Below are 55,157 nucleotides of genomic sequence, written 5' to 3' on the forward strand. Positions count from 1 at the left end.
ACCCGGTGCCTCCCCCCCCTCCCCCCCCCCCCCCCCCCCCCCCCCCCCCCCCCCCCCCCCCCCCCCCCCCCCCCCGCCTCCGTTTTTTGTACGGGGTGGCGGCGCCGCCCGTTTGGACGTCGCTCAGACGGCGGCGGGGGCGCTCGGCGACCGGTGGCGGCCGGCGGCAGCGGCCGCGAGGCGGCCCAGCGCCTCGTCGCGGCCGCAGGGGTGGGCGCCGAGGGCGGCGTGCCGGGCGACGATGCCCCGCTCGGCCCGCATCAGGCGCAGGCCGCGCCGCAGCAGGAACAGCACCGACTTGCGGCCCTCGCGCAGGTCGCGGAGCAGGCGGCGGCGGAACGTGGTGGACGGGCGGCCGCGCAGGCAGATGGCGTCGGCGAGCAGCCCCAGCTCCTGGCAGCGGGCCGCGATGTCGGCCGCGAAGATCCCCTCGGCGATGAAGAGCGGGGTCCGGGAGATGTCGAAGGCCTCCGTGCCGGTCCGGGCGGAGGTCGCGATGTCGTAGACGGGGACCTCGGTACGGCCGGTGCGGCACAGCTGGGCGATGGCCTCGACGGCGACGTCGGCGTCCCACGACTGCGGGGAGTCCCAGTCGATGTCGGAGCTGCCCTCGACCAGGGGGAGGGTCGGGTCGTCGCCCTCCTTGTAGAAGTCGTCCAGGCGCAGCACCGGCAACCCGGAACGGGCGGCGAGCGAGGACTTTCCGGAACCTGAAGGTCCGGTCAACAGGACGACACGCGTAGGCAAAGGAGAGGAGGAGCTCACGGAACACCAGTCTGACGCATTCCCCCGCGCGTGGGATGCCATCTGCCGCTCGTTGGTATCGAGGATCACACCTCCACTACGCTGCGTGCACACGCGACCACGACCACAGGCGGGATCCTTCCTCATGGCACGTCACGCAGCCCCCGGCACCTCCTCAGCCCTGCGCTCCGCGGGCCTCACGGTCTCCATGGCCGGTGCGGCGCTCGCGATGGCCGCGGGCGGCGCCCAGGCGGGCGAGCTGTCGGCTCCGGCGGCGGTCGCCGGGGTCGTCGACCCGATCGCGAACCTCGAGGTGAACCCGCTCGCCCACACGGGCATGGACCCGCTGGACAACGGCGTCACCACGAAGGTGGCGGACTTCCGGCCGGTCGGCACCACGATGGTCACCGGCGCCCTCACCCAGGGCCCGTCGGTCGCCGAGCTCCCCGACGCGGCCGTCGCCTCCCTGCTCGGCCCCCTGACCGGCAACAAGTAGCCACCGCCGTCCTGGAGCCGACACAGGCGGCCCCGGAGGCGAACCGGGCCCCGAAAAAAGACAGCGGCCCCGGCAGCACGGGAAGTGCTGCCGGGGCCGCGTGCGTCCGGCGGCTCGCACCGACCGGCTCGTACCGCCTAGTACGAGGATCCCGAGGCGCCCAGGGAGCCCGTCGGGTGCCAGACCGTCTTGGTCTCGAGGAACGCCGTCATGCGCGCCGTCCCCTGGTCACCGGTCCAGTCGTCCACAGGCTGTGGACGCAGGACGCGCTTCAGGTTGTCGGCGGCGGCGATCTCCAGTTCCTTGGCGAGCGCCGGGTCGGCGCCCGTCAGGTCGATCGCGTTGACGTCCTGGTGGGCCGCGAGGTGCGGGCCCATCTCGGAAGCCTTGCCGGACAGGATGTTGACGACGCCGCCCGGCAGGTCGGAGGTGGCGAGCACCTCGCCCAGGGAGAGCGCCGGCAGCGGGGCCTTCTCGCTGGCGATGACGACGGCGGTGCTGCCGGTCGCGATCACCGGGGCGATCACGGAGACCAGGCCCAGGAAGGACGAGTCCTGCGGGGCGATGACCGTGACGACACCGGTCGGCTCGGGGGTGGAGAGGTTGAAGTACGGGCCCGCGACCGGGTTGGCCCCGCCCACGACCTGCCCGATCTTGTCGGTCCAGCCCGCGTACCAGACCCAGCGGTCGATGGCCGCGTCCACGACGGCGGCCGCCTTGGACTTGGACAGCCCCTCGGCCTCGCCGACCTCGCGCACGAACTGCTCGCGGCGGCCCTCCAGCATCTCGGCGACGCGGTAGAGGATCTGGCCGCGGTTGTACGCGGTCGCACCGGACCAGCCGCCGAAGGCCTTGCGGGCGGCGACGACCGCGTCACGCGCGTCCTTGCGGGAGGACAGCGGGGCGTTGGCCAGCCACTTGCCCTTGGAGTCGGTCACCTCGTACACCCGGCCGCTCTCGGAGCGGGGGAACTTGCCCCCGACGTACAGCTTGTAGGTCTTGAAGACGTTCAGGCGGGTCGTCGACTCAGACATCGAGGTAAGCCTCCAGGCCGTGGCGGCCGCCCTCGCGGCCGAAGCCCGACTCCTTGTAGCCGCCGAAGGGCGAGGTCGGGTCGAACTTGTTGAACGTGTTGGCCCAGACGACACCCGCGCGGAGCTTGTTGGCGACCGCGAGGATGCGCGAGCCCTTCTCCGTCCAGATGCCGGCGGAGAGGCCGTACTGGCTGTTGTTGGCCTTGGCGACGGCCTCGTCCGGCGTGCGGAAGGTCAGCACGGACAGCACCGGGCCGAAAATCTCGTCGCGGGCGATGGTGTGCGCCTGGCTGACGTTCGTGAAGACCGTCGGAGCGAACCAGTAGCCGGCGGACGGCAGCTCGCAGGCCGGGGACCAGCGCTCGGCGCCCTCGGCCTCGCCGGTGTCCGCGAGGGCGGTGATCCGGGCGAGCTGCTCGGCGGAGTTGATCGCACCGATGTCGGTGTTCTTGTCGAGCGGGTCGCCGAGCCGCAGGGTGCTCAGGCGGCGCTTGAGGGAGTCCAGCAGCTCGTCGTGGATCGACTCCTGGACCAGCAGGCGGGAGCCGGCGCAGCAGACCTGGCCCTGGTTGAAGAAGATGCCGCCGACGATGCCCTCGACGGCCTGGTCGATGGGGGCGTCGTCGAAGACGATGTTGGCGCCCTTGCCGCCCAGCTCCAGGGTGAGCTTCTTGTCGGTGCCGGCGACCTGGCGGGCGATGGCCTTGCCGACCGCGGTGGAGCCGGTGAAGGCGACCTTGTTGACGTCCGGGTGCTCGACGAGGGCCGCGCCGGTGTCCCCGTAGCCGGGGACGATGTTGACGACGCCCTTGGGCAGACCCGCCTGGCGGCAGATGTCCGCGAAGAACAGGGCGGACAGCGGGGTCGTCTCGGCGGGCTTGAGGACGACGGTGTTGCCGGTGGCCAGCGCCGGGGCGATCTTCCACGCGAGCATCAGCAGCGGGAAGTTCCACGGGATGACCTGGCCGGCGACGCCCAGCGGGCGCGGGTTCGGCCCGTAGCCGGCGTGGTCGAGCTTGTCGGCCCAGCCCGCGTAGTAGAAGAAGTGCGCGGCGACCAGCGGGAGGTCCGCGTCGCGGGTCTCCTTGATCGGCTTGCCGTTGTCGAGGGTCTCCAGGACGGCCAGCTCGCGGCTGCGCTCCTGGATGATCCGGGCGATGCGGAAGAGGTACTTGGCGCGCTCGGAGCCGGGCAGCGCGGACCACTTCTCGAAGGCCTTGCGGGCGGCCTTGACGGCACGGTCGACGTCCGCGGCGCCCGCCTGGGCGACCTCGGCGAGGACCTCCTCGGTGGACGGCGAGACGGTCTTGAAGACCTTGCCGTCCGCGGCGTCGGTGAACTCGCCGTCGATGAAGAGGCCGTAGGAGGGGGCGATGTCGACGACCGAGCGGGACTCGGGAGCCGGGGCGTACTCGAATGCAGATGTCTGCTTGTCGATGTTCATGGGGTCTCAGTCCACCGTCACGTAGTCGGGACCGGAGTAACGGCCCGTGTTCAGCTTCTGGCGCTGCATCAGCAGGTCGTTGAGCAGGCTGGAGGCGCCGAAGCGGAACCACTCGTTGGTCAGCCAGTCCTGGCCCGCGGTCTCGTTGACCAGGACCAGGAACTTGATGGCGTCCTTGGTGGTGCGGATGCCGCCGGCCGGCTTCACGCCGATCTGGATTCCGGTCTGCGCCTTGAAGTCGCGGACGGCTTCGAGCATGAGCAGCGTGTTGGCGGGGGTGGCGTTGACGCCGACCTTGCCGGTGGAGGTCTTGATGAAGTCGGCACCGGCGAGCATGCCGATCCAGGAGGCGCGGCGGATGTTGTCGTACGTCGACAGCTCGCCGGTCTCGAAGATGACCTTCAGGCGGGCGGCCGTGCCGTCCTCGCGGACGCAGGCCTCCTTGACGGCCTTGATCAGCTCGTACGTCTCCAGGTAGCGGCCGGCGAGGAAGGCGCCACGGTCGATGACCATGTCGATCTCGTCGGCGCCGGCGGCGACGGCGTCACGGGTGTCCGCGAGCTTGACCGGAAGCGCGGCGCGGCCGGCCGGGAAGGCGGTGGCGACGGACGCCACCTTCACGTCGGCGCCGTTCAGGGCGGCCTTGGCGACGGCCACCATGTCCGGGTAGACGCAGACCGCGGCGGTCATGGGGGTCGTCCGGTCGGTGGGGTCGGGGTTGACGGCCTTGGCGGCGAGCGACCGGACCTTGCCCGGGGTGTCGGCACCCTCAAGCGTGGTCAGGTCGATCATCGAGATGGCCAGGTCGATGGCGTACGCCTTGGCCGAGGTCTTGATCGAACGGGTGCCGAGCGCGGCCGCGCGGGCCTCCAGGCCGACGGCGTCCACGCCGGGCAGCCCGTGCAGGAACCGGCGCAGCGCACTGTCGGACGTCGTCACGTCAGCGAATGCGGGGGTGGTGGGCATGGTCACCACACGAGCATATCTACGCGCGTAGCGGCCTGTCACCCCCCTGGGGTGCACATCTGTGCGGGGGAGGTCCCATTCGGGCGGGGCGGGTGCCGGGCGGGACCGCGGGGCCGGAAGCGGAATGTGCTGGTCACAGCCGTTACACGGCCATGACAGGACTCCCACGATCCGGCCGAACAAGATCCGTAGATTTCTTTTCAGCAGCCCGCCGGAACTCACCGGATGAAAGCCCGACAGGGAAGACGCGGCATGCGATTCTCCCACCTGCCCGCGACACAGCTTCCAGGAGTCGTTGTGCGTACCGCCGTCCGTACCTCGATCGTCACCGCCGCCCTCGCCGGGGCGCTGCTGGCCCCCGCCGCCTCCGGCGCGGCCGGCGCGTTCGCCGCCCAGGCCACCGCCGCACACGGTGCGACCTTGGTGTACGGGACCGTCTCGGACAGCGACCGGTACGCGGGCGAGCCCGTCTACATCGGCGAGGGCCTGGTCGCGGTGCTGCGGAACAAGGAGGAGGGCCCCGAGGCCTGGATCCGGTTCACGGGCTCGCAGTGGAAGCCCGGCGACGCCTACATGGTCCACGTGCTGACCGTGCTGGACCGGACCCACCTCAGCGACACCGCGAACGGGCTGCTCCTCTCCCTGACCAAGGCGGACACCTCCGACCCGGTGCTGACCGTCACCAAGAACGGGGTCGCCGCGTCCCACCCGCTGCCGAAGGCCGGGCAGGACGCCGCGGCGCCCGGGGCGCCGACCGCCCCGAAGGCCCCGGAGGCCCCGGCGAAGCCCGAGGCCCCGAAGGTGCCCGAAGCCCCGGAGGCCCCGGTCGGGCAGCCGTCCCCGTCCACCGCGCCCGCGGAGCCGGCCGCCGGCGGCGCCGCCGGCTCGGGGGCGAAGCCGCAGACGGGCGGCGCGCAGGTGCTGGTCGTGCCGCAGGGCGCGGTCGCCGCCGGCGCCGAGATCGCCACCGAGACCCCCGAGGACGCCGACAACAGCATCACCGTGGCCGCCGGCAGCGGGCTGATCGCGATCGTCGCCGCGATCGGGGCCGCCCTCGCGCTCCGCTCCCGCCGCGCCGCCCGCGCCCGTACCGGCGCCGGCGCCTGAGCGCCCACGGCCGAACTGCGCACCCGTTCGTTCCGGCGGGCCGCCACCGCGGCGGCCCGCCGGGCCCGTTCCCGTAAGGCCCACACCCATGGCCCACCGCGCAAGCCCGCTGCCCGGCGCCGCCGCCCGGCCCAACCCGCCCACCCGGTACACCCGGTACACCCCGCACGGCACGCCGGCCGCGCGGGCCGTGACGGCCGCCCTCACCGCGCTCGCCGCGCTCGCGCTGACCGGCTGCGGCGGCGGCACGGACGCACCCGCCACTCCCCCGCCGCACATTTCGACGGCGGCACCGGCGGCTCCGGCGGCCGGCGCACCGCCGTCCCCCGCGGCCCCGCTGCCCGCGTCCGAGCCGGTCCGGGTGCGGATCCCGGCGGCCGGTGTGGGCACCGGGCCGCTGCTCCGGCTGGGCCTGGCGGCCGACGGCACGGTCGAGGTGCCCTCCGTGGCCGACGCGGACCGGATCGGCTGGTACACCAAGGCCGTCACCCCGGGCGAGACCGGCCCGGCGGTGCTGATCGGGCACTTCGACACCGCCCGCGGCCCGGCCGTCCTGCGGGACGTCTCGAAGGTCCGGACCGGCGACGAGATCACCGTCACCCGGGAGGACGGCGGCACCGCGGTCTTCCGGGTGCGCGAGCTGGAGCAGGTGCCCAAGAAGCGCTTCCCCACTGCCAAGGTCTACGGGAACACCGCCGGACCGGAACTGCGGCTGATCACCTGCGGCGGAGAGCTCACCGACGGCCACCGCCCCGACAACATCATCCTGTACGCCGACCTCGTGGCCCCCGGCGCCGTGAGGCAGAATCGGGCGCATGAGCAGCCAGCAGCCCGATGACGAGCCGGTCTACGACGACCGGGTCTACCGCTCCCCCATGGCCGTGGTCACCGGGGTCCTGCTGCTGGCCCTGATCGTGTGGCTGTGCGGGGACGCCCTGGTGAGCGGGTCGGGCAGCACCCGCTGGTACGCCGCGGCGATCGCCCTGTGCGCCGTACCGCTGACGGTGGCGTTCACCATCCGTCCGGCCGTCTTCGCCAACGAGAACCGGATGCGGGTGCGCAACCCCTTCCGGGTCATCGAGCTGCCCTGGGCCGCCGTGGACGCGGTCCGTGCCGGGTACTCCGCCGAGGTGCTGGCCGAGGGGGCGAAGTACCAGCTGTGGTCGGTGCCCGTCTCGCTGCGGGAGCGGAAGAAGGCGAACCGGCAGCAGCTCAGCCGCCGCGGCGGGCTCACCGGGAAGGGCCTGACCGCGCGGGGCAAGGGCGCCGGAGGGGCGAACGGCGCCGCGGCGCCCGCCGAACCGCAGCGGGCGCACGCGGACCAGGTGGTGGAGGAGCTGCGCGAGCTGGCCGAGCGCGGTGCCTCGCGGGCCGGAGCACAGGGCGGTGTGCGCGTGCGCTGGTCGTACGAGATCATCGCGCCGGCCGTGGTCGGAGCCGTGCTCCTGATCGTGCTGCTCGCCCTCCGTTAGACCGTCCCTTCCGGTCATCCGCCGCTCACCAGCGCACCGGCTCCTTGTCGGTGCACAGGGCCCAGATGACGAACACGGCCACCGCGATGACGACGAGCGACCACAGCGGCTGGTAGGGCAGCCAGAGGAAGTGCACGACCACCGTCAGCGAGGCCAGGACGATACCGGCGATCCGGGCCCAGTTCGCACCCTTGAGCAGGAAGATGCCGACGATCAGGACCACGATCCCGAGGATCAGGTGGATCCAGCCCCAGCCGCTCAGGGTGAACTTGTAGATGTAGTCGCCGATGCGGGTGTAGAAGATGTCGTCCTCGGCGATGGCGGCGATGCCTTCGATGATCGCGAAGACACCGTTGACCACCATCAGGACGCCGGCGAGCACCGTGCCGCCGGTCGCCCAGGGGTGTGCGGCGCCGGGTTTGCCGGCGGGTGCGGGCGTGGGAGTGGTTGTCATCGCGCCACCTCGCCTCTCGCTCGAATGGGTGGGGGCCATTCGAGCGTGCGGGCGCCTCGCCCGCCCCGCGACCGGCATTGGGCCGATCGGGTGACGGTATGGCGTACCCCGCCGCCGATGCCCGCCCGGGCCGGCGGTGGTGTCATCCGATCGGATTCTCATCAGCCGCACTCCTACCGCCCCGGGGCATTTCGGAACCGAAGCCGCCGGACGGTGCGTCTTCGCCGGTGTGCAGCGTCATGAGGTCGGCCCCCGCGCCGCCACCGCCATACACCTGCGGCTCCGGCTCCTCGGCGGGGGCCTGCTGGTCGCCCATCTGCTCCTCGTCGGCTGGCTCACCCTCCGCCCCCTGGACGTGCCCTGGGCGGCTGCCGCGAACCTGACCCCCTTCGAGGGGATCAGGGCCGATCTCACGCGCGGGCCGCTGGAGGCCGCCCGCCGGATCGGCGAGGGCCTGGCGCTGCTCGCCCCGCTCGGCGTCCTGCTGCCCCTGACGGGCGGGAGCCTGGCGCCCTCGCCGCTGGCCGCGTGGTCCTCGCTGGCGCGGACGGCCGCCGCGGGCGCGCTGGTGTCGATCGGCATCGAGATGCTCCAGAGCGCGGTCCCGGGCCGGGTCGTCGACGTCGACTCGGTGCTGCTGAACACCCTCGGCGTGGTGCTGGCGCACTCGGCCGTCGTACCGGCGCTGCGGGCGCGGCTGCGGCGCTCGCAGCGGGCGCGGAATTCCCGGCTCCCTCAGGGGTCCACCCCGAGAATTACCAGGGTCGGGCTGGGACCCTGGACCGACGTTCTGTCGGCGGTTCCGCGGGAGTATTGAGGCATCGCGGGAAACCCCCGTGAATGCGACAGAGGAGACCCCATGAGCGCCATTACGCGCCCTCGTGACGGCCGTTGGATCGGCGGCGTCTGCGCCGGTCTGGCGCGCCGCTTCGGAATTTCCGCGAACACGATGCGGCTGATTTTCGTCGTGTCGTGCCTGCTGCCCGGCCCGCAGATCCTGATCTACCTGGCGCTGTGGCTGCTGCTGCCGAACGAGAAGCCCTCGACCACCTCCTGGTGACCCTCCGCCGACCCGCGGTCGGGTCCCCGCGTCGATGCCCGCGGTCGGGATCCGCGGTCGGGACCCGCGGTCAGGCGGCGCGGCGGACCTTCTCCAGCTGCTTGTCCGCCACCTCGTGCGGAACCAGGGCCTTCTGCCCGGCGCCCGCCACGTTGAGGGCCATCAGCCGCACGATGGTGTCGCCCTCGCGTACGACGACGACGTGGACCTGGGCCGAGACGCCCTGGGCGGCCGCGGTCGTGGTCCAGCTGACGGTGTCGTCGCCGGCGGTCCGGTAGTCGGCCGCCCGTACGTCGCGGTAGCTGCCGCTCTGCTTCCCGACGGTGGCGGTGAAGCCCGTACCGCAGGCGGCGACCGCGTCCTTGAGGCGGGTGACCAGTGCCTTGGCGTCGCGTTCGGCGTAGGAGCTGACGGAGGCGGAGACGGCGAGCCCGACCTTCTTCTGCGAGCCGATACCGCGGTTGACGGTCTCGCGCGCGGCCCGGTCCGGCTCGTCGCCCATGATGTCGGCCAGCGGCTGGCAGGCCTTGCGATCGGCCTGGGGCTGGCCGTCGGGGGCGTTCGGGTCCTTGCCCTGCGCCGAGACCTGGTAGCCGGGCAGGTCGCCCTGTTCGAGGGCGGAGCGCTCCAGCCTGGTTCCGCCGGTCCTCGCCGGGGCGGCCGCGCCGGACGGGGAGCCGGCGTTCGGGGAGCCCGCCGCCGCCGTACCGGCCGGGGCCGCGGAGCCCTTCGGGTCCGGCGCCTTCCCGCCGGCGGGGGCGTCCGCACCGCATCCGACGGCGCCCAGCAGGAGGGCGGGCAGCAGGGCGGCGGTGGCCGCTCCGATCGTGCTTCCGGGCATCAAGCGCATGACCGGTGACCTCTCCCCCGGCTGCCGCCGGGTGGTACCCCCGCCCGTGCGCCGGCGGGCGGTTGGCGGGGATCCTGGCGCACGGCGCCGCGCGGCGCACACCCGGTCGAACCGGCGTGCGCCCCGCGTGCCCGCGTGCGAATCGGCGCGGATCCCGGGGTGGATCCTGCGGGGATCAGCCGCCGCCGAGGGCGCCGACCGGCAGGCCGCCGACCAGGGGGGCGACGGTGCCGGTCAGCTGGGTGACCGTGGCGCCGGGGTCGCCGGCCTCCTGGCCGCCGGCGGTCACCTGCTGCTGGCTGGTGATGCCCTGGAGTGCGCCGGTCGCGCTGCCCAGGGCGTCGGTGACGCCGACGGCGGGGACGGCGGCCGAGGCGGTGCCGGCTGCGACGGCGGCGAAGGCGGCTCCGAGGGCGGCGGCACCGAGGGTCTTGGCAGCTGACTGCTTCATGAAGTCTGGTCCTTGGGACTGGGGAATCGGGCGGCTCCGCAAACTAGCCACTTCAAACCGCCGCCCGCAAACAGTCTCAAATAAGAGAAAGCGCCCGGGGATTGTGCCTCCCGGGCGCTTTCTCTTGGTCAGGCCGTGGCCCAGGCCGAATCAGAACCGCTGGTGGAAGCGGTCTACCGGAACAGCCATTCCGACTTCAGCTCGGCATAGCCGGGCTTGATCACGTCGTTGATCATGGCCAGTCGTTCATCGAAAGGAATGAACGCGGACTTCATGGCATTGACGGTGAACCACTGCATGTCGTCGAGCGTGTAGCCGAAGGTGTCGACCAGGTGCTCGAACTCGCGGCTCATGCTGGTGCCGCTCATCAGCCGGTTGTCGGTGTTGACCGTCAGGCGGAAGTGCAGCTTGCGCAGCAGGCCGATCGGGTGCTCGGCGTACGAGGCGGCCGCGGCGGTCTGGAGGTTCGACGTCGGGCACATCTCCAGGGGGATGCGCTTGTCCCGCACGTACGAGGCCAGCCGGCCCAGCTTCACGGAGCCGTCCTCGGCGACCTCGATGTCGTCGATGATCTTCACGCCGTGGCCGAGGCGGTCCGCACCGCACCACTGGAGCGCCTGCCAGATCGACGGCAGGCCGAAGGCCTCGCCCGCGTGGATCGTGAAGTGGTTGTTCTCGCGCTTGAGGTACTCGAACGCGTCGAGGTGGCGGGTGGGAGGGAACCCGGCCTCGGCGCCGGCGATGTCGAAGCCGACGACGCCGTTGTCGCGGTAGCGGTTGGCCAGCTCCGCGATCTCCAGGGCGCGGGCGGCGTGGCGCATCGCGGTGAGTAGGGCGCCCACGCGGATGCGGTGGCCGCTCTCCCGCGCGCGCCGCTCGCCCTCGCGGAAGCCGTCGTTCACGGCCTCGACGACCTCTTCGAGGGTGAGGCCGGCCTCCAGGTGCTGCTCCGGCGCGTAGCGGACCTCGGCGTAGACGACGCCGTCCTCGGCGAGGTCCTCGGCGCACTCGGCGGCGACGCGGAAGAGCGCCTCTTTCGTCTGCATGACGGCGCAGGTGTGCGCGAACGTCTCCAGGTAGCGCGGCAGGGAACCGGAGTCGGCGGCGTCGCGGAACCACACGCCCAGCTTGTCGGCGTCGGTCTCGGGGAGCTTGTCGTAGCCGACCGCGCGGGCCAGCTCGATGATGGTCCCGGGGCGCAGGCCGCCGTCGAGGTGGTCGTGCAGCAGCACCTTCGGGGCGCGGCGGATCTGTTCCGGGGTGGGCAGTTCGGTGGTCTGGCTCGTCATCTGCGCACTCTAGCGCCTACGCGCGTAGAGCTGTGTCGCGGCACCGGTCCGATATCCAACAGAGACCGTACGGACGGGTCGCGTACACCTGTCAGTCTGAGACTGTTCCGCCATGTCTCATGATGCGCCTCCGGCGCGCGGGGCCCGCCTGGGGCGGGCGGCCGGCGCGAACGGCTCGGTCCCGACGGTCAGCGGCGTGGTGCTCCTGCTTCCCGGGGCGACCCGGTGGCCCCCCGGCCCGGTACGGCCGCTCGCCCGGGCCCTGGCCCGGGCGGGCCGGACGGAAGGGCTGGTCACGCACACCGTGGCGTACGGCAGGCAGGGCACCCGGGAGCAGGACGCCCGGTGGGCGGCGGACGAGGCGGTGCGCCGGTACGGGGACGTGCCGGTCTGCCTCGCCGGCCACGCGGCGGGCGGCCGCGCGGCCCTGCTCGCGGCAGGCCACGAGGCCGTCAACTCGGTTCTGGCACTCGCGCCTTCGCTGGACGAGGCGGCGGGGCCGGACACACCGGAACCGGTGAAACAGCTGTCCGGCCGGCAGGTGCTGATCGTGCACGGGACGAACGACGCGCGCAGCGCCCCCGAAGCATCGTTCCGCCTCGCGGCGCGGGCGAAGAAGGCCAACCGGGCGACGTGCCGCTTCGAGGTCCACTCCGACGGCCACGGGTTACGGGACCACCAGGCGGAAGTCGTGGCGCTGTCGGTGGACTTCGTCCTCGGGGCCCTGTCCACGGGCCGGTACTCGCGGCCGGTGACGGACGCTCTGGCGGCCCCGCCGCCGCTGGGCCTGCGGATGCCGCTCGCCTCCGGGTTCGGCCGCTCGCTGCGGGGTTGAGGAGGGCCGTCGGCGTTAGAGTGAGAAATGGACTCGGGGCCCACCTCCGCACCCCTTTCGGGAGGCGATGGGGCATGACCATCGTGCGCAGGAACTTCGACGACGCCGACGAGACGCGTCCGTTCGCGGACGGCAAGGGCCGGCTGGACCTGATCCAGGCCGACGGCGGGCCCGTGGGCCGCGCCGTCTTCGAGCCCGGCTGGCGCTGGTCCGAGCACATCAAGCCGATCGCCGGCACCGACAGCTGCCGGTCCGCGCACACGGGGTACGTGGCCAGCGGCCGGATGCACGTCGTCATGGACGACGGGGAGACCGACGACTACGGCCCCGGCGACTTCATGCAGGTGTCACCGGGCCACGACGCCTGGGTCGTGGGCGAGGAGCCGTGCGTGGTCGTCGACTGGACCGGCTTCGGCGACTACGCGAAGGCGGCCGGCGGCTGAACCCGCGGTGCGGGCGCGCCGGCCCGCCCGCACCCTCCGCTCCGCCCCCGTACGGCCGGACGGCCGGACAGCCGGACGGCCGGACGGCCGGACGGCACCGATGGATCCTCAGGCCCCGGGGCGGGGGTCGGTGGCCGCCGGGTCCTGAGCGGGCACGTGCCACTCCGGGATCAGCCGGCCGCGCCGGGACAGCAGGAACCGCTTGAACTGGGCGACCGGCGGGGTGTCGGGGTGGCCGTCGAGCCAGGCCACCCCGATCTCGCGGACCGCCCGCGGGGCCGTCACCGTCAGCTCGACCACGCCCGGGCGGGGCACGGCCGGCGGCGGCAGCAGGGCCACGCCGAGGCCGGCCGCGACCAGCCCGCGCAGGGTCTCGGCCTCCTCGCCCTCGAAGGCGACCCGGGGGGTGAACCCGGCCTCGGCGCACAGGTCGTCGGTGATGCGGCGCAGCCCGTAGCCGGGCTCCAGGGTGACGAAGGCTTCCTCCGCGGCCTCGGCGAGGCGGATGCGCTTGCGGGTCGCGAGGCGGTGGTCGTCGGGGACCACCAGGCGCAGCCGCTGCTCGTCCAGCCTGCGGGCCACCAGGTCGGGGGCGTCCGGGAGGGGTGAGGTCAGGCAGAGGTCGAGCTCGCCGGCCCGCAGCCGCTCCAGCATGGCCTCGCCGTAGTTCTGGACCAGGGAGAAGCGGACGCCGGGGTGGTCGGCGCGGAAGGCGCGGATCAGGCCGGGTACGGTCTCGGGGCCGAGGGTGTGCAGGAAGCCGAACGCCACTTTGCCGTAGGCCGAGTCGGCGTCGTGCTGGACCGATCCGGCGGCGCGGGCGATCTCGGCGAGCGCCTTCTCGGTCGAGGCGAGGAAGGTCCGGCCGGCCGTGGTGAGGGCGACGGTACGGCCCTTGCGGGCGAACAGCGCGACGCCCAGGTCCTGTTCGAGCCGGACCATGGCCCGGGACAGGGTGGACTGCGGGACGCCGAGCTCGTGGGCGGCGCGGGTGACGTGCTCGTGCCGTGCGACCGCGGCGAAGTACGCCAGCCGCGGGGCCAGCAAAGCTGTCACGGCCGTGTCTTCTTCGTAACGGTTCATTGACATGCACCCCTCTGAGCTCTGCTGATGCACCAGCGGATCGATTATCGCGATTTCGTGCATTGGACGCATGAAACGGGGCGGGTCTACGGTCGTGGCATGCCTCCCGTTCATACCGGGGCACCCTCCATCCCGGGTGCCTCCACCGCGTCGTCCCCGAAGGAAAACCGAGAATCCCGGGGTCCGCAGGCCCCCGAGGGCCCCCGGGCCCCCCGGGCCCACGCACCCGGCCTCCCCGGCTACCGCCGGATGAGCCTCGCGCTCTTCGCCGCCGGACTCGCGACGTTCGCCCTCCTCTACTCCACGCAGGCCCTGCTGCCCGCCGTCTCCGACGGCTTCGGGGTGACGGCCGGTCAGGCCAGCTGGACCGTCTCCGCGGCCACCGGCGCGCTCGCCCTGTTCGTCCTGCCGCTCAGCGCGCTCTCCGAGCGCTTCGGCCGGACCCGGATGATGACGGTGTCCCTGGCCGTCGCCGTCGGCATCGGACTCCTCGTGCCGTTCGCACCGAACCTGGAGTGGCTGGTGGCGCTGCGCGCCGTCCAGGGCGCGGCGATCGCCGGCATCCCCGCCTCCGCGATGGCGTACCTGGCGGAGGAGGTGCAGCCCAAGGCGCTGGTGGGCGCGATCGGCCTGTTCGTGGCGGGCAACTCCATCGGCGGGATGAGCAGCCGCCTCGTCACCGGCTGGGCGGCCCAGGCCTGGGGCTGGCGGGCCGGCCTGCTCGCCGTCGGCGCCATGGCGCTGGCCTGCGCGGTCGCCTTCCGGGTACTGCTGCCGCGGGCGCGGTTCTTCCGCCCCGCGTCGCCGGACCCGCGCGCGGTCGGCGCCGCCGTCGCCGGCCACCTGCGCAATCCGCTGCTGCTGCGGCTGTACGGGATCGGCGCCCTGTTCATGACCGTCTTCGGCGCCGTGTACACCGTCATCGGCTACCGCCTCGTCGACGAGTTCTCCCTCGGCCAGGGCGCGATCGGATCGATCTTCCTGATCTACCTCGTCGGTACGGTCTCCTCCGCCGCGGCGGGGCAGCTCGTGGCCCGGGCGGGGCGCCGCGGCGCCCTGTACCTGGCGGTGGCCACCACCGCCCTGGGGCTGCTGCTCTCGCTGGCCGGCTCGGTGGCCGCGGTCGTCGCCGGACTGGTCCTGATCACCGCGGGCTTCTTCGCGGGGCACGCGGTGGCGTCCGCCGCGGTCAGCCGGACCGCGGTGTCGGGCCGTGCGCAGGCCTCCGCGCTGTACCAGTCCGCGTACTACCTCGGCTCCAGTGCGGGCGGCACGCTGGGCGCCCTCGCCTACCACTCCGGGGGCTGGGCGGCCACGGCCGGGATCGCGCTGCTGGCGGTGCTGGGCGTCGTGTCCATCACCCTGTACGGCTCGCACGCGGCCCGGGCGGAGCGGCGGCTGCTCGCGGCGCGCTGAACCCGCCACGAGTATCGATGTCAGACCCCTCCGGTAGGTTCCGTGATATTGGACCGACCAGGGGGATGACGCACATGACGGACACCGCCGGCCTCGCCGCCGGCGCCGACGCGGGACTGGACGCGGCGCTGGACCGCTACCGCGTCGAGCTCACCGGCTACTGCTACCGCATGCTCGGCTCCTCCTTCGACGCCGAGGACGCCGTGCAGGACACGTACGTCCGCGCCTGGCGCGCCTACGGAAAGTTCGAGGGGCGGTCCTCGCTGCGCTCCTGGCTGTACCGCATCGCCACCAACGTCTGCCTGGACCTGCTGAGCGCCGGCGGCAGGCGGGCCCGCCCGATGGACCTCAGCGCGCCGCAGCACCAGGCCTCCGCCGTGCTGACCGAGCGGCCCGAGGTGACCTGGCTGGAGCCGGTCCCCGACGCGCGGGTGCTGCCGCAGACCGCCGACCCGGCGGAGGCGGCGCTGGCGAAGGAGTCGGTGCGGCTGGCGTTCGTCGCGGCCCTCCAGCACCTGCCGCCGAAGCAGCGGGCCGTGCTGATCCTGCGCGAGGTGCTGGCCTGGAAGGCCGACGAGGTGGCGGCCCTGCTGGAGACGACCACCGCCTCGGTGAACAGCGCTCTGCAGCGGGCCCGGGCCACCCTGGCCGCCCGCCCGGCCCGCGCCTGCGAGCCCGCGGACCCGCTGGACGCGGAGCAGGCGAGGCTGCTGGAGCAGTACGTGTCCGCGTTCGAGGCGTACGACATCTCCCGGCTGACCACGCTGCTGCACGGGGACGCCGTGCTGTCCATGCCGCCGTTCGACCTGTGGCTCCGGGGGCACGCGGACATCGCCGCGTGGCACCTGAACCAGGGCGTCGGATGCAAGGGCTCCCGCCTGGTCCCCACCACGGCCAACGGCCTGCCCGCCTTCGGCCAGTACCGCCCGCGGCAGGACGGCCGCCCCGGCCACGTCCCGTGGGCACTCCAGGTCCTGGAGATATCAGACGGCCGGATCGCCGGGCTCAACGCCTTCCTGGACACCGGCCGCTGGTTCCCCCTCTTCGGCCTCCCCGAGGAGCTCGCCTAGCCCCACGAGGCCGAGGAGGGCGCGGAGTTCGGGGCCGGCGCCGGTCACGGCCAGGGGGCGGTTCCAGTGGCGGGCGGTCAGGTGGAGGCGGGCCAGGGTGTCGACGGCCGCGAGGCCGGGCGGGCCGGGGAGGGCTCCGATGTCGCATGCCACGGCGGCGGCTCCGGCCGCGTACAACTCCGCCAGTCGCCGGCACGCCGCGGCGGCGCCGTCCGGCGCCAGGTCGGGGCCGGTCAGGATCAGGGTCCGGTGCGTCATGACTGTCTGACCGGGCGGGGCGCCCGGACTCATCGGTGGCGTGCGTGCGTGGAGGGGTTGCGGTTCGCTCAGCCGTCGACGGGGATCTCCCATACGCCGCGGTTGCGGGTCCCGGCGCGCAGCAGCCGGGCGTTCGGATGCAGGACGATGTCGCCGACGAGCGCGTTGGGCAGCCGGTCGGCGAAGGGCTCCCAGGTGGCCCCGGCGTCCGTGGACCGGTAGACGCCCAGGTCGGCGGCGACCCAGAGCCGGTCGCGGTCGAGCGGGTCGACCTCCACCGCGTTGAGCGGCAGCGGCGGCAGCCCGGCGGAGCGGTCGTCCCAGGTGGCGCCGCCGTCGGCGGAGTGCCAGATGCGGCCGCCGCCGATGGTGCTGTGCGTGACCCAGATCCGGTCGGTGCCGGCGGGGTCGACGTGGATGTCGCTGATCCAGGCATCGGCCCGGGGTGTCGCCAGCGCGGTGAGCGGGCTCCAGGCGCCGCCCTGCCACCGGGTGCGGTACAGCCGGCCCCGGGTGGTGCCGACCAGGACCTCGTCGGCATGCGGGACGTACATGGCGCTGCCGATGCCCGGGGCGGGGAACGGCAGGCGCTTCCAGCTGTCGGCGTCGTCCCGGGAGACGTACAGGGCCCCGCCGCTGAAGGCCACGGTCCGCCCGGCGGTGGCACTGGTCTCCAGGGGCGGGTGGAACAGCGAGCGCTCCCCGGCCGGCACCGGCGGCGACACTCCGGTCCAGGTGCCGAAGTCGCCGCGGCTGACGGAGCGTTCCAGGCTCATGTTGAAGAAGGTGTGGAAGACGGTGCGCGGGTCGTCGCGGTTGACCGCGCAGTCCCCGCCGTCGCCGTCCTGGACGTGGGTCCAGTTCGGGGAGCCCGTCCAGCGGTTGGTGCCGTTGTCCTGGGTGCCGCCGAGCAGCCAGGTCTCGCAGGCGTGGTCCTGCGCCACGTACTCGAACTCGGTGATGACGAGGCCGTGGTTGAGGTCCTCCCAGTGCGTGCCGCGGTCGGGGCTGCGGAACAGGCCGCCGTCGTTGCCCACGTACACCACGGCGGGGGCGCCGGGTTCAAAGGCGATGGCGTGCTGGTCGGGGTGGATGGAGTCGCCGCCGGTCTCCCTGGTGGAGATGTCCTGCCAGCTCCACGTCGTCCCCGAGCGGTCGCCGCGGTAGACGTCGACGGCGCCGAGGTAGACCTGGTCCGCGCGGTCGGGGGCGATGCCGAGGAACCAGTCGTACCAGGCCTGCGCGGTGTCCAGGCCGGGGGGTACGGGCACGCGCGCCCAGTCCGTGCCGCCGGTCCTGCGCCACAGCCGTGCCACCTCGTCGGCGTCGGCCGCCCAGGCGTACGCGACGCCGGGGTCGGACGGGGCGATCGCCACGGCGAACCGCGTGTACGGGGAGGTGCCCGGGGTGGGCAGGGTGACGGGGCGCCAGACGGCCCCGCCGTCGTCCGACCGGAACAGCCCGTCCGAACAGGCCGCCAGCGCCTCGCCGTTCGCGGACACCGCGACCGACCAGGTGGCGAAGGGCCGGCGCAGGGTCCAGCTCGCGCCGCCGTCGGCGGAGCCGTACAGGCCGTCGGTGGTCGCCCCGAGGACGGTGTCCCGGCGGGTGGGGTCGAAGGCCAGGTCGTAGAAGCCCTGGCCGACGAACGGGTCGGTGCACAGCGGCGCCCAGCTCGCGCCGCCGTCGGTGGAGCGGATGACTCCGGTTCCCAGCCGGGCCCAGAAGTTGCCCTCCCCCGTGCCCGCGAGCACGGTGCCCGAGGAGGCGGGGTCGAAGGCGAGGGCGCCGGTGGTGAGGGTGGCCGCATCGTCCGTGCGGGGCGCCCAGGAGGCGCCGCGGTCGGTGCTCTCCCAGATCCCGCCGCCCGCGGCCCCGGCCAGCAGGTGCGCGGCGTTCGCGGGGTCGACGGCGATCGCGGAGATCCGGCCGGAGACGTTGACCCGGCTCAGGCCGTACGTCTGCCCGCCCGGCACGGTCCAGGGGCCGAGGGGGCGCCAGACCGGGCCGGGGACGGGGGGCGGCGCGGCCAGCCGTTCGGCCGTCTCCCGGTACACGACGGCGAGGGCCTCCGCGTCCGCGGCGCCCGACCGGGTGCGTTCGGCGGCCTCCCGGGGCGACGGGGCCCCCGCCTCCCGGTCGTCCTCCCCGGCCGGTGGCCGCGGCGGCCGGTCCCGGGCGGGCGGCCGGACCTCGGGCGGCCCCACGGCCTCGGTGATCAGCTCCTGCTGCCGGCTCGCGGCCAGTCCGGGTGCGGCCCTCTCGACCGCGGCGGCGGCCTCCCGGCCGCGGCCCGTGCGTTCGAGTTCCTGGACCAGCCGGGTCAGCGCCTTGCCGCCGGGCGGGCGGAAGCGGCGCCCGTGCGTGCCGCGCGCGCCGCCGGGTTCACGGTCGTCGGAAGCGGTCGGATCCTGCATCGCTGCACCTCTTTCGCCGCGGGTGCCCTCCGGCGCGGGCGGCGCCGGGCACGCCGGGCCGCCCTCGGGCACGGCGTGTGCGGATCGGTGGCCCCGGCGGTCCGCGCCCCTGCGGTCCGGGCCTCCTGCGATCCGGGCCGCGGGCGTGCGGCCGCTGCCCGCTCCGGCCGCTGCCGGGTCCTGCCGCTGCGGTGCTCAGCCGGTCCCGAGGTGCGGGGGGCGCGGGGGTGCGGGGTCCTGCGCGGGGGGTGGTGGGGAATCCGGCCGGGCCCGGTCCGGGCCCCGGGCAGGTTTCCCGTCCCGGACCCGGACCGCGTCCCGGCCCTCACCCCGGTCCCGGTCCCCGCCGTCCGCGGGCGCTCGGCGGGCCCTTCGGGCTCCGCCGCCGGCTCCCGGGCGGCGAGGAACTCCTCCAGCCGCCGTGCGGCCCGGCCGCCTCTCCTGCGCGGTGCGGGACCGTCGGACGGCTCGTGGGACCGTCCCTCGCTCACACCGCCAGGTTACGTCCGGGGTATGCCCCCCGCATGCGGGAACGCCGGCCCCGGTGTACGGGGCCGGCGTTCCGGCAGGGTGTGCGGACGGGCCGGATCAGGCGATGCGGTCCAGGACGATCGGGTTCGGGGTGAACGCCGTGCCCGCGGGGGCGATGTCGTACGAGCCCTCCAGCGAGGCCAGGGCGTAGTCGAACTTCTCCGGGGTGTCCGTGTGCAGCGTCATCAGCGGCTGCCCGGCCACGACCTCGTCGCCCGGCTTGGCGTGCAGCTCGATGCCCGCGCCCGCCTGCACCGGGTCCTCCTTGCGGGCCCGGCCGGCGCCCAGGCGCCAGGCGCCCACGCCCACCGCGTACGCGTCCAGGCGGGTCAGCACGCCCGACTCGGGCGCGGTGACCACGTGCTGCTCGCGGGCGACCGGCAGGGCCGCGTCCGGGTCGCCGCCCTGCGCCCGGATCATCCGGCGCCAGACGTCCATCGCGGAGCCGTCGGCCAGGGCCTTGGCCGGGTCTGCGTCCTTGATGCCGGCGGCCTCCAGCATCTCCTTCGCCAGGGCGATGGTCAGCTCGACCACGTCGGCCGGGCCGCCGCCGGCCAGGACCTCGACGGACTCGCGGACCTCCAGCGCGTTGCCGGCGGTCAGGCCCAGCGGGGTGGACATGTCGGTGAGCAGGGCGATGGTCTTCACGCCGCTGTCGGTGCCGAGAGCCACCATCGTGGAGGCGAGCTCGCGGGCGTCCTCGATGTTCTTCATGAAGGCGCCGGAGCCGACCTTCACGTCGAGGACGAGGGAGCCGGTGCCCTCCGCGATCTTCTTGGACATGATGGAGGAGGCGATCAGCGGGATGGCCTCGACGGTGCCCGTCACGTCGCGCAGCGCGTACAGCTTCTTGTCGGCGGGGGCGAGGCCGTCGCCCGCCGCGCAGATGACCGCGCCGGTGGTGTCGAGGACGTGGAGCATCTCCTCGTTGGAGAGCAGCGCGCGCCAGCCGGGGATGGACTCCAGCTTGTCGAGGGTGCCGCCGGTGTGGCCGAGGCCGCGGCCGGACAGCTGCGGCACGGCCGCGCCGCAGGCGGCGACGAGCGGGGCCAGCGGCAGGGTGATCTTGTCGCCGACGCCGCCGGTGGAGTGCTTGTCGGCGGTCGGGCGGGAGAGGGAGTCGAAGTTCATCCGCTCGCCGGAGGCGATCATCGCGGCGGTCCAGCGGGCGATCTCGGACCGGTTCATGCCGTTGAGCAGGATGGCCATGGCCAGCGCCGACATCTGCTCGTCGGCGACGACGCCGCGGGTGTACGCGTCGATGACCCAGTCGATCTGCTCGGGGCTCAGCTCGCCGCGGTCCCGCTTCGTACGGATGACGGAGATGACGTCCATGTGGTGCTTCCTTCTACACGCATAGAGGGGTGGTGCGGAGTTCCGCGGAAGTACGGAAGTGCGACGGCCCCTCGCCTCGTGGGGCGAAGGGCCGTCGGCACGGTTATCTCAGGTGGTCCGGCCCGAAGGCCTGCGGCAGCATCTCCGCCAGCGGCAGGATCCCCTTCGGGGTCTCCACCAGCAGTTCCGGTCCGCCGAATTCGTACAGCAGCTGACGGCAGCGCCCGCACGGGACGAGGATGTCGCCCTTGCCGTCGACGCAGGTGAAGTGCGTCAGGCGGCCGCCGCCCGTGGCCTGGAGGGAGGACACCAGGCCGCACTCGGCGCACAGGCCGAGCCCGTAGCTCGCGTTCTCGACGTTGCAGCCGGTCACGATCCGCCCGTCGTCCACGAGGGCCGCGACTCCGACCGGGAAGCCCGAGTAGGGGGCGTAGGCCCGGGACATGGCGTCCCGGGCGGCCTCCCGCAGGGCCTCCCAGTCGGGGGTGAGCGCTGTCGTCACTTGCCTTGCCCCTTGCGGTACGGCATGCCGTCCGCCTTGGGCATCCGCAGGCGCTGCGCCGACAGGGCGAGCACGAGCAGCGTCGTGACGTACGGGGCCGCGTCGACGAACTGGCTCGGGACGGCGTCGACGAGCGCGTACCAGACGAACAGGCCGGCCGCGCACGCGGCCGCGATGGCGGCCTGCCAGTGCTTCTTCTTGTACAGCTGCCAGACGACGACGGCCACGAGCAGGATCGCCAGGAGCAGCAGCATGGCGTGGACGTTCTCGGCGCCACCGCGCAGCTTGAGGCTGTAGGTGAAGCCGAACAGGCCCGAGCCGAGGGCCATGCCGCCCGGCATCCAGTTGCCGAAGATCATGGCGGCGAGGCCGATGTAGCCGCGGCCGCCGGTCTGGCCCTCCTGGTAGATGCCGGTGGAGACGATCGCGAGGAACGCGCCGCCCAGGCCGGCCATCGCACCGGAGACGACCACGGCGATGTACTTGTACTTGTAGACGTTGACGCCGAGGGACTCGGCGGCGACCGGGTTCTCGCCGCAGGAGCGCAGCCGCAGGCCGAAGGAGGTGCGCCACAGCACCCACCAGGTGGCGGGGATCAGCAGGATCGCGACGACCGTCAGCAGGGACAGGTTGGTGACCAGGCCGCCGAGGACGCCGGCGAGGTCCGAGACCAGGAACCAGTGCTTGGCCTGGAGGTCGGACAGCCAGCCCGACAAACCGGGAATGGTGATCTCGGTGATCGGCTCGATGCGCGGGGACTGCTTGGAGGAGCCGCCCGGGAGCTCGTCGAAGGTGAAGTTCGACAGGTACTGGGTGAAGCCGATGGCCAGGATGTTCACGGCCACACCGGAGACGATGTGGTTGACGTTGAACGTGACGGTGATGATCGCGTGCAGCAGGCCGCCGAGGGCGCCGCCGACGAGGCCCATGAGGACGCCAGTCCACGGGCCCCACTGGTACCCGGCCCAGGCGCCGAACCAGGTGCCGAGGATCATCATGCCTTCGAGGCCGATGTTGACCACGCCGGCGCGCTCGGCCCACAGGCCGCCGAGACCGGCCATGGCGATCGGCACGGCGAGCTGGAGCGCGCCGGAGATCTGGCCGACGGAGGTCAGGTCATTGGCGCCCGAGATCGTCCGGACCAGCGAGATCAGGACGAGGCCGCCCGCGATGATCAGCAGGATCCAGGGCAGGGTGAGCTTGCGGCGGCCGCCCTTGGGCGCGGCGCTCGTCGCGGAAACGGTGCTGGTGCTCACGCCGCGACCTCCTTGTCGGTCTTGATGGCGTGGCCGGCGGCCAGCTCCTCGCCGACCTTCTGCTGCTGGCGGCGGATGCCGTAGCGGCGGACGAACTCGTAGCTGACGACGACCGCGATCACGATCAGGCCCTGCATGATCGTGCCGATCTCCTTGGCGTAGCCCGCGGTGTCGAGACCGGCGGACGCCTTGTCGATGAAGGCGATCAGGAGGGCGGAGAAGAAGATACCCAGCGGGTTGTTGCGGCCCAGCAGGGCGATGGTGATGCCGGTGAAGCCGATGCCCGCCGGGAACGACAGGTTGTACGTGTGGGACTCGCCGAGCAGCAGCGGCATGCCGGTGAGGCCGGCGATGGCACCCGAGATGAGCATCGAGGTCATGATCATCTTCTTGGCGTCCACGCCGGAGGCCTGGGCGGCGGACTCGCTGGCGCCGGTGGCGCGCAGGTCGAAGCCGAACCGGGTGCGGTTGAGGACGAACCAGTAGACGATGCCGAGCGCGAAGGCCACGAAGGTGAAGCCGTAGATCTCCAGGCCCGGGCCCATCTCCACGGCCGGGAACCAGCCCGACTCCGGGATGTCACCGGTGGTCAGGTCGTTGGAGCCGGGCAGCTGGACACCCAGGTTCTTGGGCAGCAGCAGCCAGGCGATCAGGGAGGTCGCGATGGCGTTCAGCATGATCGTCGAGACGACCTCACTCACGCCGCGCTTGGCCTTGAGGATGCCCGCGATACCGGCCCAGAAGGCACCGGTGAGCATGGCCACGGCCACGATCATCAGGATCTGCAGCGGGCCGGGCAGCGTGACCGCGGCGCCCACGACGGCCGAGATCATCGCCGCGAGGCGGTACTGGCCGTCGACACCGATGTTGAAGAGGTTCATCCGGAAGCCGACGGCCACGGCCAGGGCTGCCAGGTAGTAGATGCCGGCCTGGTTCAGGATCAGGACCTGGATGTCCTCGTAGCCGGCCTGCTCGATCATGATGCGCAGCGGGTCGATCGGGTCCACGCCCGAGGCGGCCAGCACGATCACGGTCAGCACGAAGGCGCTGACCAGCGCGAGCGCCGGTCCGGCGACCGCGAGCAGCAGCCGGTCCTTGTCGAATTTCTTCATCGGGCCTCGTCCTCCGTCGTGTCACCGTCGGCAGCAGCGGAGTGGTTGTCAGTGGCTTCCAGGTGACCGCGGGCGGCACCCGTCATGGCGGTGCCGAGCTCCTCCGGCGTGATGGTCGCCGGGTCGGCGTCCGCGACCAGGCGGCCGCGGTAGATGACGCGCAGGGTGTCGGACAGGCCGATCAGCTCGTCGAGGTCGGCGGAGATCAGGAGCACGGCCAGGCCCTCGCGGCGGGCCTCGCGGATGGCGTCCCAGATCTGCGCCTGCGCACCGACGTCCACACCGCGGGTGGGGTGGGCGGCGATGAGGAACTTCGGGTTGTGGCTCATCTCGCGGCCGACGATCAGCTTCTGCTGGTTGCCGCCGGAGAGCGAGGCCGCGGTCACGTCGATGCCCGGGGTGCGGACGTCGTACTCGCGCACGATCCGCTCGGTGTCCCGGCGGGCGGCCTTCGGGTCGAGGATGCCGCGCTTGGAGTTGGGCGCCTCGGTGACGTGGCCGAGGATGCGGTTCTCCCACAGCGGGGATTCCAGCAGCAGGCCGTGGCGGTGGCGGTCCTCGGGGATGTAGCCGATGCCGTCCTCGCGGCGCTTGCGCACCGGGTGCTTGGTGATGTCCACGCCGTCGAGGGTGATCACGCCGGAGTCCGGGGCGACCATGCCCATGAGGGCCTCGATCAGCTCGGTCTGGCCGTTGCCCTCGACACCGGCGATGCCGAGGACCTCGCCCTTGTGGATCGTGAAGTCGACGTTGTCCAGCAGCAGGCGGCCGACGGGCACGTGCTCGTGGACGTAGTCCACGTCCTCGTTGCGGTCCTCGGCGGCGGCCGACAGCGGCGCGGTCACAGCGCCCCCCGCCTCGGCCAGGGTCAGGCCCTTGACCTGGAGCATCGGGACGTCGGTGACCGTCGACTCGCGGGTCTCCGGGGTGGGCAGCTCGCTGCCGACCATCAGCTCGGCGAGCTGCTTGGTCGTCGCTGTCTTCGGGTCGGCGGTGCCGACGGTGGTGCCGCGGCGGATGACGGTGATGTCGTCGGCGACCTTCAGGATCTCGCCCAGCTTGTGCGAGATGAAGATGACGGTCAGGCCCTCGGCCTTGAGCTCGCGCAGGTTGTCGAAGAGCGCGTCCACCTCCTGCGGCACGAGCACGGCGGTCGGCTCGTCGAGGATGAGGGTGCGGGCACCGCGGTAGAGGACCTTGAGGATCTCCACGCGCTGCCGGTCGGCGACACCGAGGTCCTCGACCAGGGCGTCGGGACGGACACCGAGGCCGTACGCGTCCGAGATTTCCAGGATCTTCTTGCGGGCCTTGGCCCCGATGCCGTACAGCTTCTCGCCGCCGAGAACGACGTTCTCCAGGACGGTGAGGTTGTCGGCCAGCATGAAGTGCTGGTGGACCATGCCGATGCCGCGGGCGATGGCGTCACCCGGGTTGTTGAAGGAGACCTGCTCCCCATCGATGGCGATGGTGCCCTCGTCCGGCTTCTGCATGCCGTAGAGGATCTTCATCAGGGTCGACTTGCCGGCACCGTTCTCACCGATCAGGGCGTGGACCGTGCCCTTGCGGACGGTGATGGCGATGTCCTTGTTGGCGACGACGCCGGGGAAACGCTTGGTGATGCCGTGCAGTTCTACGGCAGGGGGGCTGGACGCGTTGATGACGCACTCTCCTTGGCGCGAAAGGAGCTGGAAAGAGCCGCTGGGCGGGGGGACAGGGCGGGGAGAGAAGGTATCGCGTCCACGATGCCTCTACGCGCGTAGCACTGTCGGAAGTGAAAACTTGCGGCCGAGTGGCCACAAGGAATCACGGAATGCGGTTCGGGGCCCGGGAGCGGCAGAGACCGCTTCCCGGACCCCCGAGACCCTACTTCACGTCAGGTTGCGGCCTTACGGCGCGGTCTTGACGTTGATCTTCTTGGCGATGATGTCGGCCTTGGCCTTCTCGACGGCGGCGATGACATCGGCCATGTTCTTGTACTCCGGGTTGGACGGAGCCAGACCCACACCGTTGGTGTCGAGGCCGTAGCGGACCTCACCGGACTGCGGCTTGCCGTCCTGGACCGACTTGATCAGGTTGAAGACGGCACCGGACACGTCCTTGGTGACCGAGGTCAGGATCTTGTCCTTGTACTTCGCCAGACCGGCCTGGTTGTACTGGTCCGAGTCGACACCGATGGCCCACTTGCCGGCGGTGGCGGTGGCCTCGATCGCACCGGAGCCGGCGAGGCCCGCGGCGGAGTAGATCACGTCGGCGCCGTTGTCGAGCTGACCCTTGGCGGCGGCCTTGCCCAGGTCGGGCTTGGCGAACCCGGACATGTCCGGCGGCTGGCTCAGGTAGACCGACAGCACCTTGGCGTTCGGGTTGGTGTCCTTGACGCCCTGGGTGAAGCCCGCCTCGAACTTCTTGATCAGCGGAATCTCGACACCGCCGATGAAACCGACCGTGCCGGTCTTCGAGGCCTTGGCGGCAGCGACGCCGGCCAGGTAGGAGCCCTGCTCCTCGTTGAAGACCATGTTGGCGATGTTCGGGCCCTTCTTCGACGCGTCGTCGATGAGGCCGAACGTGGTGTTCGGGAACTTCGGCGCGACCTTCTCGATCGCGGCACCGTAGGCGAACCCGACACCGATGACCGGGTTGTTGCCCTTGCGAGCCAGCTCGGTGAGGCGCTGAACCTTGTCAGCCTCACTCTCGCCCTCGGTGGGCTCCGCCTCGGCGCCCTTGACCTTCAGGTCCTTCTCGGCCTTCTCCAGACCCGCGTACGCGGCGTCGTTGAAGGACTGGTCGCCGCGGCCGCCGATGTCGTAGGCGATGGCTACGGACTTCTGACCCGCGGACTCCGTGGAGGAGGCGGTGTCAGAGGACTTCTTTCCGCCACAGGCGGTGGCCGAGAGGGCCAGCGCCGCGGACGCGAGGCCCACGGTGGCGATCCTGGTGATCCGGCGCAAGGGGAGGCTCCTTCAAAACCTGACCGAAAGCGCCTACTGACCGGCGCTGGTTTTCGGGGCGATCGTAACGCGCGTAGATGTCAGTTAAAGGCCCGTTCACGAGTCGTTACCGGATCGACGCGCACCGCAACCGATACGGCAGGCTTGACTACTCTCCGTCACCCGCACGGAGGTGCCGACGACCCCAAAGTCGACCACAAGGGGACTTTCTCCACTAAAGGAAATACCACCCACACTGGAATAGTGAATTCCAAGAGACATACACGCCCCCGCTCCCCCATAAACCAGATGGGCCTTATTCGCAACGAGCAGATCCAGCCGATAGGCGCCATTCCGCCAACCTGTCTTAATCGCCGCTCCGCATGCACGACGTGATGCGCGCCACACCATGAAAAAGGGGATTGACCTGCCCCCATCTCCCCATGTCAGATGACCAAGTCAAGGGATTGGGTTGGTGGCCATATCTTTACTCGAGGCTGATTTCCTTCCAGGTGCGATCGGCCTGCGTAGATATCGCTTCGCCAGCCAACCTCAAGGCGCATGAAAGCCAAACGGAGAATCGGGGACATGAAGAAGAAGTCGATCGTTCAACTGGGCGCCGTGGCGCTGACCATCTTATCTGTGGGTATGGGCACGCCGGCTGTCGCCGCAAGCCCCACTGGAGCCGCTCCCGGCGTCGCCTCTGGCGCGAAGCCTGGTCCGCAGGATGCATTCTGCAACACCTGGAAGACGGGCGGGCCGCCGTGGGGCGGAGCTGCGTACTGCAGTGGAATGGCCTGGGCAGACACGTTCCAGGTGAAGCTCACCTGCATCAACCACCGTGGTCAGACGTTCACCGTGCTCGGGCCGAAGAAAAAAAGGAATGAGACCTCCAGCGCAACCTGCTCGAGCGACCCCAATGTCGGCGTCCTGGAAGTGGGAACCGTACAGTCCGCCTAACATCTTCACTCAGTGAAAACCGGGGAGAAAAAGATATGCACAAAGCCAAGATAGCCACGCTCATCGGGTTCGGAATGGCGGCAGCGTCCCTCATTACCGCACCTTCCGCAGCAGCGGCCACCACGGGCGCCACAGCCATCGAATGCACGACGTGGCAGTCCGGGGCCACGGGTTACGCCCGCTGTTCGGGTTTAGTGCCCTTCATTCAGCGCTTCCGCGTCAAGGTGACCTGTATCGACTCCCGCGGCACCCAGGCCGTCATCACTGGCGACAGCAAGCAGAATGGTCAGACGTCGTCCGCCACGTGCCCCGGCGCCCCGAACACAGGCATCTACAAGCTCGGATACGAGCAGTGGATGATCTGACCCGCCGAGGAGTCCATGCCTTCGCCACCGCGGCGTTGAACGGCTGCGAGCAGTAGAGAGGCACGGCCCCACCCCCTGCGGAGGGGCCGGACTCCGGTCCGGCCCCTCCGCTGTCAGGGATCGCATGCCCTCCCCGCTGGGCGGCCGTCGATCAGTGCGGCGGCCGTGAAGAACTCCACGCCGACGCCGATCGCGGCCTCGTCCACGTCGAAGTCGCCGCGGTGGAGGTCCTTCTTCACGCTGGCGCCCGGCGGGTGCACGCCGAGGCGGGCCATGGCCCCGGGAACGTGCTCGAGGTACCAGGAGAAGTCCTCCCCGCCCAGGCTCTGCTCGGTGTCCTCGACCGACTCCGCGCCCCGCCGGGCGGTCATCGACTCGCGCAGCAGCTCCGTGACCACCGGGTCGTTGACGACGGGGGGCACCCCGCGGACATAGGTGATCTCCGACTTGGCCCGGTGCACCCCGGCGATCTCGTCGATCGCCGCATGGATCTGGTCGGGCGCCTCGTGCCAGGCCTTGATGTCCAGGCAGCGGATGGTCCCGGACAGCTCCGCGTGCATCGGGATCACGTTGCAGGCGTGCCCGGACTCGATCCGGCCCCAGGTGATCGACATGCCCGAGCGGGCGTCCATCCGGCGGGCCACCACCGCCGGCAGGTCGGCGGCGACCCGGGCGGCGGCCGTCACCAGGTCGGTGGTGAGGTGCGGCCGGGCGGTGTGCCCGCCCGGGCCCTCCAGGGTGATCTCCAGGCGGTCGCAGGCGGAGGTGATGGGCCCGGCCCGCAGGCCGATCTTCCCCGCGTCGACCCGGGGGTCGCAGTGCACCGCGATGATCTGTCCCACCCCGTCGAGGGCCCCGGACGCGATGGCGTCGGTGGCCCCGCCCGGCAGCACCTCCTCGGCGGGCTGGAAGAGCAGCCGCACGGGCCGGGGCAGCAGGCCCTGCCGGTCGAGCTCGGCGAGGACCAGCCCGGCGCCGAGGACGGCCGCGGTGTGCACGTCGTGGCCGCAGGCGTGCGCCCGGTCGGGGAAGGTCGAGCGGTACGCGACGTGCGTCTTGGCGTCGGGAATGGGCAGGGCGTCGATGTCCGCGCGCAGGGCCAGCATCGGCCGGCCGCCGTCCCAGGTGCCCACGTCGCAGATCAGCCCGGTCCCGGACTTCAGTACGTGGGGCCGGAGGCCGGCTTTCTCCAGTCGGGCCTTGATGGCCGCCGTGGTGCGGAACTCCTGGTGTCCTAGCTCGGGATGCATGTGCAAGTCCCGGCGGAAGGCGGTCAGTTCGACACGCAGGTGGTCCGGAAGAGTGCCGGGCAGCTCGGGCTGGGCAGGCGTGCCGGGCAGGACGGGCTGGGACTCGCGGGACATCAACTGGTTCACCCGTTGAAGGGTAGGCGCACGAATGGCCCAACTGGATGGAGATCAGGAAAAGTTCATGCCGTCAGGGGAAAAAAACCAGACCTCTGGACGCATGACCGCATGCAGCCGGGGGTACACTCGCGCGCTCATCCGACCGCCGGGACCGTACGGGCCTGGATTCTGCGCACATCACGGGCGGTCTCGGTGACGGCGGCGAGGAAACTCTGCGCCCGCGGCGACGCGGAGCCGGTCAGCAGGGCCGGGTCGACATCGCATACGGCAACGGTCACCCCCGTGCCGGTCAGCGCGTACGGCAGCGTATGGACGACCGTGGACGGGAAGCTGACGACGGTTCGGCCGATCGGGCCGCGGCGCGCCGTCAGCTCCAGCGGCAGGTCCGGGCGGACGATCTCCAGCCCGGTTTCCTCGCTCAGCATGCGCAGCTTCTCCGCGGACTCGCGGCGGTGCGCGAAGTAGCGGGTCGCGCCGTGGCGCACCGTCAGGGCGCGTACGGCGGCCAGGTAGCCGGCCGCGTCCACCACCCCGGTCTCCACGAGCGAGGTGCCGACCAGGTCGGTGCCGCGGGTCAGCCGGGGCGGGCCGAACCGGGCGCGGGTCCAGGCGAAGTCGTTGACGCGCAGGGTCATCGCGCCGTGCACGGTGACGGGCATCGAGGTGAACACCTCGACGCGGCGGCCCGTGCCGGGTGCCGGGGAGAAGCGGCGCCGGGCGGCCGAGGAGACCGGCGCGAACGCGAGCTCGCGCAGCCGGCCGGCCGCTCCGCCGCGTCCGATGCGGTGCCAGCGGACGAGGCGTTCGCCGCGGGCGGTCTGGGCGGCGAACTCCATGGTGGCGGTGCCGTCGTCGACGACCACGAGCTCCTCGGCGCGCACCAGGGTCAGCAGCAGCTGCACGTACCGGGAGAACGGGTCGCCGACGACGATCCGCGCGGCGGCCCGCACGTCGCGGGCCAGCGCGGCGAGCGCCTTGGCCGGGGCGAGCCGGCTGCCGCGGGCCTCCTGCCACCGGACCTCGTACCCCTCGTCCCGGGCGAGCGCCGCCATGCGGCGGAGCTGGCCGCGGGACATCGGGTCGGTCGGCGGCAGGACGATGATCCGCAGCCCGCCCGCCGCGCCGCCGGGCCGGGACCCGGTCCGGCCCGCGGTCCGGGCGGGCTGGCTCGGGACGCCGTCCAGCAGCGGGGCGCCGCCGGGCGGGTGGGTGCCGTACGCGTACGCCCACTCCAGCACGTTGAGGAGCTGGACGGGGCTCTCGACGAAAGCCAGGGTGGTGGCGGAGGGGGTCACCGTGCACTCCTCGTCAGGGACGGGCTGGGGCAGGGGCGGGGCTTCGTACGCACACCGGGCACCCGGGTCAGACCGCGACCGGTTCGCCCTGGACGCGGCGGAGCTTGCGCATGGGGGCGAGCTCGGAGTCGTAGACCCGCTTGACGCCGTCGCCGAGCGCGGTCTCGATGGTGCGGATGTCGCGGACCAGTCGGGTCAGGCCGCCGGGCTCGACGGAGGCGGCCTGGTCGGAGCCCCACATCGCGCGGTCGAGGGTGATGTGCCGCTCGACGAAGCAGGCGCCGAGGGCGACGGCCGCGAGGGTGGTCTGAAGGCCCGTCTCGTGGCCGGAGTAGCCGATCGGGACGTTGGGGTACTCGTCGCGCAGGGTGTTGATCACCCGCAGGTTGAGCTCCTCCGGGCGGGCCGGGTACGTGGACGTGGCGTGGCAGAGCAGGATGTTGTCGCTGCCGAGCACCTCCACCGCGTGGCGGATCTGCCGGGGCGTGGACATGCCGGTCGACAGGACGACGGTGCGGCCGGTCGCGCGCAGGGCGCGCAGCAGTTCGTCGTCGGTGAGGCAGGCGGAGGCCACCTTGTGGGCGGGGACGTCGAACTTCTCCAGGAAGGCGACCGACTCGGTGTCCCACGGGGAGGCGAACCAGTCGATGCCGCGCTCCTTGCAGTGCTCGTCGATGGCGTGGTACTCGGCCTCGCCGAACTCGACGCGGTGGCGGTAGTCGATGTACGTCATCCGGCCCCAGGGGGTGTCGCGCTCGACGGCCCACTGGTCGCGCGGGGTGCAGATGTCCGGGGTGCGCTTCTGGAACTTGACGGCGTCGCAGCCGGCCTCGGCCGCGGCGTCGACCAGGGCGAGGGCGGTGCCGAGGTCGCCGTTGTGGTTGATGCCGATCTCGCCGACGACGTAGACGGGGCGGCCGGGGCCGGCGGTGCGCGAGCCGAGGGTCCGCAGGCGGGGGTGCGGGGTGGTGGCGACGGTCATGGCAGAAGGGATCCTTCGTTCGGTGCGGGGTGCAGTGGGGCCTGCGGGAAGGAGGGAGCGGAGGGAACGGGGGCGGGGTCGAGGAGCGGGGCGAGGAGGCGGGCGCGGGCCAGGTCGTGCGGGTCGTCGATCTCCAGGACCCGGGCGGGGTCCGTGGTGACGGGGAGGGTGCGGCCGAAGAACCGGTGCCGGACCCGGCGGAAGCCGGCCGCGTCCATGGCGTAGGCGGCGCCCGTCTCCAGCAGGTCCTGCGGCCGGTCCTGGCGGCGGGGGCGTACGGACCTGTCGTGGTTGACGCCCGTCGCGCCGGGGCCGGCGGTGCCGTCGCCGCCGGGTCCGGGGGGCGGCGGGGGCGTCTCCCGCCACAGGAAGCCGTGGAAGGGGGCGACGGTGAGGGCGGTGTCGGCCGCGCCGGAGGCAACGGCGGCGGCGACCGACTCGACGTCCGAGGAGGTGATGAACGGACTCGTGCACTGGACGAGGAGGACCACGTCCACCACCAGGGAGTGCAGCTCCTCGAAGGATTCGAGGGCGTGCAGTACGGCGGCCTCGCTGGTCGCGGTGTCCCCGGAGAGGGCCGCGGGCCGGCGCAGCGGGTGGGCCCCGGCGGCGCGGGCGGCCTCGGCGATGGCCTCGGAGTCGGTGGAGACCAGCACGTCGGTGACGGTCGCCGCGCCCCGGCAGGCGGCCACGGCCCGGGCCACGAGCGGTACGCCGCCCACCGCGGCGAGGTTCTTCCCGGGGACCCCCTTGGAGCCGCCGCGGGCCGGGATCACCGCGAGCACCCGCTTGCCGGGGCCGCCCCGGCCGGGGTCCCGCGCCGTACGCGGTGCGGGCGGGTCGGCGGGTGCGGGTGGGGATCCGGATGCGGGTGCGGATCCGGATGCGGGTGCGGGTGCTCGGGTGCTCACAGCTCCCCCAGCTGGCGGATCACCGGGGCCACGCGCTGTACCCCGTGCCGGTAGGCCCCGCGGGCGGCCTCCCGCAGCTGCCGCCGCAGCAGGCGCCGCAGCCGGGACTCGCCGGCCGGGTCGCGGAGGGTGCCGGGCAGCGGGGTCCCGTCGGGGGCGAGGTGCTGGCGGGCGAGGATCCCCGGGAGGTATCCGGGGGCGGTGGTCCGGGTGTAGTAGGGGTCGACCGGCGGCAGCCAGGGCCGCGCGACCAGCTCGGCAACCCGGGCCCGGGCAGCGGCGTACGGGTCTCGGGCGGGCGGGGCTCCGGACCCCGGCCCGCCGGGGTCCGGGGCGTCGGGGGCGGCCTCGGGGATGCCCGGCACGCCGTGTGCGGCCAGCCAGGACGGGTCGGGGTGCGGGAGCAGTCCGGAGTCGAGCTGGTCCCAGGAGGCGAGGCAGCCCGAGCCGAGGAAGTGGTGGTTGCCCAGCGCCTCGCGGATGCCGAGGTCGGTGAGGACCGCGGTCGGGATGCCCCGGTGCAGGGACTCCAGCGCGGCCGTGGACGAGACGGTGACCAGCAGGTCGGTGCCGTCCAGGACCTCGCCCATGTTCCCGTAGGCCAGCCGGCAGTTCGGCGGCAGCCCGCCGGGGATCCGTTCGGCGAGCCGCTGGTACGGCTGCTCTTCCAGGTGGGTGGTGTGCTCCCCGGGCCGGCTGCGCAGCTTGACGAGCACCTCGCGGTCCGGGTGCAGCCGGGCGTGGCCGGCGGCCCGTCCGAGCAGGTACGCGCGGTCCTTGCGGCTCTCGGGGACGGACGGCTGGACCGCGAAGACGACCCGCAGGGCGCGGCCCGGTGCCGCACCCGCCGACCGGTGGGAGCCGCCGGGCCCCGCGTCGGCGAGGAAGGGGAGGGCGGTCTCCGTGACGGAGTCCGCGGCCGTGCCGACGCCCTCGTACACCGCGCGGAAGCGTTCGGCGTCGTGCCGGGAGTTGGCGAGGACGAGGTCGGCGCCGTGCCGCAGCAGCAGTCCGTCGGCGAGCTTCTCGTAGACGACGCCCACGTAGCCGGTGACGAGGACAGGGCGGGCGGCCGGCTCGGGCCACAGCGCGCGGACCCCGTGCAGGACGGCCTGGACGGCGCCGCCGACGAGGGCGAGGACCACCACGTCCGGGCGGTCGTGCTCCAGGGCGGCCAGGAACTCGGGGCAGGTCACCTCGGCGAGCCGGTCGGCCCGGACCCCGGCCTCGCCGAGCTGGCGCGCGGTCGGGGTGGCCCGGCCGCGCAGCAGGTACCCGGTGAGTTCGCCGTGGTCGGGTACGAGGCGGCGGGCGGTGAGCGCACCCCATTTCCAGCGCGTATCGGAATCCGCCAGGACGGCGACCGAAAGTCCGGTGCGCGGCGTGCGAGGCGTGCGGGACGCATGGGATGCGTGGGATGCGATGGTGTCTGCGCGATTGCTGACTGGCACCCGGCAGAAGTTATTCGGGGATTCCGCAGATAGGCCCAACGACTGCACAACAACGGGTTAACAGGCCGTCGACGAAATACGAATCCGTCCCGGTTAACGCGCCCGCCCCGCGCCGTTCACGCGGAATACGCACGCGGGTCACGGTGAATGCCACGCGGCGACTTAATGTCTCACAGGTGCCCAAGCTCTCTGTTGTCGTGCCGTTCTACAACGTGCAGACATACGCACCGGACGCCCTGAAAGGCCTCGCACTCAATGCGCGCGACGATTTCGAGTTCCTGCTGGTCGACGACTGCTCGACCGACGGGACGCCCGCGCTCCTGGAGCGGGCGGCGCGCGAGCTGCCGGGGGCGGTGCACCTCGTACGCGACCGGAACGGCGGCCTGGCCACCGCCCGCAACACCGGCCTGGACGCGGCCCGCGGCGAGTACATCGCCTTCCTGGACGGCGACGACTGGCTGGCGCCCGGCCACCTGGCCCGCACCCTGGCCGTCATAGAGGCTCTGAACTGCGACTTCGTCCGCACCGACCATGTCACGGTGACCGGCCGGACGCGCGCGGTCCGGCATGTGCCGTACGGGCCCCAGCTCGTGCCCGCCGATCCGCGCGCCGGGATCCTGCCGGCCACCCGGTCGACCTGCGTGGACTATCCGTACGCCTGGGCCGGCATGTACCACCGGCGGCTGCTGGACCAGGGGCTGCTGCACTTCACCGACGGGCTGCGCACGGCGGAGGACCGGCCGTGGATCTGGCGGCTGCACCGGCGGGCGCGGTCCTTCGCGGCGGTCGGACTGCCCGGGATCTTCTACCGGCGCGGCATTTCCACATCGTTGACGCAGATCAAGGACGAGCGCCAGCTCGATTTCATCCGCGCATTCGATCAGGTGTTGGACGACACCGCGGCCGATCCCGATGCCGAACTGCTGCTCCCGAAAGCCGTCCGAACATATTGTGCAATTATCGCGCACCATGCCGGGTCCATCGAAAGGTTCGAACCACCCGTGGCCGAAAAACTCCGACTCATGAGCGCGGGCGCCCTCCAGCGCATGCCGCCTGAGCTGCTGGACCAGGCCCTGGACGCGATGGACCCGGAGCGCAGCACCCTGCTGCGCCGCCTGCGCCGCCTGCGCAGCGGCAAGGGGGTCGTCTGATGCCCGCTCCCGGACACGCACCCGGGCTCGTCCCCGGGCCCCTCCCCCGCACCGGCTCCCTCCCCTGCACCCAGGTCTTCCTCGCCTCCACCCTCTACGGCACGGCCACCCTCGCCGCCGGCATCGACGCGGGCTGCTTCCCGCCCGCCCACCGACGCATCCTGCTGACCAGCAACCACGCCCTCGCCGCCGAGGTGTCCCCCGGCCTGGCCGGCATGCCCGGCTTCGCCGAGCTGCGCACCCGCTTCGACGAGGTGATCGACTGGAACGCGGTCATCGCCCCGCTGCACCCCAGCTCCTGGACCCCGCGCCCCGAAGACGTACCCCTGTGGGAGCGGCAGCTGCGCATGCTCTGGGGGCTCGGCGAGGACCGCGTCGAGCTGGTCGTGGAGTCCCTCCAGGTGCCGCCCGCCCGCGCGCTGTGCCTGCTCTTCCCCGGCGCCGCCGTCGACGTGTACGCCGACGGCCTGATGAGCTACGGCCCCACCCGCTTCCGCCTCGACGCACAGCTCGGCACCCGCGCGCGCCGGGTGCTCCACCCCGACCTGGTGCCCGGTCTGGAGCCGCTGCTGCTCACCGAGTTCGGGGTGCCCGCGGAGCTGCTGCCGACCGAGGCCCTGCTGAAGGTCCTCGACGGGCTCCCGGCGGAGGCGCCCGAGCTGGCCGGGGTCGGGGAGGGCCCGGCGCTGCTGCTGGGCCAGTACCTCTCCGCGCTCGACCTGCTCTCCCCGCGGGAGGAGGAGGACCTGCACGTGGGCATGGTCCGCGGGGCGCACGCCCTCGGCCACCGCGAGCTGGTGTTCAAGCCCCATCCCAGTGCCCCCGCCGAGTACTCCCGGCGCGCCGCCGCCGAGGCCGAGCGGCTCGGCGCCCGGCTCACCGTCGCCGCCGCCCCGGTCCTGGCCGAGTGCCTGTACCAGCGGCTGCGCCCGGCCCTGGTCGTCGGCTGCTTCTCCACCGGACTGCTGACCGCCGCCACGCTGTACGGGCTGCCCGTCGCACGGACCGGCACCGAGGCCGTGCTGGCCCGCCTGACCCCGTACCAGAACAGCAACCGGATCCCGCTGACGGTGGTGGACGCGCTGCTGCCCGACCTCGCGGACGCGGCCGCCGTCACCGGCTGGGCCGCCCCCGGCCCGGAACAGGTCCGCGCCCGGCTGGCCGGGCTGGTCACCGCGGTCGGCTACGCCATGCAGCCGCAGATCCTGGCCGAGCGCCGCGCCGACGCCGAGCGCCACCTGGCCGCGCACCCGGACCGGCGCACCCGCGGATACGTCACGCGCCGCCGCCTGACCGCCCTCGGACTGCCCGGCGGCATCCCGGCCGGCCTGGCGTTCCTGCCGCAGAACCCGGCGGTGCGCCGCATGGTCCGCCGGCTGCGCCGCCTGCGCGCGGCGCGCTCCTGACCGGCGTACGGGGACCGGCGGCCCCGCGGCCCATCAGCCGGCGGCTAGCTTGGCGGCGAAGCCGAGGAAGAGCACCCCGGCGGCCGAGGTGGCCCCGGCCGACAGCCGCCTGCGCCGGCGGAAGGCCGCGGACAGCCGGGTGCCGCCGAATATCAGCAGCGTCAGGTACAGGAAGCTGCCGAGCTGGAGCAGGGTGCCCAGCAGCAGGAAGGAGAGCGCCGGGTAGGCGTAGGCCGGGTCGACGAACTGCACGAAGAAGGAGACCAGGAACAGGATCGCCTTCGGGTTGAACAGGCTGATCAGCAGTGCCCGGCGGTACGGCCGCTCGGCCTCTCCCGCATCCGCCTCCGCGGCGGGGGCGGCGGCCTCCTGCACCTCCTGCGGCCCGGTCCGCGACCGCCACAGCGACCAGGCGCCGCGCAGCATCCCGACGGCGAGCCAGGTCAGGTAGCCGGCGCCGAGCAGCTTGACGATGCCGAAGAGCACCGGGCTGGTCTGGAGCAGGGCCCCGGCCCCGGTGGCGGCGAGCGCCATGAGCACGGCGTCGCCCGTGAACACCCCGGCGGCGGCCTTGTAGCCCGTACGCACCCCGCGCCGCGCGGCGACGGACAGCACGTACAGGGAGTTCGGCCCCGGCAGCAGGATGATCAGGGCGAGCCCGAGGAGGTAGGTCGTCAGATCGGTGACACCCAGCATGGGCAGGAGTGTCTCATGGGGTTGCTCCTGTCGCACCGGCGTTCCAGCATGCGGTCACCAGCGGGATCCGGCCGGCTCGTAGGCGCCCCACACCTCGCGGAGGGTGTTGCAGACCTCGCCCACCGTGGCCCGGGCGCGCAGGGCCTCCTTCATCGGGTAGAGGACGTTCGCCGTGCCCTGCGCCGCCTCGCGCAGGGCGGCCAGCGCCGCCGCCACCGCCGCACCGTCCCGCTCGGCGCGCAGCGCGGCCAGCGCCTCGCGCTGGCGGACCTCGATGGCCGGGTCGACGCGCAGCGGCTCGTACGGCTCCTCCTCGGCCAGCGCGAACCGGTTCACCCCCACGACCACCCGGTCGCCGCTGTCGGTCTCCTGCGCGATGCGGTACGCGTTGCGCTCGATCTCCGCCTTCTGGAAGCCGGCCTCGATCGCGGCCACCGCCCCGCCGAGGTCCTCGACGCGGCGCATCAGGTCGAGCGCCGCCGCCTCCACCTCGTCGGTCATCCGCTCCACCGCGTAGCTGCCGGCGAACGGGTCGACGGTGTGCGGGACGTCCGTCTCGTGGGCCAGCACCTGCTGGGTGCGCAGGGCCAGCCGGGCCGCCTTCTCCGTCGGCAGGGCGATGGCCTCGTCGAAGGAGTTCGTGTGCAGCGACTGGGTGCCGCCGAGCACGGCCGCCAGGGCCTGCACCGCCACCCGTACGAGGTTCAGCTCGGGCTGCTGCGCCGTCAGCTGGACTCCGGCGGTTTGGGTGTGGAAGCGCAGCATCAGCGACTTGGGGTCCTTTGCGCCGAATTCCTCGCGCATGACGCGGGCCCAGATCCGCCGGGCGGCCCGGAACTTCGCGACCTCCTCCAGCAGGGTGGTGCGGGCCACGAAGAAGAACGACAGGCGGGGGGCGAACTCGTCGACGGCCATCCCGGCGTGCAGGGCGGTGCGGACGTACGCGATCCCGTCGGCCAGCGTGAAGGCGACCTCCTGTGCGGGTGAGGCCCCGGCCTCGGCCATGTGGTAGCCCGAGATGGAGATGGTGTTCCAGCGGGGGATCTCGGCCCGGCAGTACCGGAAGGTGTCGGCGGTCAGCCGCAGCGAGGGGCCGGGCGGGAAGATGTACGTCCCGCGGGCGATGTACTCCTTCAGCACGTCGTTCTGCACGGTCCCGGTCAGCTGCCCGCCCGCGATCCCCTGCTCCTCGGCGACCAGCTGATACATCAGCAGCAACAGGGCGGCCGGGGCGTTGATGGTCATCGAGGTGGACACCCGGTCGAGCGGAATCCCGTCGAACAGCACCCGCATGTCCTCGACCGAGTCGATGGCGACGCCGACCTTGCCGACCTCGCCGTGTGCGAGGGGCGCGTCGGAGTCGTGGCCCATCTGGGTCGGCAGGTCGAACGCGACGGACAGGCCGGTGCCGCCGCCGGCGATGAGCTGCCGGTAGCGGGCGTTGGATTCGGCGGCCGTCCCGAAGCCCGCGTACTGGCGCATGGTCCACGGCTTGCCGGTGTACATCGTGGGGTAGATCCCCCGTGTGTACGGATACGCCCCTGGTTCGCCCAGTTTGGTGTGCGGGTCCCACCCCGTCAGAACGTCCGGCCCGTAGACCGGTTCGATCGGGATGCCGCTCTCGGTGTTCGACATGTGACCAAGCCCTCCGTAGAGCAAAGGGACCCGGGGCTGATACAACCTTCCCCGCGACGGCTGAAGGCCGTCTCCCTGACGGCTGCTGGTCACAATGGCGCAACATCCCCGCACCCTGTGCAACTTCCCACGCCCGCCAGGCATCACCTAGACAGAAGACCCAGACATCCGGGGGGACAGCAGATGCACCGCCAGAGAGCCATAGTCCGCACACTCGGGGCAGCCGCCGCCGTCGCGCTCGCCGCGACCGCGTGCGGGCCCAAGTCGGAGCCCGCCGGCTCCGCGTCCCCGGTCGCCTCGGCCTCCGCGGCGGCCACCTCCCCCGAGGCCTCGCCCTCGTCCGACGGCAAGCAGGCCTCGCCCTCCGCGTCGCCGTCGCAGTCCGCCTCCCCGTCGGCCTCGGCCTCGGCCTCCCCGACGGTCAAGCCGATCATGGCGAACGGCGACGACAGCGACCAGGTGCGCGAGCTCCAGGCCCGCCTGAAGCAGCTCAAGTTCATGTCGGTGAAGCCGACCGGCTTCTACGGGACGAAGACGACCACCGCGGTCAAGGCCTTCCAGTCGAAGTACGGCCTGCCCGCCACCGGCTCGGTCGACGCCGCGACCTGGAAGAAGCTGCAGGGCGCCAGCAAGAAGCCGACGGCCGACGAGCTGCGCCCGCCGGAGGTCAACGAGGCCGACGCGCCCGACCCGCGCTGCATGCAGGGCCGCGTCATGTGCATCAGCAAGGAGAGCCGCACCCTGGCCTGGATGATCGACGGCAAGGTCGTCTCCACCATGGACGTGCGCTTCGGCTCCGAGAACACCCCGACCCGCGAGGGCGAGTTCAGCGTCGGCTGGAAGGCCAAGGACTGGACGTCGACGATCTACCACACGCCGATGCCGTACGCGATGTTCTTCAGCGGCGGCCAGGCGGTGCACTACTCGGCGGACTTCGCGGCGCGCGGCTACAACGGCGCCTCGCACGGGTGTGTGAACGTCCGCGACAAGGGCAAGATCGCTGCGCTGTTCGACCAGGTGAAGGTCGGCGACAAGGTCGTCGTCTACTGGTGAGCCGCCGGGCCTGAACGGCCCGAGTCCGGACCCGGGGGGGGCCGGACTCGGGCCGTTTTCCTTTGCTCTTCGCCGTGCGGGCCGCCTTTGCCGTGCGGGTCGCCGCCGTGTGCTCGAACGGCGCGAGGGCCGGAGGGCGGGAGGAAGAGGGGGGCGCGGGCAGGGCCGGGGGAACGAACCCCGCCCGCGCCGGGTGCGCAGAGCCCAGGGGTACGGGGGGAACCCCGGCTCATGCGCCGCCGATGACCAGTCGGCTCGTTATGTACTGCGCCACGGGTTCGAAAAGTGTTACAGCGGGTTCGCGACACCCGCCGAGGACAGCGCGAAGGCCCCGCGCGGAGCTTCGTCGCGGGGCCTTCGGGGTGGGTTGGAGCCCGACGGTCAGCGCGGTGCGCGCATGCCCGGGGAGGCGGTCCCGACCACCGGGGTCGGCTGGGTCATCGGCGCCGCCCGGCCGGGCGTCGGGGCCTTGAGGACCTCGCGGCCGTCGCCACTGCTGCGGGGCGCGGTGCCGGCGGTGGACCCGCTGGGGCCGTCGAGCACGGCCTCGCAGTAGTGCGGGATCCGCGAGAGCCCCTGGGCCAGCTTGGAGAGCTTGTCACGGCGGTCGGCGTTCATGTTGCCCGAGCGGTAGGCCTCGCACAGGTCGACCGCCTTGCGGCGGACCTCCCGGTCCGGTTCGCGCAGCTCGGTCGCGCCGCCGAGGGTCTCCTTGCCGACACCGCCGGTGCCGCCCGCGGAGGCCGCGCCGGACGAGGCGTCCGTGCCGGGGCGGAAGCGGGAGTCCGCTCCGGTGCCGCTGCCGTCGGCCGGGCCCGCGCCGGCCGCGGAGCCGTCCGGGGTGCCGGGGTCGGTGGTCCCGCCGCCGGCGCTGCGGAACGGGTCGGGGCGCAGCTGCGGTACGGACGTCGGGCCGGCGCCGCCGGACGGGGCCGGGCTCTCCGCGGCGCTGAGCGTCGCGGCCGGCGCGGGTCCGGCGGAGGTGTGGGTGGCGCGGTCCAGCAGGCCGGCTCCCGCGGCCGCGGCGAGACCGCCGACGGCGACGCCGGCCAGCGCCGCGGCGAGCGCGAACCGCACGGGGCGGCCGCGCCGGGACCCGGCGTGGTCGGGCGCGGGCAGGGCCATCACGGGGCCGAGGTCCACCAGGGGCCCGGCCTCGGCGGCGTACCCGGCCTCGGCAGCGGACCCGGCCTCGGCGGCGTACCCCGCGGCGGCCCGGGCCTCGGCGGCCCCTCCGCGGGCGGCGCGGAAGGCGGCCAGCGCGGCGCCCTCGCCGGGCAGTTCGGTCCCGGCGGGGGCCTGCGGCGGCACCAGCATGTCGAGGGCGGCCCGCAGCCGTTCTTCGGCGTCCTGGGCATGGCGATCGGCGTCGGCGTCCCCGGCGCGGCGATCGGCGTCCGGTGCGGCCGCCGCGCCGCGCAGCACGCGCTCCGCCGCCGCCCGGTCCAGCCACCTGTTGCGCTCGTCGGCCATCACATGTCCTTCTGCGTCCGCCAACGTGAATGCGTCACACCGGTTTGCTCTACGAGGCCACCGCCCCGGCCGCGCTGCGCGGGAACGGCGTCGAGGTCGCGCTGACCCCCGCCCTCCCGGATCCGGCCACCGGCATTATGGCCGACGGCCGGCGACCGGTCCGCCCCAGGCTCCGCTTCCGGTCCGACGACGCCCTCGGCGCAGAGCAGCTCCGCCAGTTTCTTCAGGCCCCGGTGGGCCGCGGTGCGTACCGCTCCCGGCCGCTTGCCCAGGGTCTCGGCCGCGCTCTTGGCGTCGAGTCCGACCACGACGCGCAGGACGACCGCCTCGGCCTGGTCCTGCGGGAGCCGGGCGATCAGGGCCATGGTCCGGCCGGTGGAGAGGGCCTCCATGGCCTCGCCCGCGGTGTCGCTGTCGGCGGCCCGGCCCGTCAGCTCGGTCTCGTCGCCGCCGATGGCGGGGCGGCGGCCGCGCATGCGGATGTGGTCCAGGGCCCGGTTGCGGGCCACCCGGGCGGCCCAGCCGCGGAAGCGGTCGGCGTCGCCGGTGAAGGAGTCGAGGTCGCGGGCGATCTGCAGCCAGGCCTCGGAGGTCACGTCCTCCGCGTCGCCGTCGCCGACGAGCGTGCGTACGTAACCCAGCAGGCGCGGGTGCACGGAGCGGTACACAGCACGGAACGCGTTCTCGTCGCCGTCCTGTGCCGCGAGCACCGCGGCGGTCAGCTCCGCGTCGTCCCCCAGCAAAGTCCCCAACCCGTTCACTGACTGTCCTGTACGTGTGGCGCAAATCAGCACGTTACGGCTTTTCAACTACCTTCGTCCACGCGTTGTACGGGGAGCAACCAATCGTGCGCGAACCGGGGTGTGACACAAAACGCACCCGCGGCGCTGTCATGGGTACGGGCTTGTCGCACGAGTCCGTACGGACGGCGACCGGGGCCTCTCCTGTGGGGGGTGGCGGCCCCGGTCGTCTTCCACCTCCCTCTCGTGGACGTCACCACGTCATCCTTTCGGCTCACTTCCGGGTGAAACCCCCGAACAGGCTCTGCGCACCCTGTCCGGCGTCGCTAGCGTGGCGGCACGCCCGTACCGCGCCCCGAGGAGTCCCCGCTGTCCAGCCATCTTCCGGCACAGGCCCCTGGGGATACCTCCCCGGGGGCCCCTCCCGGACGGAGTCTGGGGGAGACGCCTGCGGGATCCTCCGCCCTCGTCCGCGACCGCGGCCTGGCGCGTTTCAACGCCCTGTCCGCCGAGGCGGCCGAGGCCGTCCTGATGCAGTGCTGCGGCAGCCGGCGCTGGGCGCACCGGGTGGCCGCCCACAGACCGTACCCGGACTCGGGCGCGTTGCGGGCCGCCGCCGACGAAGCCTCGTACGACCTGGGCCACGCGGACCTGGCCGAGGCGCTCGCCGCGGAGTTCCCGCCGGAGCTGGGCCACGGGGCCCCGTACGCCGCCCTGCTGGCGCTGGACGCGGCCCACGCGGAGTACGAGCGCGCGTTCGGGCACGCCTTCGTGGTCTGCCTGGACGGGCACCCCCCGGAGGAGCGGGCCGCCCAGCTGCTGGGCACGATCCGCCGCCGGATGGTCCTGGACCCGGAGGAGGAGCGGGCGATCTCGGCGGACGAACTGCGCCGGCTGGCCCGGGCGCGGCTCGCGGACCTGACACATCGGCTCAACTTCCCGGATGGTGTGTGTGCGGCCGAAACGGGGCTATTCGCCCCGGTGGGGTAGGCCGTCCGTGCCTGTTTGATCACACCGGCGGACCCCGGGCGAAGGAACCGACAAAGCGTCGCTACGATGTCCGGGGCCGGTGGACCGTACCCGGCCGGGCCCGACCGACAACGAAGCCGGCAGGCCCCCGCCCCGCTTCCGGAGGGTTTTCCGTGCCGGCTGGAACGTTGTACCGCGGCCGGGAAGGAATGTGGTCCTGGGTGGCTCATCGAGTCACCGGCGTCCTCATTTTCTTCTTCCTGTTCGTACACGTCCTCGACACCGCTCTCGTTCGCGTCTCCCCCGAGGCGTACGACGATGTCGTGGCTACCTACAAGACGCCGATCGTCGCGCTGCTGGAGTACGGCCTCGTCGCCGCCATCCTGTTCCACGCGCTGAACGGTCTCCGTGTCATCGCAGTGGACTTCTGGTCCAAGGGCCCCCGCTACCAGAAGCAGATGCTCTGGTGGGTCATGGCGATCTGGCTGGTGCTGATGGTCGGGGCCCTGTACCCCGTCCTCGGCCACGCCTACCTCGAACTGTTCGGGAAGTGACGCGCATGTCCTCTGACACTTCTTCCGCTCAGGCCATCGGCGACGTGGAGGGCGTGAGCCTCTACGACGTCGACAACCCGGCGCCGTACATCGAGGCCCCGCGCAAGCGCACCGCCAAGACCCCGCGCTCGACCCGCGGCAACTTCGAGATGGCCGCATGGCTGTTCATGCGCCTGTCGGGCATCGTCCTCGTGGTCCTGGTCATCGGCCACCTCCTCATCCAGCTGGTGCTGGACGGCGGCGTGTCCAAGATCGGCTTCGCCTTCGTGGCCGGCCGCTGGGCGTCCCCGTTCTGGCAGGTCTGGGACCTGCTGATGCTGTGGCTGGCGATGCTGCACGGCGCCAACGGCCTGCGTACCGTCATCAACGACTACGCGGAGCGCGCGAACACGCGCCTGTGGCTGAAGGGCCTGCTCTACACCGCCACGGTGTTCACCATCCTTCTGGGCACGCTGGTGATCTTCACCTTCGACCCGAACATCCGCTAGGCAACGGGGCTGAGGCGACACATCTCATGAAGATCCACAAGTACGACACCGTCATCGTCGGCGCCGGCGGCGCGGGCATGCGCGCCGCCATCGAGGCGACGAAGCGCAGCCGCACCGCCGTGCTGACCAAGCTGTACCCCACCCGCTCCCACACGGGCGCCGCGCAGGGCGGCATGGCCGCCGCGCTGGCCAACGTGGAGGAGGACAACTGGGAGTGGCACACCTTCGACACGGTCAAGGGCGGTGACTACCTGGTCGACCAGGACGCCGCCGAGATCCTGGCGAAGGAGGCCATCGACGCCGTCCTCGACCTGGAGAAGATGGGCCTGCCGTTCAACCGCACCCCGGACGGCACCATCGACCAGCGCCGCTTCGGCGGCCACTCCCGCAACCACGGCGAGGCCCCGGTCCGCCGGTCCTGCTACGCCGCGGACCGCACCGGCCACATGATCCTCCAGACGCTGTACCAGAACTGCGTCAAGGAGGGCGTGGAGTTCTTCAACGAGTTCTACGTCCTGGACCAGCTGATCACCGAGGTCGACGGCGTCAGGAAGTCCGCCGGTGTGGTCGCGTACGAGCTGGCCACCGGCGAGATCCACATCTTCCAGGCGAAGGCCGTCGTCTACGCCTCGGGCGGCAACGGCAAGTTCTTCAAGGTGACCTCCAACGCGCACACCCTCACCGGTGACGGCCAGGCGGCCTGCTACCGGCGCGGCCTGCCGCTGGAGGACATGGAGTTCTTCCAGTTCCACCCGACGGGCATCTGGCGCATGGGCATCCTGCTGACGGAGGGCGCCCGCGGTGAGGGCGGCATCCTCCGCAACAAGGACGGCGAGCGCTTCATGGAGAAGTACGCGCCGGTCATGAAGGACCTCGCGTCCCGTGACGTCGTCTCCCGCTCCATCTACACGGAGATCCGCGAGGGCCGCGGCTGCGGTCCCGAGGGCGACCACGTGTACCTGGACCTCACCCACCTGCCGCCGGAGCAGCTGGACGCCAAGCTCCCGGACATCACCGAGTTCGCGCGCACCTACCTCGGCATCGAGCCCTACACGGACCCGATCCCGATCCAGCCGACCGCGCACTACGCCATGGGCGGCATCCCGACCAACGTCGAGGGCGAGGTCCTGGCGGACAACACCACCGTCGTCCCCGGCCTGTACGCGGCCGGCGAGGTCGCGTGCGTGTCGGTGCACGGCGCCAACCGCCTGGGCACCAACTCGCTGCTGGACATCAACGTCTTCGGCCGCCGCGCGGGCATCGCCGCCGCCGAATACTCCGCCAAGGCCGACTTCGTCGAGCTGCCGGAGAACCCGGCCCAGCTCGTGGTCGACCTGGTCGAGCAGCTGCGCAACTCCACCGGCACGGAGCGGGTCGCGGACCTGCGCAACGAGCTCCAGGAGACGATGGACGCGAACGTGTCGGTGTTCCGCACGGAGCAGACCATCAAGACCGCGGTCGAGAAGATCGCGGAGCTGCGCGAGCGCTACAAGAACGTCGCGATCCAGGACAAGGGCAAGCGGTTCAACACGGACCTGCTGGAGGCCATCGAGCTGGGCAACCTGCTCGACCTGGCCGAGGTCATGGCCGTCTCCGCCCTGGCCCGCAAGGAGTCCCGCGGTGGCCACTACCGCGAGGACTACCCGAACCGCGACGACGTCAACTTCATGCGCCACACCATGGCGTACCGCGAGGTGGCGGCCGACGGCAAGGACTCCGTCCGGCTCGACTACAAGCCCGTCGTCACCACCCGCTACCAGCCGATGGAGCGTAAGTACTGATGGCCACCCCGACCCTCGTGAAGAAGGAGGCGGAGCCCGCCGCCTCCCCGTACATCACGGTCACCTTCCGGATCCGCCGCTTCAACCCCGAGGTCTCCGACCAGGCCGAGTGGCAGGACTTCCAGATCGAGATCGACCCGAAGGAGCGCGTGCTCGACGGTCTCCACAAGATCAAGTGGAACCTGGACGGCACGCTGACCTTCCGCCGCTCCTGCGCGCACGGCATCTGCGGCTCCGACGCGATGCGGATCAACGGCAAGAACCGCCTCGCCTGCAAGACGCTGATCAAGGACATCAACCCGGAGAAGCCCATCACCGTCGAGCCCATCAAGGGCCTGGCCGTGATGAAGGACCTCGTGGTCGACATGGAGCCCTTCTTCCAGGCGTACCGGGACGTCATGCCGTTCCTGGTCACCAAGGGCAACGAGCCGACCCGCGAGCGCCTGCAGTCCGCCGAGGACCGCGAGCGCTTCGACGACACCACGAAGTGCATCCTGTGCGCCGCGTGCACGTCCTCGTGCCCGGTGTTCTGGAACGACGGCCAGTACTTCGGCCCGGCGGCGATCGTCAACGCGCACCGCTTCATCTTCGACTCGCGTGACGAGGCCGGCGAGCAGCGCCTGGAGATCCTGAACGACAAGGACGGCGTGTGGCGCTGCCGCACCACGTTCAACTGCACGGACGCCTGCCCGCGCGGCATCGAGGTCACGAAGGCGATCCAGGAAGTCAAGCGCGCCCTGATCACCCGCCGCTTCTGACCTTCCTGTCCCCGCGGACCCCGCACGGCCCCGCACCCGGCACCCGCCGGGCGCGGGGCCCTCGCGTTTCCGCACCCGCACGCGGACCCGTTCGAGTGAGCGCGCGGCCTTCGGCCGCCGGGCCCGTCCGCGTCCTACGATGATGCCCTCGACAGCAGCCCACGGGAGGCACGTGATGTCCGCAGCACACACTGAGCAGCCCTACAGCGACCGGTCTCTGATCGCCGAGGCCAACCGGCTCATGGAACGGCTTCCGGGCTACCGCGTCGAGATCATCGGAGGGCAGATCATCGTGTCCCCACCAGCCGACGGCGCCCATGCCCGGGCCCTGACCAAGCTCATGAGCCCGTTCATCACGGCCGGTCTCGACGGCGGGGCCACGGAAGTACTCCAAGGCATCGGCCTCTGGCTCCCCGAGGGACGCGAGGACTATGCCATCCCGGACCTCTCGGTCGTCGACGCGGACTTCGAGGACCACCACATCGAGAACAACTGCTACGACCCGGTCGTGTTCCGCCTGGTCCTGGAGGTCACCTCCTCCAACTACAAGACCGACCTGCGCACCAAGGTCACCGCGTACGCCAACGCCAAGGTGCCCGTCTACGTGATCGTCGACCGCAGGCACAACCGCCTGCACGTCCTCACCGACCCGGCGCAGGACGAATACGCCACCCACCGCATCCACGCCCCTGGCGAGCTCGTCACCCTGCCCGAGTCGATCGGCGCCAAGGTCACCCTGGACGTCGCCGAGATCCTCACGGCCGCGGGTCGCGGCAGGCCGGAGGCCGGGGCCGAGTAGTGCCCCGGGGGCGGTCTGGGCAGGCGGGTTCTGTGTAAGGATCAGCCACATGAGCGATCAGCAGCCGAATCCGTACGCGAGCGACAACGGGGCCCCGGGCAGCCCGAGTTACGGCTACCCGCAGCCCTACCCGGCGGCCCCGGGCTACCAGCCGACCGTCGGCGGCGCGGGCATACCGGCCCCTTCCCAGCCGCCCGCCGCGCCGCCGGCGTTCGCCCCGGCCCCGGTCCCGCCGCCCACGGGCGCGGGCGGCGGCGGCAGTCTGACGCTCGGTGACATCACCATCGTCGGCGACCAGATCATCACCCCGTCCGGGACGATGCCGCTCAAGGGCGCCATGTGGAACGCCACGGACTTCTCCCGGACCGAGACGAAGATCCCGTCGCACGCCATCGTGCTCGCGATCATCTTCTTCATCTTCTGCCTGCTCGGCCTGCTGTTCCTCCTCATGAAGGAGAAGACCACGACCGGCTACATCCAGGTCACGGTCACCAGCGGCGGCCGCCACCACGCCACGATGATCCCGGCGATCGACGCGAGCACCTTCCAGTGGGTGATGGGGCAGGTCAACTACGCCCGGTCGATGAGCATGTGATCCGCCGCCAGCCGCTCACCTCCGTTTCCGGGCGTCGGCCCTGCCCGCCCGGCAGCGTACGGGCAGGCACCGACAGCGGCCGTCCGGGGGGATTTCCCGCGACGAGGACGACGTACTGGCCCTGCTGGACCACCTCGGCATCGAGCGGGCGGCGCTGGTGGGGTCCTCGTACGGCCGCCGGGTCGCCCTGCAGATCGCGGCCCGGCACCCCGGGCGGGTGACCCGGCTCTACGACCACCCCGACTTCCGCGGGATCGCCGCGTCCGTCCCGCAGCTGGTGCCGGGCGCCCGCCACATGGAGCTGCCCTGGGCCGGCCACCTGCCGTCGCTGGAGCGCCCGCAGGAGATCACCGCCCTGCTGCTGGAGTTCCTGGGCCGCCCGTGAGGCGGCGGCCGGACGGCCGGATGGCAGCCGCACCGGGGGCGTGCCAGGCTTGACGGAGGGGAGCGGCCGGCGACGGTGGACACGCCCGCGCCGGCGCCCCTTCCCGGCTCCCCGCCCGACCACGGCCCTTCCGGCCGTGCGCGGCTGCGGCCCACGGGGACGGCCGGATCCGCCCGCCTGAAGAGGAGCCAGCCATGACGACGGACGACAGGGTGCGCGGCGACGAGGACCTCGCCTTCTTCGAGGCGGTCGCGGCGGCTTTCCGGGAGTACCCGGGCGCTCGGGGCAGGTACGCCCTCGCGAGCCTGGAGCAGGAGACCGAGCTGGGCATCGACTTCAGCCGGCAGGTCGGGGTCTCCCGCGTGGAGGACCGGCGGATCGTCACGGAGTTCGTGGACCGCGAGGCGCCGGAGGACCCGGGCCCCAGGGCGGCGCGCGGGCGGCTCTGCATCAAGCGGAACATCCACGGCAGGTGCCTGATGTGGATCGAGGCGCCGGAGTAGCGCGGCCCCGCAGGGCGGGGCACAGCGAGCTTGAACCTGTTCAAAAAGAGGTCTACAGTCAGTCCTGCCAACGAGTTGAACATGTTCAAGGGGGGCGAGGCATGGACCTCACCGTCGTCGCGTACGTCATCTACCTGCTCGTCAGCATCGGTCTGACCGTCTGGGTCGCCCGGACGCTCAGCCGCAACGGCCGGGTCTTCATCGCCGACGTCCTGCACGGGGACGAGAAGCTCGCGGACGCCGTGAACCACCTCCTGGTGGTCGGCTTCTACCTCGTGAACATCGGCTTCGTGACCCTCTACCTGCGGTCGGCCGACACCATCGACACCGCCCGCACCCTCTTCGAGGTGCTCTCGGTCAAGCTCGGCGTCGTCCTGCTGGTGCTCGGCTTCCTGCACCTCGGCAACGTATGGGTGCTGAACAAGATGCGCCGCCGCGGGATCATGGAGCGCCGGCAGACGCCGCCGGTCGCCCCGCAGGGCTGGACCGCGCCGGCCGCCGGCGCCTGGCCGACCGCCGGGGCCTGACCGATGGCACCGGCCGCGCGCGCCGCCGCCACCCGGCACCTGACCGTCCTGTACGACGCGGACTGCCCGCTGTGCGTCCACATCCGGCACTGGCTGCTCCGGCAGCACTGCCTGGTCCCGCTCCGGCTCGTGCCGGCCGGGTCCCGGGAGGCACAGCGGCGGTTCCCCGAGCTCGACCACGCCTCGACCCTGCGCGAGATCACCGTGATCGGGGACTCGGGCCAGGTGTGGACCGGCACCGACGCCTTCATCGTCTGCCTGTGGGCGCTCGCCGAGCACCGGCCGAAGGCGAACTGGCTCGCCACCCCGGCGGGCCGGCCCTTCGCCCGGGCCGCCATGTACACCGCCTCCGCCTGGCGGCAGGCGGTACGGACCGAACCCGGCGCGGAGCCCGGGCCGGAGGCGGAGGCACCCGCCTGTGGCGAGCACTGCCCCGCACCCCGATAGGCTCGGACACCGTGACTGATCAGAAGGCTCCCAAGAGCGAGCAGACCCGCACGCTCATCCTCGAAACCGCGCTCCGCCTCTTCCAGGAGCGCGGCTTCGACAAGACGACCATGCGGGCCATCGCCAAGGAGGCCGGAGTCTCGGTCGGCAACGCCTACTACTACTTCGAGTCGAAGGAACACCTGGTCCAGGGGTTCTACGACCGGATCGGCGCCGCCCACCAAGCGGCGGTCCGGCCCATCCTGGACAACGAGACCGACCTGCAGAAGCGGCTCGCGGGCGTGCTGCTGAGCTGGCTCGACATCGCGGCGCCCTACCACGAGTTCGCCTCGCAGTTCTTCAAGAACGCCGCGGACCCCGAGAGCCCGCTCAGCCCGTTCTCCCCCGAGTCCGAGCCCGCCCGCAGGGCCGTGATCGACATGCACCGCGAGGTCCTCGCCGGCGCGAAGACCAAGGTGCCGGACGAACTGGCCGACGTCCTGCCCGAGCTGATGTGGCTCTCGCACATGGGGCTCGTCCTGTACTGGGTCTTCGACCGGTCCCCCGACAGCGCCAAGACCCGGCGCCTGGCCGAGCGCGGCGCACAGCTCACGACGCGCGGCATCGTCCTCGCCCGCTTCCGGGTCCTGCGCCCGCTGGTGCGCGAACTGCACGAGCTGTTCGCGGACTTCCTGCCGGGCATGGCGCAGACGGCCGTGTCGAAGAAGAAGCGCGCCTCGGACCCCGACCCGGAGCCCGAGCCGAAGCCCTAGCCGAAGCCCTAGGGGCGCTCCGGCTCCGCCGCGCGGACCGTGATGGCGGTCTTGCCCCGGGCCTGACCCGCCGCCAGCCCGCGTACCGCCTCCGGTACGTCGGCCAGCCCGTACGCGGCGCCCACGACCGGGGTCAGCAGGCCGGCCTCCACGAACCCGTTCAGCGCTTCGAGGTCGGCCCGCCGGGTCTTCGCGACGAACATCGTCAGCCGCTGCCGCACGAAGGGCGACAGGACGACCGCACGGAACTGCCGCCCCAGCCCGATCCAGTCCCCCGCGTCCTCGCCGCCCGCGATGACGAGGGTGCCGCGCGGCGCGAGGGCCCGGCGCAGCCGGGACAGGCTGCTGCTGCCGCCGATGTCCAGGATCACGTCGTAGCGGCGGCCGCCGGCCGCGAAGTCGGTGCGGGTGTAGTCGATCACGTGGTCCGCGCCGATCGAGCGGACCAGCTCCGCCTTGGCCGTGCTGCACACCCCCGTCACCTCGGCCCCCAGGGCCTTGGCCACCTGCACGGCGAAGGTCCCCACGCCGCCCGACGCGCCGACGACCAGGACGTGCTGTCCCGGACGCACGCGGCCCACGTCCCGCAGGCCCTGGAGCGCGGTGAGCCCGGAGACCGCCACCACCCCGGCCTGCTCGAAGCCGAGCCGGGCCGGCTTGCGCACGATCCGGTCGGCGCGGGCGACCGCGTACTCGGCGAAGGAGCCGGGCGCGACCCCGTACACCTCGTCCCCCGGCGCGAAGCCGGTCACGCCGGGCCCCACCGCCGCGACCGTGCCCGCCACGTCCTGCCCGACCCACGGCTTCCGCGGCCGGCGCAGCCCGAGGACCAGCCGCACCACGTAGGGCTGCCCCGCCATCAGGTGCCAGGTGCCCCGGTCGACGCCGGCCGCGGCGACCCGGATCAGCACCTCGCCCTTCCCCGCGGACGGCCGGGGGACCTCCGCCAGCCGCAGGACCTCGGGGGGCCCGTAGCCCTCCTGGACGACCGCCTTCATCAGGTCCATCCCGCCCGCCCTCTCTTCCGTACTAAGTACGACTTACTTAGTACGGTACCCTCTGGACGGCAGCAGAACCACGAGGTGTGCGACGGAATCGACATGGACAGGCAGGCTCCGCTCAGCCGCGAACGGGTGCTCGCCGCGGCGGTGCGCGTCGCGGACGCGGGCGGCATCACCGCGCTGACGATCAGGTCCGTGGCGCAGGAGCTCGGCGTCAAGCCGATGTCCCTGTACCACCACGTGCCCAACAAGGAGGCGATCGTCGACGGCATCGTCGACGCCGTCTTCGCCGAGATCGACCTGCCCCCGGCCGACACCGACTGGCGGACCGCGCTGCGCCACCGCGCCCACTCGGCCCGCACCGTGCTGCGCCGCCACCCGTGGGCGACCGCGGTGATGGACTCGCGCGCCCACCCCGGCCCGGCCACGCTCCGGCACCATGACGCGGTGATCGCCACCCTGCGGCGCGGCGGCTTCCCGTTCCCGCTCGCGGCGCACGCCTTCTCGCTGCTGGACAGCTACGTCTACGGGTTCGCCCTGACGGAGGCGGCCCTGCCGTTCCAGCCGCAGGACGTCGGCGAGGCCGCCCTGGACTTCCTCGCGCAGTTCCCGGCCGACGAGTACCCGCACCTGGCCGAGTTCGCCCGGGAGCACGTCATGCAGCCCGGGTACGACTACGGGGCCGAGTTCGACTACGGGCTGGACCTCGTCCTCGACGGCCTCGAACGGCGCCTGGCGGGCTGAGCCGCCCGCCGGCGCCGTCCGGTTCAGGCCTGGTACGAGGCGAGTTCGACGACGGTGATGTCCGACGGCGCCCCGACCCGGACCGGCGGGCCCCAGGCGCCGGCGCCGCGGGAGACGTAGAGCTGGGTGTCCCCGTAGCGTTCGAGGCCGGCGACGGTCGGATTGGCCAGGTCGGCGAGGTACTCGCCGGGCCACATCTGGCCGCCGTGCGTGTGGCCGGACAACTGGAGGTCGACGCCGTGGCGGACCGCGTCGTGGATGACCACCGGCTGGTGGGCGAGGAGCACCGCGGCGCGGGACCGGTCGCGGTCGCCGAGGGCCGCCCGGAAGTCCGGGCCACTGCCCTCCCGCTCGCCCTGGACGTCGTTGACCCCGGCGAGGTCGAAGTGCGGCAGGGCGCGGCGGGCGTTCTCCAGCGGGGTCAGGCCCAGTTCGCGGACGTGGTCGATCCACTGCTGCGCCCCGGAGAAGTACTCGTGGTTCCCGGTGACGAAGTACGCGCCGTGCCGCGCCCGGAGCCCGGCCAGCGGTTCGGCGGCCGGGCCGAGGTCGGCCACGTCGCCGTCGACGAGGTCGCCGACGATGGCGATGAGGTCGGGCTGGGTGCGGTTGACGGTCTCGACGATCCGGGCGGCGTGCGCACGGCCCAGGACGGGGCCCAGGTGGACGTCGCTGACGACGGCGATCCGGAAGCCGTGGGCCGCGCGGGGCAGTTTGGCGAGGGGGACCTGCACCCGCTTCACGCGCGGCCCGCGCATGACCCCGTACGTCCCGTACCCGACGGTCCCGGCGGCGGCCGCGACCGCGACGCCGGCCACGGCGCGGGCGACGAACAGCCGCCGGCCGATCCCGGCGGCCTCCGGCTCCTGCGAGGCCTGCTGCTCCCCCGAGGCCTGCTGCTCCGCCGGCTTCGCCGGCTCGGGCTCCCGCCCGCGCTGCCCCTTTGGCTCCGGGGCCGGCCCGGGGGCGGCCTGCGCCGCGGCCCCCACCGGGGCGGAGGCCTGCGGCTGCGGCTCGCGCGCCCGTTCGGGCTCGGGCCGCGGCTGCGGGCCGCGCGCCGGGCGGCGGCGCAGCAGGAGCGCCCGTACCGGCTCGGCGACCAGCATGGCCATGCTCAGGTACAGCAGGACGGCCAGCCACAGGTAGCCCGGCCAGGCCACGGCCTGTTCGAACGCGAAGGGGGCGCCGGCGCGGCCCGCGGTCAGGGCGGCCAGCGACAGCAGCGGCAGCGCGACGGCGAGGACGGTGCCCGCCCGGCGGGCGGGGCCCCCGGGGCGGGTGGTGTCGCGGACCAGGCGGACCCACAGCCAGCGGTGGACCAGCCCCAGCAGGGCCAGGACGAGCAGGGCGACGACGGCGAAGAGGACGGCGCTCACTGCTCCGGCCCCCGGCGTGCCGCACGGCGCAGGGCGAGCACCCCGCGCAGCCCGATCACACCAACGGCCGTCCCCAGGAGAAAGGACGTCACTGCCAGGAGAAGGTGGACCCAGAAATACCCGGTCGGCTCGCCCGCTGCGTCGAATGCCAGACCGCTGCTGTCCTTCCACAGGTTCCGGACGAAAGACACCCAGATGAACCAGCTCCACACGCCGAAGGCGAGCAGGAACCAGGAGGCGGTGCGGCTGAGTTTCATGCCCCCAGTATCGGTTCGGTCCCCAGGACGGACGCGCCGGGGTGGGCTGTCCCGGCGGTCGTTGGGCCGACTTGGCCGGTCCCCGGCGATGGTGTGCCGATATGCATGTACGTTCACCTGCGTGTCCGCAAAGAAGACCGCGCTTGCGGTCCTTTCCGCCGCGCTGCTGGCCCCCGCCCTCCTCACGGTGCCCGCGCACGCATCGCCCGCTCCCCCGGCCGGCGGAAAGCGGCAGCCGCAACAGCCCCCGGGCGCGCCCGCGCCGCCCGCGTCGATGTCGACCGTCGGCGGGGCCCTGCTCGGCAAGCCGGGCGTGCAGGTCAATCCGCTGGCCGGGGCGCCCGCGCTGCCGGGGAACCTCACCGGGCGGTCGTGGATCGTGGCCGACGCCGAGACGGGGGAGGTGCTGGCGGCGAACAACGCGCACTGGCGGCTGCCCCCGGCCTCGACGATGAAGATGCTCTTCGCCGACACGTTGCTGCCCAGGCTGCCCAAGGACCAGCTCCACAAGGTCACCGAGCGGGAGCTGTCCGGTGTCGGATCGGGCTCCAGCCTGGTGGGGGTCAAGGAGGAACTGGAGTACTCCGTGCACGACCTGTGGCTCGGGGTGTTCCTGCGGTCGGGCAACGACGCCGTGCACGTGCTCTCCGCCATGAACGGCGGCATCGAGAAGACCGTGCGGGACATGCAGGCGCACGCCGAGGAGCTCCAGGCCCTCGACACCCACGTCGTCTCCCCCGACGGGTACGACGCCCCCGGCCAGGTGTCGAGCGCGTACGACCTCACCCTGATCGCCCGCTCCGGCCTCCAGAAGCGGGACTTCCGCGAGTACTGCGGCACGGCCAGCGCCAAGTTCCCCGGCAGCCGGGAGGGCGGCAAGCCGCGCGAATTCTTCGAGATCCAGAACACCAACCGGCTGATGACCGGCGCCGGGGGCCTCACCCCGTACAAGGGCATCGCCGGCGTGAAGAACGGCAGCACCACCATGGCCGGGTCCACCTTCACCGGCCTGGCCCAGCGCGGCGACAAGAAGCTGCTGGTCACGGTGATGAACACGGCGGGCGGGGCCAACTCCGTCTACGAGGAGACCGCCGCACTGCTCGACTGGGGCTTCGGGGCGGCCGGGAAGGTCAAGCCGGTCGGTGTGCTGGTGCCGCCCAAGAGCGCCGACACCTCCCCGCACGGCT

57 protein-coding genes and 1 pseudogene (1 of these 58 running past the window's edge) are annotated in these 55,157 nt (G+C 72.5%); 29 read left to right on the forward strand and 29 right to left on the reverse strand.

The genetic code is table 11. The features are described 5' to 3' along the window. Positions 1-123: 123 nt before the first annotated feature. Positions 124-807: a uridine kinase family protein gene (locus AC068A_RS15810; RefSeq protein ID WP_478585205.1), complete on the reverse strand. Its 684-nt coding sequence runs from the start codon at positions 805-807 to the stop codon at positions 124-126. An 82-nt stretch (positions 808-889) separates the two neighbouring features. Between AC068A_RS15810 and AC068A_RS15815 the strand changes: the two genes are divergently transcribed. After that, positions 890-1,240, forward strand: coding sequence for a hypothetical protein (locus AC068A_RS15815; protein WP_478585207.1), 351 nt, complete (start codon positions 890-892; stop codon positions 1,238-1,240). Positions 1,241-1,377: 137 nt separating this feature from the next. Here AC068A_RS15815 and AC068A_RS15820 read toward each other — a convergent pair whose 3' ends face one another. From AC068A_RS15820 to deoC, 3 genes are read right to left on the reverse strand one after another with little or no spacing between them, the layout of a single operon-like run. Then, complete coding sequence (locus AC068A_RS15820; protein ID WP_478585209.1) at positions 1,378-2,274, reverse strand: aldehyde dehydrogenase family protein; 897 nt, start codon at positions 2,272-2,274, stop codon at positions 1,378-1,380. Beyond that, positions 2,267-3,718, reverse strand: a complete 1,452-nt coding sequence (locus AC068A_RS15825) for an aldehyde dehydrogenase family protein (RefSeq protein WP_478585211.1) — start codon at positions 3,716-3,718, stop codon at positions 2,267-2,269. Before AC068A_RS15825 ends, AC068A_RS15820 begins: the two co-directional genes overlap by 8 nt. A 6-nt stretch (positions 3,719-3,724) precedes the next feature. Then, positions 3,725-4,690 carry a deoxyribose-phosphate aldolase gene (gene deoC / locus AC068A_RS15830; protein ID WP_478585213.1) on the reverse strand — a complete coding sequence of 322 codons (966 nt, stop codon included), beginning with the start codon at positions 4,688-4,690 and terminating at the stop codon, positions 3,725-3,727. 291 nt (positions 4,691-4,981) lie between these two features. On the opposite strand from deoC, the gene AC068A_RS15835 reads away from it, so the two are divergent. The 3 genes from AC068A_RS15835 to AC068A_RS15845 all read left to right on the forward strand — a co-directional run bounded on the left by AC068A_RS15835 (position 4,982) and on the right by AC068A_RS15845 (position 7,263). Beyond that, on the forward strand, positions 4,982-5,791 hold the full coding sequence (locus AC068A_RS15835) for a hypothetical protein (protein WP_478585215.1): 810 nt from the start codon (positions 4,982-4,984) through the stop codon (positions 5,789-5,791). 88 nt (positions 5,792-5,879) lie between these two features. Continuing rightward, positions 5,880-6,629: a class F sortase gene (locus tag AC068A_RS15840; protein WP_478585217.1), complete on the forward strand. Its 750-nt coding sequence runs from the start codon at positions 5,880-5,882 to the stop codon at positions 6,627-6,629. Then, the gene (locus AC068A_RS15845) at positions 6,607-7,263 is read left to right on the forward strand and encodes a PH domain-containing protein (protein WP_478585219.1); all 657 of its coding nucleotides are present in this window, start codon (positions 6,607-6,609) and stop codon (positions 7,261-7,263) included. Before AC068A_RS15840 ends, AC068A_RS15845 begins: the two co-directional genes overlap by 23 nt. A 25-nt stretch (positions 7,264-7,288) precedes the next feature. Here AC068A_RS15845 and AC068A_RS15850 read toward each other — a convergent pair whose 3' ends face one another. Next, the gene (locus AC068A_RS15850) at positions 7,289-7,717 is read right to left on the reverse strand and encodes a DUF7144 family membrane protein (RefSeq protein WP_478585221.1); all 429 of its coding nucleotides are present in this window, start codon (positions 7,715-7,717) and stop codon (positions 7,289-7,291) included. Between the two features lie 229 nt (positions 7,718-7,946). Here AC068A_RS15850 and AC068A_RS15855 point away from each other — a divergent pair, with 229 nt between their 5' ends. Together AC068A_RS15855 and AC068A_RS15860 are read left to right on the forward strand one after the other, a co-directional pair. Then, positions 7,947-8,534, forward strand: a complete 588-nt coding sequence (locus AC068A_RS15855) for a VanZ family protein (RefSeq protein WP_478585222.1) — start codon at positions 7,947-7,949, stop codon at positions 8,532-8,534. Between the two features lie 42 nt (positions 8,535-8,576). Continuing rightward, entirely contained in the window at positions 8,577-8,777 is a 201-nt protein-coding gene (locus tag AC068A_RS15860; protein WP_478585224.1) for a PspC domain-containing protein, read from the forward strand. 70 nt (positions 8,778-8,847) lie between these two features. On the opposite strand, the gene AC068A_RS15865 is transcribed toward AC068A_RS15860, so the two are convergent. From AC068A_RS15865 to AC068A_RS15875, 3 genes are all read right to left on the reverse strand, one after another. Beyond that, complete coding sequence (locus tag AC068A_RS15865; protein WP_478585226.1) at positions 8,848-9,618, reverse strand: hypothetical protein; 771 nt, start codon at positions 9,616-9,618, stop codon at positions 8,848-8,850. A gap of 184 nt (positions 9,619-9,802) precedes the next feature. Further along, a complete protein-coding gene (locus AC068A_RS15870; RefSeq protein ID WP_478585228.1) occupies positions 9,803-10,078 on the reverse strand; it encodes a hypothetical protein in 276 nt (91 codons plus the stop codon). Positions 10,079-10,251: 173 nt separating this feature from the next. Next, the gene (locus tag AC068A_RS15875) at positions 10,252-11,367 is read right to left on the reverse strand and encodes an adenosine deaminase (protein ID WP_478585230.1); all 1,116 of its coding nucleotides are present in this window, start codon (positions 11,365-11,367) and stop codon (positions 10,252-10,254) included. 112 nt (positions 11,368-11,479) lie between these two features. On the opposite strand from AC068A_RS15875, the gene AC068A_RS15880 reads away from it, so the two are divergent. Together AC068A_RS15880 and AC068A_RS15885 are read left to right on the forward strand one after the other, a co-directional pair. Next, positions 11,480-12,202 (forward strand): alpha/beta hydrolase, encoded by a 723-nt coding sequence (locus AC068A_RS15880; RefSeq protein WP_478585232.1) that lies wholly within the window; start codon positions 11,480-11,482, stop codon positions 12,200-12,202. Positions 12,203-12,276: 74 nt separating this feature from the next. Next, a complete protein-coding gene (locus AC068A_RS15885; protein ID WP_478585234.1) occupies positions 12,277-12,645 on the forward strand; it encodes a cupin domain-containing protein in 369 nt (122 codons plus the stop codon). 108 nt (positions 12,646-12,753) lie between these two features. Here AC068A_RS15885 and AC068A_RS15890 read toward each other — a convergent pair whose 3' ends face one another. Then, positions 12,754-13,728 carry a LysR family transcriptional regulator gene (locus tag AC068A_RS15890; RefSeq protein ID WP_478585235.1) on the reverse strand — a complete coding sequence of 325 codons (975 nt, stop codon included), beginning with the start codon at positions 13,726-13,728 and terminating at the stop codon, positions 12,754-12,756. 99 nt (positions 13,729-13,827) lie between these two features. Here AC068A_RS15890 and AC068A_RS15895 point away from each other — a divergent pair, with 99 nt between their 5' ends. Next, positions 13,828-15,144 (forward strand): MFS transporter, encoded by a 1,317-nt coding sequence (locus AC068A_RS15895; RefSeq protein WP_478585237.1) that lies wholly within the window; start codon positions 13,828-13,830, stop codon positions 15,142-15,144. A 74-nt stretch (positions 15,145-15,218) separates the two neighbouring features. After that, positions 15,219-16,214: a sigma-70 family RNA polymerase sigma factor gene (locus tag AC068A_RS15900; RefSeq protein WP_478585239.1), complete on the forward strand. Its 996-nt coding sequence runs from the start codon at positions 15,219-15,221 to the stop codon at positions 16,212-16,214. On the opposite strand, the gene AC068A_RS15905 is transcribed toward AC068A_RS15900, so the two are convergent. The 8 genes from AC068A_RS15905 to AC068A_RS15940 form a co-directional block, all read right to left on the reverse strand. Next, positions 16,128-16,472 (reverse strand): STAS domain-containing protein, encoded by a 345-nt coding sequence (locus AC068A_RS15905; protein WP_478585240.1) that lies wholly within the window; start codon positions 16,470-16,472, stop codon positions 16,128-16,130. The genes AC068A_RS15900 and AC068A_RS15905 overlap by 87 nt on opposite strands. A 68-nt stretch (positions 16,473-16,540) precedes the next feature. After that, positions 16,541-18,889 carry a hypothetical protein gene (locus AC068A_RS15910; RefSeq protein ID WP_478585242.1) on the reverse strand — a complete coding sequence of 783 codons (2,349 nt, stop codon included), beginning with the start codon at positions 18,887-18,889 and terminating at the stop codon, positions 16,541-16,543. A gap of 588 nt (positions 18,890-19,477) precedes the next feature. Beyond that, on the reverse strand, positions 19,478-20,755 hold the full coding sequence (locus tag AC068A_RS15915) for a thymidine phosphorylase (RefSeq protein ID WP_478585244.1): 1,278 nt from the start codon (positions 20,753-20,755) through the stop codon (positions 19,478-19,480). A gap of 103 nt (positions 20,756-20,858) precedes the next feature. Further along, the gene (locus AC068A_RS15920) at positions 20,859-21,257 is read right to left on the reverse strand and encodes a cytidine deaminase (protein WP_478585246.1); all 399 of its coding nucleotides are present in this window, start codon (positions 21,255-21,257) and stop codon (positions 20,859-20,861) included. Next, positions 21,254-22,513: an ABC transporter permease gene (locus AC068A_RS15925; protein WP_478585247.1), complete on the reverse strand. Its 1,260-nt coding sequence runs from the start codon at positions 22,511-22,513 to the stop codon at positions 21,254-21,256. Before AC068A_RS15925 ends, AC068A_RS15920 begins: the two co-directional genes overlap by 4 nt. After that, entirely contained in the window at positions 22,510-23,625 is a 1,116-nt protein-coding gene (locus tag AC068A_RS15930) for an ABC transporter permease (protein WP_478585249.1), read from the reverse strand. Before AC068A_RS15930 ends, AC068A_RS15925 begins: the two co-directional genes overlap by 4 nt. Beyond that, positions 23,622-25,253 (reverse strand): ABC transporter ATP-binding protein, encoded by a 1,632-nt coding sequence (locus AC068A_RS15935; RefSeq protein ID WP_478585386.1) that lies wholly within the window; start codon positions 25,251-25,253, stop codon positions 23,622-23,624. The genes AC068A_RS15930 and AC068A_RS15935 overlap by 4 nt, the downstream gene beginning before the upstream one ends. 258 nt (positions 25,254-25,511) lie before the next feature. Beyond that, positions 25,512-26,570 (reverse strand): BMP family lipoprotein, encoded by a 1,059-nt coding sequence (locus AC068A_RS15940; RefSeq protein ID WP_478585250.1) that lies wholly within the window; start codon positions 26,568-26,570, stop codon positions 25,512-25,514. Between the two features lie 567 nt (positions 26,571-27,137). Here AC068A_RS15940 and AC068A_RS15945 point away from each other — a divergent pair. Next, positions 27,138-27,509: a hypothetical protein gene (locus AC068A_RS15945; protein ID WP_478585251.1), complete on the forward strand. Its 372-nt coding sequence runs from the start codon at positions 27,138-27,140 to the stop codon at positions 27,507-27,509. Between the two features lie 35 nt (positions 27,510-27,544). Next, positions 27,545-27,874 carry a hypothetical protein gene (locus tag AC068A_RS15950; RefSeq protein WP_478585253.1) on the forward strand — a complete coding sequence of 110 codons (330 nt, stop codon included), beginning with the start codon at positions 27,545-27,547 and terminating at the stop codon, positions 27,872-27,874. Positions 27,875-27,987: 113 nt separating this feature from the next. Here AC068A_RS15950 and AC068A_RS15955 read toward each other — a convergent pair whose 3' ends face one another. The 5 genes and pseudogenes from AC068A_RS15955 to AC068A_RS15975 form a co-directional block, all read right to left on the reverse strand. Further along, positions 27,988-29,238: an amidohydrolase gene (locus AC068A_RS15955; protein ID WP_478585388.1), complete on the reverse strand. Its 1,251-nt coding sequence runs from the start codon at positions 29,236-29,238 to the stop codon at positions 27,988-27,990. Positions 29,239-29,375: 137 nt separating this feature from the next. Then, a complete protein-coding gene (locus AC068A_RS15960) occupies positions 29,376-30,536 on the reverse strand; it encodes a hypothetical protein (RefSeq protein ID WP_478585255.1) in 1,161 nt (386 codons plus the stop codon). Positions 30,537-30,603: 67 nt separating this feature from the next. Continuing rightward, complete coding sequence (locus AC068A_RS15965; protein WP_478585257.1) at positions 30,604-31,518, reverse strand: N-acetylneuraminate synthase family protein; 915 nt, start codon at positions 31,516-31,518, stop codon at positions 30,604-30,606. 56 nt (positions 31,519-31,574) lie between these two features. Beyond that, positions 31,575-32,303: pseudogene (locus AC068A_RS15970) on the reverse strand (acylneuraminate cytidylyltransferase family protein); the annotation flags it as partial. Between the two features lie 122 nt (positions 32,304-32,425). Continuing rightward, positions 32,426-33,880 carry a DUF6716 putative glycosyltransferase gene (locus tag AC068A_RS15975; RefSeq protein ID WP_478585259.1) on the reverse strand — a complete coding sequence of 485 codons (1,455 nt, stop codon included), beginning with the start codon at positions 33,878-33,880 and terminating at the stop codon, positions 32,426-32,428. A gap of 176 nt (positions 33,881-34,056) precedes the next feature. Between AC068A_RS15975 and AC068A_RS15980 the strand changes: the two genes are divergently transcribed. Next, positions 34,057-35,031, forward strand: coding sequence for a glycosyltransferase family 2 protein (locus AC068A_RS15980; protein WP_478585261.1), 975 nt, complete (start codon positions 34,057-34,059; stop codon positions 35,029-35,031). Continuing rightward, positions 35,031-36,437, forward strand: coding sequence for a polysialyltransferase family glycosyltransferase (locus tag AC068A_RS15985; RefSeq protein ID WP_478585263.1), 1,407 nt, complete (start codon positions 35,031-35,033; stop codon positions 36,435-36,437). Before AC068A_RS15980 ends, AC068A_RS15985 begins: the two co-directional genes overlap by 1 nt. A 33-nt stretch (positions 36,438-36,470) precedes the next feature. Here AC068A_RS15985 and leuE read toward each other — a convergent pair whose 3' ends face one another. Both leuE and AC068A_RS15995 read right to left on the reverse strand, forming a co-directional pair. Continuing rightward, on the reverse strand, positions 36,471-37,133 hold the full coding sequence (leuE, locus tag AC068A_RS15990; RefSeq protein WP_478585265.1) for a leucine efflux protein LeuE: 663 nt from the start codon (positions 37,131-37,133) through the stop codon (positions 36,471-36,473). Positions 37,134-37,187: 54 nt separating this feature from the next. Then, positions 37,188-38,768, reverse strand: a complete 1,581-nt coding sequence (locus tag AC068A_RS15995) for an acyl-CoA mutase large subunit family protein (RefSeq protein ID WP_478585267.1) — start codon at positions 38,766-38,768, stop codon at positions 37,188-37,190. 183 nt (positions 38,769-38,951) lie between these two features. On the opposite strand from AC068A_RS15995, the gene AC068A_RS16000 reads away from it, so the two are divergent. Next, on the forward strand, positions 38,952-39,821 hold the full coding sequence (locus AC068A_RS16000) for a L,D-transpeptidase family protein (protein ID WP_478585269.1): 870 nt from the start codon (positions 38,952-38,954) through the stop codon (positions 39,819-39,821). Between the two features lie 381 nt (positions 39,822-40,202). On the opposite strand, the gene AC068A_RS16005 is transcribed toward AC068A_RS16000, so the two are convergent. Both AC068A_RS16005 and AC068A_RS16010 read right to left on the reverse strand, forming a co-directional pair. Beyond that, positions 40,203-41,294 (reverse strand): hypothetical protein, encoded by a 1,092-nt coding sequence (locus tag AC068A_RS16005; RefSeq protein WP_478585270.1) that lies wholly within the window; start codon positions 41,292-41,294, stop codon positions 40,203-40,205. Continuing rightward, a complete protein-coding gene (locus AC068A_RS16010) occupies positions 41,294-42,037 on the reverse strand; it encodes an RNA polymerase sigma factor (RefSeq protein ID WP_478585390.1) in 744 nt (247 codons plus the stop codon). Before AC068A_RS16010 ends, AC068A_RS16005 begins: the two co-directional genes overlap by 1 nt. 480 nt (positions 42,038-42,517) lie before the next feature. Between AC068A_RS16010 and AC068A_RS16015 the strand changes: the two genes are divergently transcribed. The 12 genes from AC068A_RS16015 to AC068A_RS16070 all read left to right on the forward strand — a co-directional run bounded on the left by AC068A_RS16015 (position 42,518) and on the right by AC068A_RS16070 (position 50,592). Further along, entirely contained in the window at positions 42,518-43,024 is a 507-nt protein-coding gene (locus AC068A_RS16015) for a 2-oxo-4-hydroxy-4-carboxy-5-ureidoimidazoline decarboxylase (RefSeq protein WP_478585392.1), read from the forward strand. 152 nt (positions 43,025-43,176) lie between these two features. After that, positions 43,177-43,557 carry a succinate dehydrogenase, cytochrome b556 subunit gene (gene sdhC / locus AC068A_RS16020; protein WP_478585272.1) on the forward strand — a complete coding sequence of 127 codons (381 nt, stop codon included), beginning with the start codon at positions 43,177-43,179 and terminating at the stop codon, positions 43,555-43,557. A gap of 5 nt (positions 43,558-43,562) precedes the next feature. Then, positions 43,563-44,045: a succinate dehydrogenase hydrophobic membrane anchor subunit gene (locus tag AC068A_RS16025; protein ID WP_478585274.1), complete on the forward strand. Its 483-nt coding sequence runs from the start codon at positions 43,563-43,565 to the stop codon at positions 44,043-44,045. Positions 44,046-44,071: 26 nt separating this feature from the next. Next, positions 44,072-45,826: a succinate dehydrogenase flavoprotein subunit gene (gene sdhA, locus AC068A_RS16030; RefSeq protein WP_360625055.1), complete on the forward strand. Its 1,755-nt coding sequence runs from the start codon at positions 44,072-44,074 to the stop codon at positions 45,824-45,826. Next, entirely contained in the window at positions 45,826-46,584 is a 759-nt protein-coding gene (locus AC068A_RS16035) for a succinate dehydrogenase iron-sulfur subunit (RefSeq protein WP_478585277.1), read from the forward strand. The genes sdhA and AC068A_RS16035 overlap by 1 nt, the downstream gene beginning before the upstream one ends. Positions 46,585-46,759: 175 nt before the next feature. Beyond that, positions 46,760-47,383 (forward strand): Uma2 family endonuclease, encoded by a 624-nt coding sequence (locus tag AC068A_RS16040; RefSeq protein ID WP_478585279.1) that lies wholly within the window; start codon positions 46,760-46,762, stop codon positions 47,381-47,383. A gap of 49 nt (positions 47,384-47,432) precedes the next feature. Beyond that, entirely contained in the window at positions 47,433-47,978 is a 546-nt protein-coding gene (locus AC068A_RS16045; protein WP_478585281.1) for a hypothetical protein, read from the forward strand. Positions 47,979-48,093: 115 nt separating this feature from the next. Continuing rightward, positions 48,094-48,363, forward strand: a complete 270-nt coding sequence (locus tag AC068A_RS16050) for an alpha/beta fold hydrolase (protein WP_478585394.1) — start codon at positions 48,094-48,096, stop codon at positions 48,361-48,363. Between the two features lie 194 nt (positions 48,364-48,557). After that, the gene (locus AC068A_RS16055; protein ID WP_478585283.1) at positions 48,558-48,866 is read left to right on the forward strand and encodes a hypothetical protein; all 309 of its coding nucleotides are present in this window, start codon (positions 48,558-48,560) and stop codon (positions 48,864-48,866) included. A 101-nt stretch (positions 48,867-48,967) separates the two neighbouring features. Beyond that, positions 48,968-49,393 carry a hypothetical protein gene (locus tag AC068A_RS16060; RefSeq protein WP_478585285.1) on the forward strand — a complete coding sequence of 142 codons (426 nt, stop codon included), beginning with the start codon at positions 48,968-48,970 and terminating at the stop codon, positions 49,391-49,393. Between the two features lie 3 nt (positions 49,394-49,396). Further along, on the forward strand, positions 49,397-49,840 hold the full coding sequence (locus tag AC068A_RS16065; RefSeq protein ID WP_478585286.1) for a thiol-disulfide oxidoreductase DCC family protein: 444 nt from the start codon (positions 49,397-49,399) through the stop codon (positions 49,838-49,840). Between the two features lie 11 nt (positions 49,841-49,851). Beyond that, positions 49,852-50,592, forward strand: coding sequence for a TetR family transcriptional regulator (locus tag AC068A_RS16070; protein ID WP_478585288.1), 741 nt, complete (start codon positions 49,852-49,854; stop codon positions 50,590-50,592). Positions 50,593-50,600: 8 nt separating this feature from the next. Here AC068A_RS16070 and AC068A_RS16075 read toward each other — a convergent pair whose 3' ends face one another. Further along, positions 50,601-51,590 carry an NAD(P)-dependent alcohol dehydrogenase gene (locus AC068A_RS16075; protein ID WP_478585396.1) on the reverse strand — a complete coding sequence of 330 codons (990 nt, stop codon included), beginning with the start codon at positions 51,588-51,590 and terminating at the stop codon, positions 50,601-50,603. Positions 51,591-51,692: 102 nt separating this feature from the next. On the opposite strand from AC068A_RS16075, the gene AC068A_RS16080 reads away from it, so the two are divergent. After that, complete coding sequence (locus tag AC068A_RS16080; RefSeq protein WP_478585290.1) at positions 51,693-52,337, forward strand: TetR/AcrR family transcriptional regulator; 645 nt, start codon at positions 51,693-51,695, stop codon at positions 52,335-52,337. Positions 52,338-52,360: 23 nt separating this feature from the next. On the opposite strand, the gene AC068A_RS16085 is transcribed toward AC068A_RS16080, so the two are convergent. Together AC068A_RS16085 and AC068A_RS16090 are read right to left on the reverse strand one after the other, a co-directional pair. Next, positions 52,361-53,713 (reverse strand): metallophosphoesterase, encoded by a 1,353-nt coding sequence (locus tag AC068A_RS16085; protein ID WP_478585292.1) that lies wholly within the window; start codon positions 53,711-53,713, stop codon positions 52,361-52,363. Then, a complete protein-coding gene (locus AC068A_RS16090) occupies positions 53,710-53,970 on the reverse strand; it encodes an SCO4848 family membrane protein (RefSeq protein WP_478585294.1) in 261 nt (86 codons plus the stop codon). Before AC068A_RS16090 ends, AC068A_RS16085 begins: the two co-directional genes overlap by 4 nt. A 121-nt stretch (positions 53,971-54,091) precedes the next feature. Between AC068A_RS16090 and AC068A_RS16095 the strand changes: the two genes are divergently transcribed. After that, positions 54,092-55,157: the 5' portion of a D-alanyl-D-alanine carboxypeptidase family protein gene (locus tag AC068A_RS16095; protein ID WP_478585296.1), read on the forward strand. It continues 191 nt past the right edge of the window; 1,066 of the gene's 1,257 nt are visible here — the first part of the coding sequence; the start codon lies at positions 54,092-54,094; its stop codon lies off the right edge, out of view.

The organism is Streptomyces sp. NPDC043854, from assembly GCF_056436005.1.

Bases quoted from the DNA above. Each gene is read 5' to 3' on its own strand.
- AC068A_RS15810 (WP_478585205.1), bottom strand. From the start codon at position 807: ATGGCATCCCACGCGCGGGGGAATGCGTCAGACTGGTGTTCCGTGAGC.
- AC068A_RS15815 (WP_478585207.1), top strand. From the start codon at position 890: ATGGCACGTCACGCAGCCCCCGGCACCTCCTCAGCCCTGCGCTCCGCG.
- AC068A_RS15820 (WP_478585209.1), bottom strand. From the start codon at position 2,274: ATGTCTGAGTCGACGACCCGCCTGAACGTCTTCAAGACCTACAAGCTG.
- AC068A_RS15825 (WP_478585211.1), bottom strand. From the start codon at position 3,718: ATGAACATCGACAAGCAGACATCTGCATTCGAGTACGCCCCGGCTCCC.
- AC068A_RS15840 (WP_478585217.1), top strand. From the start codon at position 5,880: ATGGCCCACCGCGCAAGCCCGCTGCCCGGCGCCGCCGCCCGGCCCAAC.
- AC068A_RS15845 (WP_478585219.1), top strand. From the start codon at position 6,607: ATGAGCAGCCAGCAGCCCGATGACGAGCCGGTCTACGACGACCGGGTC.
- AC068A_RS15850 (WP_478585221.1), bottom strand. From the start codon at position 7,717: ATGACAACCACTCCCACGCCCGCACCCGCCGGCAAACCCGGCGCCGCA.
- AC068A_RS15860 (WP_478585224.1), top strand. From the start codon at position 8,577: ATGAGCGCCATTACGCGCCCTCGTGACGGCCGTTGGATCGGCGGCGTC.
- AC068A_RS15865 (WP_478585226.1), bottom strand. From the start codon at position 9,618: ATGCCCGGAAGCACGATCGGAGCGGCCACCGCCGCCCTGCTGCCCGCC.
- AC068A_RS15870 (WP_478585228.1), bottom strand. From the start codon at position 10,078: ATGAAGCAGTCAGCTGCCAAGACCCTCGGTGCCGCCGCCCTCGGAGCC.
- AC068A_RS15875 (WP_478585230.1), bottom strand. From the start codon at position 11,367: ATGACGAGCCAGACCACCGAACTGCCCACCCCGGAACAGATCCGCCGC.
- AC068A_RS15880 (WP_478585232.1), top strand. From the start codon at position 11,480: ATGTCTCATGATGCGCCTCCGGCGCGCGGGGCCCGCCTGGGGCGGGCG.
- AC068A_RS15885 (WP_478585234.1), top strand. From the start codon at position 12,277: ATGACCATCGTGCGCAGGAACTTCGACGACGCCGACGAGACGCGTCCG.
- AC068A_RS15890 (WP_478585235.1), bottom strand. From the start codon at position 13,728: ATGAACCGTTACGAAGAAGACACGGCCGTGACAGCTTTGCTGGCCCCG.
- AC068A_RS15895 (WP_478585237.1), top strand. From the start codon at position 13,828: ATGCCTCCCGTTCATACCGGGGCACCCTCCATCCCGGGTGCCTCCACC.
- AC068A_RS15900 (WP_478585239.1), top strand. From the start codon at position 15,219: ATGACGGACACCGCCGGCCTCGCCGCCGGCGCCGACGCGGGACTGGAC.
- AC068A_RS15905 (WP_478585240.1), bottom strand. From the start codon at position 16,472: ATGACGCACCGGACCCTGATCCTGACCGGCCCCGACCTGGCGCCGGAC.
- AC068A_RS15910 (WP_478585242.1), bottom strand. From the start codon at position 18,889: ATGCAGGATCCGACCGCTTCCGACGACCGTGAACCCGGCGGCGCGCGC.
- AC068A_RS15915 (WP_478585244.1), bottom strand. From the start codon at position 20,755: ATGGACGTCATCTCCGTCATCCGTACGAAGCGGGACCGCGGCGAGCTG.
- AC068A_RS15930 (WP_478585249.1), bottom strand. From the start codon at position 23,625: ATGAAGAAATTCGACAAGGACCGGCTGCTGCTCGCGGTCGCCGGACCG.
- AC068A_RS15945 (WP_478585251.1), top strand. From the start codon at position 27,138: ATGAAGAAGAAGTCGATCGTTCAACTGGGCGCCGTGGCGCTGACCATC.
- AC068A_RS15950 (WP_478585253.1), top strand. From the start codon at position 27,545: ATGCACAAAGCCAAGATAGCCACGCTCATCGGGTTCGGAATGGCGGCA.
- AC068A_RS15955 (WP_478585388.1), bottom strand. From the start codon at position 29,238: ATGTCCCGCGAGTCCCAGCCCGTCCTGCCCGGCACGCCTGCCCAGCCC.
- AC068A_RS15965 (WP_478585257.1), bottom strand. From the start codon at position 31,518: ATGACCGTCGCCACCACCCCGCACCCCCGCCTGCGGACCCTCGGCTCG.
- AC068A_RS15985 (WP_478585263.1), top strand. From the start codon at position 35,031: ATGCCCGCTCCCGGACACGCACCCGGGCTCGTCCCCGGGCCCCTCCCC.
- leuE (WP_478585265.1), bottom strand. From the start codon at position 37,133: ATGCTGGGTGTCACCGATCTGACGACCTACCTCCTCGGGCTCGCCCTG.
- AC068A_RS15995 (WP_478585267.1), bottom strand. From the start codon at position 38,768: ATGTCGAACACCGAGAGCGGCATCCCGATCGAACCGGTCTACGGGCCG.
- AC068A_RS16000 (WP_478585269.1), top strand. From the start codon at position 38,952: ATGCACCGCCAGAGAGCCATAGTCCGCACACTCGGGGCAGCCGCCGCC.
- AC068A_RS16005 (WP_478585270.1), bottom strand. From the start codon at position 41,294: ATGGCCGACGAGCGCAACAGGTGGCTGGACCGGGCGGCGGCGGAGCGC.
- AC068A_RS16025 (WP_478585274.1), top strand. From the start codon at position 43,563: ATGTCCTCTGACACTTCTTCCGCTCAGGCCATCGGCGACGTGGAGGGC.
- sdhA (WP_360625055.1), top strand. From the start codon at position 44,072: ATGAAGATCCACAAGTACGACACCGTCATCGTCGGCGCCGGCGGCGCG.
- AC068A_RS16035 (WP_478585277.1), top strand. From the start codon at position 45,826: ATGGCCACCCCGACCCTCGTGAAGAAGGAGGCGGAGCCCGCCGCCTCC.
- AC068A_RS16040 (WP_478585279.1), top strand. From the start codon at position 46,760: ATGTCCGCAGCACACACTGAGCAGCCCTACAGCGACCGGTCTCTGATC.
- AC068A_RS16045 (WP_478585281.1), top strand. From the start codon at position 47,433: ATGAGCGATCAGCAGCCGAATCCGTACGCGAGCGACAACGGGGCCCCG.
- AC068A_RS16055 (WP_478585283.1), top strand. From the start codon at position 48,558: ATGACGACGGACGACAGGGTGCGCGGCGACGAGGACCTCGCCTTCTTC.
- AC068A_RS16060 (WP_478585285.1), top strand. From the start codon at position 48,968: ATGGACCTCACCGTCGTCGCGTACGTCATCTACCTGCTCGTCAGCATC.
- AC068A_RS16065 (WP_478585286.1), top strand. From the start codon at position 49,397: ATGGCACCGGCCGCGCGCGCCGCCGCCACCCGGCACCTGACCGTCCTG.
- AC068A_RS16075 (WP_478585396.1), bottom strand. From the start codon at position 51,590: ATGAAGGCGGTCGTCCAGGAGGGCTACGGGCCCCCCGAGGTCCTGCGG.
- AC068A_RS16080 (WP_478585290.1), top strand. From the start codon at position 51,693: ATGGACAGGCAGGCTCCGCTCAGCCGCGAACGGGTGCTCGCCGCGGCG.
- AC068A_RS16090 (WP_478585294.1), bottom strand. From the start codon at position 53,970: ATGAAACTCAGCCGCACCGCCTCCTGGTTCCTGCTCGCCTTCGGCGTG.